Genomic DNA, 54,718 nt, shown 5'->3' on the forward strand with positions numbered 1-54,718 from the left:
GTTCTTGTTCATCGGCTCGCAGCTTCGCTCCACGCTTCCTTCCCACACTCGGTCGCCCTCGTGCAGTTGCGCTTCGCTTCGTTCGCCGTGATCAACTTACGACGGGACTTGCACCCGCGAGAAGTGCTCTCATGCTGAGCGCACACGAAAAAGCCGGCTGCTAGCCGGCTTTGTGCGTGGGGTGGTTGCGATCAGCCGATGCGGCCCAGCAGCAGGTACTCCATCAGCGCCTTCTGCACGTGCATCCGGTTCTCGGCCTCGTCCCACACCACCGACTGCGGGCCGTCGATGACGTCCGCCGCCACCTCCTCGCCGCGGTGTGCGGGCAGGCAGTGCATGAAGAGCGCATCAGGCTTGGCGCGGGCCATCATGTCGCGGTCCACGCACCAGTCGGCGAACGCGGCCTTGCGGGCCTCGTTCTCGGCTTCGAAACCCATGCTGGTCCAGACGTCCGTGGTCACCAGGTCGGCACCAGCACAGGCCTCGCGCGGGTCGTCGAAAACCTTGTAGCAGCTGGCGTCCTTCACGCCCGCCACAGCATGGTCAATGCCGTAGCCACTTGGCGTGCTGACGTGCACCGTGAAGCCCAGGATCTCCGCCGCCTGCAGCCAGGTGTTGGCCATGTTGTTGCCGTCACCCACCCAGGCCACGACGCGGCCCTTGAGGCAGCCCATGTCGATGGCGCCGCGGCGGTCCATGCCGCGGTTCTCGATGAACGTGAACAGGTCGGCCAGGATCTGGCAGGGGTGGTATTCGTTGGTCAGCCCGTTGATGACTGGCACGCGCGAGTGCGCCGCGAAGCGTTCGATCTTGCTCTGCTCGAACGTGCGGATCATGACGATGTCGACCATGCGGCTGATGACGCGCGCCGAGTCTTCCACCGGTTCGGCGCGGCCCAGTTGGCTGTCGCCGGTCGTCAGGTGCACGACCGAGCCGCCCATCTGGTACATGCCCGCCTCGAAGCTGACGCGCGTGCGCGTGCTCGCCTTCTCGAAGATCATGGCCAGCGTGCGGTCCGCCAGCGGCTGGTAGCGCTCGTAGTTCTTGAAGCGGCGCTTGATGATGGCGGCGCGGTCGAACAGGTGGGCGTATTCCTCGGCGCGCAGGTCCTTGAACTGCAGGTAGTGACGCATCAGTGCATTCCCCGGCTTCATGGCTTGGGCTGCGCCAGGTGCGCCGTGATCAGCGGCAGCAGCAGGGCAGCGATCTGGTGCGCTTCGTCGTGCGTGAGGATCAGCGGCGGCAGCAGGCGCACGACGCGGTCGGCCGTGATGCTGATGAGCAGGCCGGCGTCCAGCGCCTGCTGCAGCAGCACGCCGGCCGGGCGGTCCAGCTCGACGCCCAGCATCAGGCCCTGGCCGCGGATCTCGACCACGCCGGACTCGCCCGCCAGGCCCTCGGCCAGCGCATTGCGCAGCGTCGTGCCCACCGCCTCGGCATTCGCCAGCAGGCGCTCCTCTTCCATGATCTTCAGCGTCTCGACGCCGGCCCGCATGGCCAGCGGATTGCCGCCGAATGTGGTGCCGTGGTTTCCTGCCTTCAGCACATTGGCGGCGCGTGGGCCGCAGACGACGGCGCCGATGGGCACGCCGGAGCCCAGGCCCTTGGCCAGCGGCATGACATCGGGCTTGATGCCGGCCCACTGGTGCGCAAACCACTTGCCGGTGCGGCCGACGCCGCACTGCACCTCGTCCAGCATCAGCAGCAGGTCGCGCTCGTCGCAGAGGCTGCGCAGGGCCTGCAGGAACTCGATTCGGGCCGGGTTGATGCCGCCTTCGCCCTGAATGGTCTCCAGGAAGATGGCCGTGATGTTGGGATGCGCGTCCAGCGCAGCCTCGACCGCAGCGACGTCGTTCAGCGGCGCGCGCACGAACCCCGGCACCAGTGGGCCGAAGCCGGCCTGGATCTTGGGGTTGGCTGTGGCCGACAGCGTGGCGATCGAGCGGCCATGGAAGGCGCCCTCAAACACCAGCACCTCCGGCGAAGTGTTGCCGCGGTCATGGCCGAACTTGCGCGCGATCTTCAGCGCGGCCTCGTTGGCTTCCAGGCCGCTGTTGCAGAAGAAGACGTTGGCCAAGCCGGAGATTTCGCACAATTTGGCGGCAAGCTGTTCCTGCAGCGGCACCAGGTAGTAGTTGCTCGTGTGGATGAGCTTGCTGACCTGATCCTGCAATGCCGGCACCAGGCGGGGGTGGTTGTGCCCCAGCGTGTTGACGGCGATGCCACCGAGCGCGTCCAGCAATCGTCGGCCCTGCGTGTCCCAGACCCAGCAGCCCTGGCCGTGCGACAGCGCAACGGGCAGGCGGCCGTAGGTCGGCATCACATGGGTCTCGGACGAGGAGGGGACAGCGTTCATCGGGTCTCCGGATGGGTTGAGAAATAGTGGGCTTTTGATTCTAAAGTCCACGCCGTCGCATTTGCTGCGGCGCAGCAGATGGCGTCGTGCCAAGGCACAATAGCGTTCTTTGGCAGCGGCATGCGCTGCCCCGCGAAGCCCCCTCATCCATGACCGTTGCCCCCCCGCCGCGCGAAGTCTTCATCCAAGGTGTCACCCTGGACGGCAAGACATTCCGCCCGAGCGACTGGGCCGAGCGACTGGCGGGTGCGATGTCCTGCTTTCGCCCGAGCGGCGCGCGTCTGGGGCCGGGGGCTCACATCGGCTACTCGCCCTACTGCGTGCCCACCGTCATCAATGGCGTGAAGTGCGTCGTCGTCACCGAGGAACTTCGGCGCATCGAGCCCATGGCCTGGGACTTCGTCATGAACTTCGCGCGCGACAACAACCTGCAGGTCGCCGAGGCCTGCCTGCTGCCCGACGCAAAGCCCGGCCGCTGAGCCGTCGTTTTCCGCAATCCTGGCGAGAATCCCATGCGCCCTCGATGACGGCCGCGGTTATCCTCGCCGGCTACGTTTGGAAACAGGTTCATGACTCTGCGCGCCGCCACCGCTGCCGACCCGCTGCCGCCCGTGGCGATGCCCGTGCCACGGCCGGCGCCGGCCGTGTCACCCGGCAGCGTGTGGGTATTGTTGCGTGGCTTGTCACGCGAGAGCGGCCACTGGGGCGTGTTCCCCAACCACCTGCTCAGCGAGTTGCAGGCTTTGCATCCGCATTGCCGCCTGTTGCCGCTGGATTTGCCGGGCACGGGGGCTTTGCGCGGGCAGCCGAGTCCGCTACAGGTGCCTGCCATCGTCGACGCCTGCCGCGCCGAACTGAGACGCCAGGGCGAGCATGCGCCGGTGTCGGTCATCGGCATGTCCCTGGGCGCTGCCGTTTTGACGGACTGGGCCCATCGCTACCCGGCAGAGATCGAGGCCGGCGTGCTGATCAACCCGAGCCTGCGGCCGTTCAGTGAACTGTTCCGGCGTGCGCGGCCGCTGAATTACCTGGAGCTGTTGCTGCTGTCGCTGAGTCGTTTCAGTGCCCGCCTGCGCGAGGAGCGCGTGCTACGGCTGACCACCCGGCTGACCCCTGCGCAGGCCGTCATCGATCACTGGGTTGAGCTGCAGCGCATGCATCCGCTGGGTGTGCGCAACACCGCGCGTCAATTGATTGCCAGCCTGCGTTACCGCGCCAGCCGCACGCGTCCAGCCGCACCGATGCTGCTGTTGTGCAGCAAGGCCGACAACCTGGTCGACTGGCGCTGCTCGCAGGCCATCAGCCGGGCCTGGGGCGCGCCGTTGCGCCTGCATACCAAGGCGGGGCACGACCTGCCGCTGGACGATCCGCAATGGGTCGCCCGCGCCGTTGCCGAGTGGCTGCGCGACCGCAGCATTCAGGGCGTCGGGCCGGGCGAGTGGCATTAGGTAATTTGCCCCTCGTTCACCCTGACCGGGCTGAACGCCGGCACTTCTGATCGGTCCCCCGATGGAGCGGCGATGCTTGTGGCTTTGAACCACTCGCACATTGCCTGCGGGCCGTCTTGGGAGCGGCCCGGCGCCGGTCCGCGTTTGGGGGTCCGAAATGCAGAAGGCCCGCTTGCGCGGGCCTTCTGCTTGCACCAGAGCTGGATTGGTAATCAGGCGGCGAGCGCCTTGATCTTGGCGGACAGGCGGCTCTTGTGGCGAGCAGCCTTGTTCTTGTGGAAGATGCCCTTGTCGGCGACGGAGTCGATGACGGCTTGGGCAGCCTTGAACAGTTCTGCGGCCTTGGGCTTGTCGCCCGCGACCACAGCTTTTTGCACGTTCTTGACGACCGTGCGGTATTTGGAGCGAAGCGCGGTGTTCGCGGCGTTGAGCTTGGCGTCTTGACGGACGCGCTTCAGACCGGACGCCAGGCGAACAGTCTTCTTCTTGGCTTTGGAGCTGGTTGCCATGCTGTGTCTATACCCAGTTGGTGCAAAGACCGCGAGTATAGCCCGGAAATTGGGTTGAAGCCAAGTGTCTGGGGTGCATCCGAGATTGGCGTCGCTGGCGACACAGATAATCCGCCGCCATGAATCTGCTGCGCGCCGCGTCGACCATCTCCTTGCTGACCCTGGCATCGCGCATCACCGGGCTCGTTCGCGAGACCATGGTGGCCGGCCTGTTCGGTGCCACGGCGATGACGGACGCCTTCCTCGTTGCATTCCGCATTCCCAACCTGCTGCGCCGGCTGTTTGCCGAGGGCGCCTTTTCACAGGCCTTTGTGCCCATCCTGGCCGCCACGCGGGCCAGGGACGGCGACGCAGCCACCCAGCGCCTCATCGACGCTGTCGCCACCGTGCTGTTGTGGGTGCTGGTCGCGACCAGCGTGGTGGGCGTGTTGGCGGCGCCGCTGCTGGTGTGGTTGCTGGGCGCGGGGTTGCCTGATGCGGCCTTCGACGCGTCGGTCATGATGACGCGCTTCATGTTCCCCTACATCACCTGCATGTCGCTGGTGGCTCTGGCGGCAGGCATCCTGAACACCTGGAAGCGCTTTGTCGTGCCGGCGGCGACCCCCGTGCTGCTGAACCTCAGCGTGATCGTGGTCGGCTGGGCGCTGGTGGGGCCGCTGGAGCGCGCCGGCCATCCCGGCATTTACGCGATGGCCTGCGGGGTCATGGTGGGCGGCGTGCTGCAGTTGGTGGTCCAGTGGCCGGCGCTGCGAGCCATTGGCGCGATGCCCCGCATGCGTTTCAGCTGGCGCGGCTTTCGCGAATCGCGTGCGCATCCGGGTGTCGGCCGCGTGCTGATCCAGATGGGGCCGGCACTGTTGGGTGTGGGCGTGGCGCAGCTGTCGCTGATGATCAACACGCAGATCTCCAGCCACATCGCCGAGGGCGCGACCTCGTGGCTGAATTATGCCGACCGGCTGATGGAGTTCCCGATCGGCCTGCTGGGCGTGGCGCTGGCCGCGGTGCTGACGCCGCAGCTGTCCGCAGCGCAGGCGTCCGGGCAGGTCGAGCGCTACAGCCGCCTGCTGGACTGGGGGCTGCGCATGGTGATGCTGCTGGCCTTGCCGTGCGCCGTGGCGCTGATGGTGTTCGCAGGACCGCTGACCGCGGTGCTGTACCACCGCGGCGCCTTCACGGCGGTGGATGTAACGAACACGGCGCAGTCGGTGATGGGCTGGGGCGTCGGGCTGATCGGCCTGATTGCCGTCAAGGTGCTGGCGCCCGGGTTCTTTGCCCGCCAGGACACGGGCACGCCGGCCAAGATTGCCGTTGCCGTGCTGGTGCTGACGCAGCTCTTCAACCTCATCTTCGTCCCATGGATCGGCGTTGCGGGCCTGGCGCTGTCCATCGGCCTGGGCGCGCTGGTCAACGCCACTTGGCTGCTGTGGGGCCTGAGGAAGCTGGGCAGCTACCAGCCAGAGCCAGGCTGGCTGTCATTCGGTCTGCGTGTGGTGCTGGGCTGCGTTGCCATGGGTTTGCTGCAATGGCAGCTGGCGACGCGGCTGGACTGGATCGAACTGGGGTCGCATGAACTGCAGCGCGCACTGGTCATGTCGGTCTGTCTGGCCGGCAGTGCGGCGGTCTACTTCGGCGTGCTGCTGGTGGCCGGCCTGCGGCCCCGGGCCCTCGGACGGCCGCTCTGACGGTCAGGGCCGACGCCATGCGCTACACGCCGCCCGCGCCGCCGACGCCGCTGCAGTATTTCGCCTGTCTGGTGGCGGAGGACCGGGGGCTGAACCTGCTGGAAGCCGCCATCAGCCTCGCGCAGGACGACCAGCCCGGCCTGGATGTGCAGACGGTGCTGGCCGCCGTGGACGGTCTCGCACACCGGCTGCGGGAGCGCGTCACGCCGGGCATGACCGTGGCCGAGCGGCTGCGGCTGTTGACGCGATTCTTCCACGGCGAGCTGGGCTTCGCGGGCAACCTGAACGACTACTACGCGGCAGACAACAGCTTCATCCACCGCGTGCTGGAAACCCGCCGCGGCATCCCCATCACGCTGGCGGTGCTGCTGCTGGAGCTGGGCGAGCAGCTGGGGCTGCGCATGGCGGGCGTGGCCTTCCCCGGGCATTTCCTCGTCAAGTGCCGCCTCGGGCTGGGCGAGGCGGTCGTCGATCCATTCACTGGCGAGACCTTGTCGCCCACGCGGCTGGAGGAGCTGCTGTCGGTCTATCGTCAGGGCAGCGAATTACCGCGCGATCTGGAGTTGCCGCTGGAATTCTTCCTGCAGCCTGCACCGCCGCGGCAGATCCTCGCGCGCATGCTGCGCAACCTGAAGGAAGTGCACCGTACCGCCCGCGACTTGCCTATGCAGCTTGGCGTGCTGCAGCGCCTGGTGGTGCTGCTGCCGGGTGACGCCGCTGAGCGGCGAGACCGCGGGCTGGTGCTGGAGGCGTTGGGGCACCCGGCCGCTGCGGCTGACGATCTGGCCTTCTACCTCGCCCAGCGGGGCGACGCGCCTGACGCGCCAGCCCTGCGCCGGCGCCTGGCGATGCTGCACGGTGCGGGCATGCCGCCGCTTCAGTGACAATCCGCGCCCCTGTCACGCCGTCATGAATTCGCCGTCCCGCCCGATGAGGCAGATCCCGCTCGCGTTGCTGGCGCCGCCCGCACACAGCTTCGACAACTTCCTGCCTGGCGCCAATGCCGAGGCGCTGGCCTATCTGCTGGGCCTGATGCCGGCCGACCCGCCGGTGCTGCTGTGGGGCCCGACAGGCGCTGGCAAGACGCATCTGCTGCAGGCGCTCGCCGAGCGTTGGCACGCGGCCGGCCAACGCGTCGCCTGGTATGACGCCGACACGCCGCTGCCCTGGGAGCTGCCCGCGCACGATAGCTTGCTGCTGCTGGACGACTGCCAGCGTTTCGATGCCGGCCAGCAGCATGCGGCCTTCGCGCTGTTCGTTGCATCCGCGGGGCAGGGCTACACCGTCGTCGCCACGGCCGACGCGCCGGCGGTGGATCTGCGCGTGCGGGAAGACCTGCGCACCCGCCTGGGCTGGGGCCCAAGCTTCCAGCTGAGCCCACTGCGCGAGGCCGAGATGCGCGCTGCACTGCGTCGCGAGGCCGACCGTCGCGGACTGCTGCTCGGGGACGAGGTGCTGGATTACCTGCTGACCCGCTTCGAACGCAACCTGAAGGGCCTGATGGCCTTGCTGGAGCGGCTGGACGAATTCGCGATGGCCAACAAGCGCGCACTGACGCTGCCGCTGCTGAAAGCGATGCTGGCAGATCAGCCGGTGGAGAAATTTGAACCCGACCCCAATTTATGAATTTGACGCTGTTTGACCTTGATGGGACGCTGATCCCGGTGGATTCCGACCATTCCTTTGGCGCCTTCATGGTCGAGGTCGGATGGGTGGATGGCGCCGCCTGGGGAGCGCGCAACGACCATTTCTTCGCGCAGTACAACGCCGGCACGCTGGATCTGCCGGCTTACATTGAATTTGCCACCTCCGCCTGGCGCAGCCGGCCGCTGGACGAGGCGCTGGCGATGCGCGAGCGCTTCATGGCCCAGATCGGCACACCGGCATTGCGACCCGAGGCCCGGGCGCTGGTGGAAAAACACCGTGCGGCCGGCGATCTGATCGCACTCGTCACCGCCACCAACGAATTCGTCACTGCGCCGTTCGCCGAGGCCTTCGGCATCGAGCACCTGATCGCTGTGCAGCTGGAGCGCGACGCGCAGGGCCGCTATACCGGCGCCATCCGCGGCGTGCCGAGCTTCCGCGAGGGCAAGATCGCGCGCGTCGACGACTGGCTGCGAGGGCTGGGGGCACAATCGCATGATTTCGAGCGCGTGACGTTCTACAGCGACTCGACCAACGACCTCCCGCTGCTTGAACGCGTCAGCCATCCGGTGGCCACCAATCCCAGCGCCACGCTCGCCCAGATTGCCGCCGAGCGCGGCTGGCCCCAGCTCCAACTCTTCGCATGATCAAGAAGTTCATCGACAAGCTGTTCAGCAAATCCGGCACTGCCAGCGCGCCCAAGCAGACGCCCCTGGGCAAGCGCCTCGAGGTGGCCGCCGAGGTTCACGGCATCAACCCGGACCTGCTGGACGAGCGCGCCGTCAAGGTCGTCAAGACGCTGACGGACGCGGGCTTCGAGGCCTACATCGTCGGCGGCGCTGTGCGCGACCTGCTGCTGGGCATGCGGCCCAAGGACTTCGACGTCGCCACCAATGCGACGCCCGAGCAGGTCAAAGGCCTGTTCCGCCGCGCCTTCATCATCGGCCGGCGCTTCCGCATCGTGCACGTGGTGTATGGCCGTGGGCGCGAGCACGAGGTCATCGAGGTGTCGACCTTCCGCGCGCTGCCGGCGGAGTCCGATGCGGTTGGCGGCAACGAGAAGACGGGCAAGGCCGAGCTGGATGGCAAGCAACACGCGGTGGACGCCAGCGGCCGTGTGTTGCGTGACAACGTCTGGGGCCCGCAGGTCGAGGATGCCGCGCGTCGCGATTTCACCGTCAACGCGATGTACTACGACCCCGTACGCCGACTCGTCGTGGACTACCACGGCGGCCTGGCCGACGCCAAGGCCAAGCTGCTGCGCATGATCGGCGATCCCGACACGCGCTACCGCGAAGACCCTGTGCGCATCGTCCGCGCCGTGCGCTTTGCAGCCAAGCTGGGCTTCGAACTGGAGAAGAAGACGCTGGCGCCGGTGGCGGCCTGCATCCCGCTGATGGCCAACGTGCCGCCCTCGCGGCTGTTCGACGAGATGATCAAGCTGCTGCAGACGGGCCACTCGCTGGCCAGCCTGGTGCAGCTGAAAAAACTCGGCCTGGTGGGGCAGGGCGGCAAGGTCTTCGCCGTGCTGGATGCGATGCTGACGCCGACCGGGGACATGCCCACGGGCGTGCGCGGCAAGTTCATCACACAGGCCTTCGAAGACACCGACCGTCGCGTCAACGAAGGCCGTGGCGTCAGCCCGAGCTTCATGCTGGCCTGCATGCTGTGGCACGAGGTGCTGGATCGCTGGACCAAGATCCGCGACGGCGGCGAGGCGCCCGTTCCGGCACTCGCTCAGGCCATCGACGCGGTGTTCGACGCGCGCATTGGCGACATCTCCGGGCGCGGCAAGCTGGCGGCGGACATGCGCGAGATCTGGATGATGCAGACTCGCTTCGAGCGCCGCAGCGGCTCGGGCGTCTTCAGCCTCATCGAGCAGCCGCGTTACCGCGCCGGCTTCGACTTCCTTCGCCTGCGCGCCGACGCCGGCGAGATCGACCCGGCGCTGGCCGACTGGTGGGAAGACTTCGCGCTGGGCAGCGACGATGACCGTCAGGCGCTGCTGGCCGATGCCCGCGCCGCGCAACAGAAGGCGCCGCGTGCCGTGCGGGCCCCGCGCGCCGAGCGTGCCGGGTACGAGTCTTCGTCTCAGGGCGACAGCGACAGCGAGGCCGGAGCGGATGAACCGGTGGCCGACGCGCCCGCTAGGAAGAGGCGTCGCCGCCGTCGCAAGCCTGGCGGTGGCGACGGTGCCGCCTTGCCTGCCGCCGAGTGAGTGATGCCGCGCGCGCCTACGTCGCGCTGGGCGCCAACCTCGGGGTCGACCTGTTCGACACGCTGGGCCGGGCCGCTACGGCGTTGACCAACCTGCCCGGCACGCGACTGGTCGCGCTGTCCAGCGCATGGCGCAGTGCGCCGGTGGATGCCGGCGGGCCTGATTTCCTGAACGCGGTCGCCGCACTGGACACGACCCTGGCGCCGCTGGCGATGCTGGATGCGCTGCAGGCCATCGAGCACGCTCACGGCCGCGAGCGACCGTTTGCGAACGCACCCCGCACTTTGGACCTGGACCTGCTGCTGCATGGCGACACGCTGCTGCAGACACCGCGCCTGACGCTGCCGCACCCCCGCATCGGCGAGCGCGCGTTCGTACTTCGCCCGCTGTTGGAGATCGCACCGGCGCTGGCGCACCTGGCGTCGGGCAGCGGTTGGCAGTCACAGCGCATCGAGCGGCTGCGGCCGCTGCATGTGGCGGGCCACCCTGGCACCTCCGTCAGCGGGTGAAGGCGCTGTGACCGGTGCATGGGCCGACGCACTGCAGCGGGTGATGCGCGGCCTGCGGGCTGACCGCTTCTTCCTGGTGCTGCTGGCCGCGCTGGTGCCGCTGGCCCTGCTGTCGCCCATCCCGCCTGGGGGCTACACCGCGCTGGTCGATTGGCCCACCATCGCCGCGCTGACCGGCCTGCTGGCGCTGACCAAGGGGCTGGAACTCAGCGGTGCGCTGGACCGGCTGGGCCACTGGCTGGTCGCGTCGCTGCCGACCGAGCGCGCTGCTGCCCTGGGACTGGTGTCCGCCGCCGCGCTGCTGTCCACGGTGCTGACCAACGACGTCGCGCTGTTCGTGATCGTGCCGCTGACGCTGGGGATGTGCCGACTGACGGGCATGCCGGCCACCCGGCTGATCGTGTTCGAGGCGCTGGCCGTCAATGTCGGCTCGGCGCTAACGCCCATCGGCAACCCGCAGAACCTCTTTCTGTGGCAACTGGCCCGGGTTTCGTTCGGTGCGTTCGTGTGGCATCTGCTGCCGTTGGTCGCCGCGCTGATGGCGGCCCTTTTGGCGCTGACCGCAGCCCGCTTCCGCGGGCAGCCGATCCAGGTCATGCCTGCCGATGCCACGCAGCCGCTGGACCGCTCGCTGCTCGCCTGGTCGCTGGCGCTGTACGGACCGTTCCTCATCGCCACGGACTTGCACCAAGCCGGCTGGGCGGTTGCCGGCGTGCTGGTGCTGTTCGTCGTCGTGCGACCGGCGGTGTTGGCGCAACTGGACTGGGGACTGCTGCTGGTGTTCGTGTTGATGTTCATCGACCTGCGCCTGCTGGCCGGCTTGCCGGCCGTGCAGCAGGGCGTGCAGTCGCTGGGGCTCGGTCAGCCGGTGAACCTCTATCTCGCGGCCATCGGCGCGAGCCAGTTGGTCAGCAACGTGCCGGCGGCCATTGCGCTGGCCGAGTATTCACAGGATTGGCGCGTGATGGTCTATGGCGTCAACGTCGGCGGCTTCGGGTGGATGGTCGGCTCGCTGGCCAACCTCATAGCCCTGCGGCTGTCGGGCGACGGCAAGGCCTGGCTGGTGTTCCATCGATACGCGATCCCTGCGCTGGTGGTCGCATCGGTGCTGGGCTACCTGCTGTTGTTCGGCGCTGCATGGTATTGACGGCGCTTGCCAGGGTTGCGCGTCATGTTGATGACGGTTCGGTGACGGTCGCGGCTAAACTGCGCGGCTTCCAGAAAATCGAGGACCGCCATGTTGTTTGGCAAGCTGCTGCCCCGCGAGGGCAATTTTTTTGAGCTGTTCAATGAGCATGGGGGTTTCATCCTGGAGGGCGCGCGTTCCTTCCAGAAAATGATCGAGAACTACGCCAACCCCGCGCTGCGCCAGCAATATGCCGACGAGGTCGACAAGGCCGAGCACGCCGCCGACCGCGTCACCGCCGAGGTGAACCGGCTGCTGCACCGCACCTTCATCACGCCCATCGACCGCGAGCAGATCCACGGGCTCATCAACGCGATGGACGACATCCTGGATCTGCTGCAGGACTCCTCCGAGACGCTGTCGTTGTATGACGTGCGCGCCATTCCCGAGCAGGTGCTGCAGCTGACCACGCTGTCGGTGCGCTGCTGCGAGCGCGTGCAGCACGCCGTGACGCTGCTGCCCAACCTCAGCAAGCCGGCCACCGCCGAGGCCGCGATCAAGACCTGCGAGGAGATCGACCGCCTGGAGTCCGATGCCGACCGCGTCATGCGTTCGGCCATGTCGCGTCTGTTCCGCGAGGAGGCGGACGTGCGCGAGCTGATCAAGCTGAAGGCGATCTACGAGCAGCTCGAATCCATTTCCGACCGTTGCGAGGACGTGGCCAATCTGATCGAGGGCATCGTCCTCGAGAACTCCTGAGCCGCGTCCCATGGCATCCGTAGAGATCGCCTTTTGGGTGGTGGCCCTGCTGGTGGCGCTGGCGCTGCTGTTCGATTTCATGAACGGCTTCCACGACGCTGCCAACTCCATCGCCACCGTCGTCTCCACCGGCGTGCTGAAGCCGCAGCAGGCGGTGCTGTTCGCGGCGTTCTTCAACGTCATCGCGATTGCCTTTTTCCAGCTGAAGGTGGCGGCCACCATCGGCAAGGGAATCGTGGAGCCGGGGATCGTGGATCACCACGTGGTGTTCGGTGCGCTGATCGGCGCCATCGCCTGGAACGTCATCACCTGGTGGTGGGGCATCCCGTCCAGCTCTTCGCACGCGCTGATCGGCGGCATTGCCGGCGCGGTGGTCGCCAAGGCCGGCCCCGAAGCGTTGATCGCGGGCGGCATCTGGAAGACCGTGGCCTTCATCGTCGTCTCGCCGCTGTTGGGTTACCTGCTGGGGTCATTGATGATGGTGATCGTCGCCTGGGTCTGCCGGAACACGTCACCGTTGCGCGTCGACCGGTGGTTCCGGCGGCTGCAGCTGGTGTCGGCCGGCCTTTATAGCCTGGGCCACGGCGGCAACGATGCGCAGAAGACTATTGGCCTGATCTGGATGCTGCTGGTCGCTGCCGGCATGATGGGCGCTGGCGACAGCGCACCGCCGATGTGGGTCATCGTGTCCTGCTACGTGGCCATCGGCATGGGCACCATGTTCGGTGGCTGGCGCATCGTGCAGACCATGGGCCAGCGCATCACTAAGCTGAAGCCGGTGGGCGGCTTCTGCGCCGAAACCGGCGGAGCCATCACGCTGTTCCTGGCCACCGCGCTGGGCATTCCCGTCTCCACCACGCACACCATTACCGGCGCCATCGTCGGCGTGGGCTCGGTGCGCCGCGCGTCCGCCGTGCGCTGGGGTGTGGCCGGCACCATCGTCTGGGCATGGATCTTCACGATCCCTGCCGCAGCGCTGATGGCCGCACTCTGCTACTGGATCAGCTTCATGCTGTATTGATCCGGTCCTGCCCGCCTGGCCGGATCAGGGTTCGGAGGCCTGCGACTCGAAGTAGCGTTGGGCGCTGAAGGCGATGGTCGCCATCAGCGCCGTGCCGCCGATGAACACGCACAGCACGACGCCGATGACCGCCGCCCAGCCGCCGGTGCTGGCCGGCTGGCCGGCATTGAAGCGCTCGTTCCAGCGCTCGTCCGGCATCAGGCCGTAGAGGATGCCGCCCAGCAGCGCCGCCACCAGGCTGGCACCCAGCAGAGGGATCAACAGCCAGGCCAGGCGATCGTCCTGGCCCAGTTGCTCCATGCGCTGCAAACCCACCAGTCCCAGCAGAGTGGGCAGTGGGAACAGCCAGCCCCAGCGATCCTTCAGGCCGTGCAGATAGAAGCGATGCAGGCCGAACACACCCACCGCCAAGGCCAGCCACGTTGCGACGGCCTTGTGTTTGACGGCGCCGCTCATGCCGCGGGCGCTTGCATGTCGCCGCTGCCGAGCTGGCGCTGCATCAGCACGACGTCCAGCCAGCGGCCGAACTTCCAGCCGGCGCTTTTCAGCACGCCGGTGTGCGCAAAGCCCAGCGCCGTGTGCACGCCGAGGGATCCGGCATTGGCCGCGTCGCCGATGACGGCCAGCATCTGGCGCGCGCCGGCTGCTTCGCAGCGAGCGATCAGCTCGGCCAGCAGCAACCGGCCCACGCCCTGGCCCTGAGCCGTTGGCGCCAGGTAGATCGAGTCTTCGACGCAGAACCGATAGGCCAGGCGCGGGCGGAAGTAGTTGGCATAGGCATAGCCCAGCACGACGCCGTCGCGCTCCGCCACGAGCCAGGGCAGGTGGCGGCCCAGCACTTCGGCCCGGCGGCGTCCCATCTCCTCGACGGTGGGCACCTCGGTTTCGAAGGTGCCTGTGCCTTCCAGCACGGCCTGGGCGTAGACAGCCTGGATGGCCGACAGGTCGGCGTCGGTGCTGGGACGTATCGTCAAGGGCTGGGCTGGGGGCTGTGACATCTGTGGGCTCAGGAACTGCAAAAAGTGGTCTCAAGCGAGTTTATAATGCTCGGTTTTGGCGCTGGTCGCAGATGGCTGCGGCGTATCTACAGAGCCTCCCCTGGCAGGGGTTCCTGCTATTCGACTTGCTCGCCCTGAGTGTCTCCTGGTGCGGTGGTCACCCAATTTTTAGGAAACATCATGGTTGTCATTCGTCTCGCCCGCGGCGGTTCCAAGAAGCGCCCGTTCTACAACATCGTCGTTGCCAACAGCCAGCAACGCCGTGACGGCCGCTTCATCGAGCGCGTCGGCTTCTACAACCCCGTCGCTTCCGGCTCGGCCGAAAAGCTGCGCGTCGCCCAGGACCGCGTGTCCTACTGGGTTGGCGTCGGCGCCCAGCTGTCGCCCACGGTCGAGCGCCTGGTCGGCGAGGCCAAGAAGGCCACGCCCGCCGCTTAAGGCAGTGGCAGGCAACAAGCCTCAGCAAGACGGCGCTTCGGCGCCGTCTTTTGCTTCCAAGGGCGCCTCGGCATCCGCTGGTGCGCCGTGGCCCGACGATCTGGTGCCGGTCGGCCGCATCCTGGATGCCTGGGGCATCAAGGGAGGCCTGAAGGTGCAGGCCTATTCGGTCGATGCGGACGCGCTGTTCAGTGCCAAGCACTGGTATCTGAAGTCCACCGGCCCCAAGCCGGGCCAGCTGCTGCTGGCGGTGCGCTCGGTGCGCGAGCAGGGCGAAGGCATCGTCGCAACAGCCGAGGGCGTGGACGATCGCAATGCCGCCGAGGCGCTGCGTGGCCACGAGATCTTCATCCCGCGCAGCGACTTCCCGCGCACGCCGGATGGCGAGTACTACTGGATCGACCTGATCGGGCTGGACGTCGTCAACCGCGAGTCGCAGGCGCTGGGCCGCGTCATCGGCCTCATCGACACCGGCCCGCACGCGGTGCTGCGCATCCTGCCGCCCGGTGTGGAAGAGCCGGCCAAGCCCGACCAGGAGCGGCTGATCCCGTTCGTGGAGGCGTTCATCGATGATGTGAGCCTCGAAGCGAAGCGGATCACGGTGGACTGGGGACTCGACTACTGATGCGTTTCGATGTCCTGACGATTTTCCCGGAGCTGTTCGCGCCGCACCTGACTCATGGCGTCACGCGGCGTGCCTTCGAGAGTCGTCAGGTCGACGTGCGCCTGTGGCCGCTGCGGGACTTCGCTGAGGACAATTACCGTCGCGTCGACGACCGGCCGTATGGCGGTGGGCCGGGCATGGTCATGCTGGCCGAACCGCTCGAACGCGCGCTGGAGGCCGTCAAGGCCGACCGCGCCGAGGCGGCGCCCGCCGTCATTCATTTCTCGCCCACGGGCCGGCGCATGGACCAGGCGCTGGTGCAGTTGCTCGCCTCGGGGCCTGGTGCCGTGCTGCTGTGTGGTCGCTATGAAGGCATCGACCAGCGCGTGCTGGACCGGCACGTGACTCAAGAGGTCAGTCTTGGCGACTTCGTGCTTTCCGGCGGCGAACTGCCCGCGCTGGCGCTGCTGGACGCCTTGGCGCGCCTGCAGGACGGCGTGCTGGGTGATGCGCAGTCGCACCAGCAGGACAGCTTCTCTGATGGTCTGCTCGACTGCCCGCACTACAGCCGGCCGGAAGTGCTGCCCGACGGGCGCGAGGTGCCGGCGGTGCTGATGTCCGGCCACCATGCCGACATCAGACGCTGGCGCCGCGAGCGTTCGCTGGCACTGACCGCGACGCGTCGGCCCGACCTCATCGAGGCGGCCCGCGCGGCCGGTCTGCTCAGCAAGGCCGACGAGGCCTTCCTTGCCAAGCGCTAGGCAAAACCCGCAATCCGGGATACATTAGCGGGCTGTCCGATCCTCTGGCGGTTCGAGTGGCGGTGCCGAATGCAACACAAATGCAAAACGGCAGCGCTGCAAACATCCCGATAAATAGCGTCCCGCCAAGATCCGTAGGAGTACAGATGAATCTGATCCAGACCCTGGAGCAAGAAGAAATTGCTCGCCTGAACAAGACCATCCCGGCCTTCGCCCCTGGCGACACCGTGATCGTCAGCGTCAACGTCGTTGAAGGCACCCGCAAGCGCGTGCAGGCTTACGAAGGCGTCGTCATCGCCAAGCGCAACCGCGGCCTCAACAGCAGCTTCATCGTGCGCAAGATCTCCAGCGGCGAAGGCGTGGAGCGCACGTTCCAGCTGTACAGCCCGCTGATCGCTTCCATCGAAGTCAAGCGCCGCGGTGATGTCCGCCGTGCCAAGCTGTATTACCTGCGCCAGCGCTCGGGCAAGTCGGCGCGTATCAAGGAAAAGCTGGCTTAATCAGCCGGTTCCTGACCGCGAAAGCCGCCTGGAGCAACGCTCTCGGCGGCTTTTGTGTTTGTGCATGAAACAACGTTCCGTCATCACCCAGCCTCAGCTTGTGCCGGTCACAAGCGTCGACAGCCACCTGCCTGCAGTTCCGTCTGAAGCATTGACGGCCGATGCCCTCCGCGCGCAATTGGCTGCCCGGTCGGCCTGGACGCCAGAGTTCGCCGGGGATGGGAGTGCTTTCGGCGACCGCGAACCCGCGGGCGCTGCCGTGCTGGTGCCGCTGGTGCAGCGTGACCAAGGTCTGTCGTTGCTGCTGACGAGGCGTGCCGATCAACTGCGCAACCACGCGGGCCAGATCAGCTTCCCCGGCGGTCGCGCGGAGCCGGTCGACGACGGCCCCGTCGCCACTGCACTGCGAGAGACCGAGGAGGAGATCGGTCTGTCCCGCGACCGCATCGAGGTCATCGGGCAGTTGCCGGTCTACTCGACCGTCACGGCCTTTCAGGTCACACCGGTGGTCGCGTTGGTCGAGCCCGGCTTCACGCTGACGCTGGACCCGTTCGAGGTCGCCGAGGCCTTCGAGGTGCCGCTGGCCTTCCTGATGGACCCGGCCCACCACCGCCATCATGTCGTCGAGTTCGCGGGCGCCGAGCGGCGGTTCCTGTCCATGCCCTGGCAGGGGCCCGAGCGCGAGTACTTCATCTGGGGCGCGACGGCCGCGATGTTGCGCAACCTCTACCGACTTCTGATGGCGGGCTGATCGCGCCACTATCATCCCGGCCCATGAATTTCTTTGCGGTCCTGCTGGCCCTGTTGTGCGAGCAACTCAAGCCCCTGAGGCATGGCAACCGCGTGCATCAGTCCGTCATCGGCTGGGTGCGCTGGACGGGTCGGAACTTCGATGCGGGTGCCGAGCACCATGCCGCCGTCGTCTGGGTCATTACGGTGCTGGTGCCCGGCCTCGCCGTGGCGCTGCTGTACTGGGGCCTGCGCCATTTCAGCGTGCTGCTGGCCCTGGCGCTCAATCTGCTGGTGCTCTACGTGACTCTGGGCTTCCGGCAGTTCAGCCACTACTTCACCGACATCCGCGACGCGCTGGAGCGCGGCGACGACGCGACCGCGCGCCAGCTGCTGGCGGAGTGGCGGCACCTGGATGCCAGCGAGCTGCCGCGCACGGAGCTGATCCGCCACGTGGTCGAGCACTCGTTGCTGGCCGCGCACCGGCATGTGTTCGGCGTGTTCTTCTGGTTCATCGTCTGTTCGACCCTCGGGCTGGGCCCGGCTGGCGCCGTGGTCTACCGCATGGCTGAGTTCGCCAGCCGCTACTGGGCGTTCAAGAGCCGCACGCTGGACGCCCCGACCAACACGCGGCTGCTGGCGCTGTCGCGGCAGGCGTTCGTGTTCATCGACCACGTGCCCGCGCGGCTGACGGCGACCGGCTTCGCCATCGTCGGCAACTTCGAGGAGGCGGTGAACGCTTGGCGTCGCGACGCAAAGCTGTGGCTGCATCCCAACGAAGGCATCATCCTGGCGTCGGCCGCTGGTGCCGTCGGGCTGCAACTGGGCGGGGCGGCCGCGCCGGGCATCACGCCGGATCGCAGCAAGACCTTTGATGCCGGTTCCGAGCCCGAAGCCACCGGCGCTGCCGGCTCCACCGCGGGTGAGCCGCCGCAGCTGGGTCATCTGCAGAGCGTGGTGGGCCTGGTGTGGCGTTCGGTCGTGCTGTGGATGCTGCTGCTGGCATTGCTGACGCTGGCCAACCTCGTCGGCTGAGTCCGCATGAAATTTCCTGATCTGCCGGCGCTCGCCGAGCCCGGCCTCGCGACGCGCGTCCAGCACGCGCTCGACCACAAGACCAAGCCGTTGGGTGCGCTGGGTCGCATCGAGGTGCTGGCGCTGCAGCTGGCGCTGATCCAGGGCGTCGAGCGTCCGGCGCTGCGCGAGCCTCAGCTGGTCGTCTATGCGGCCGACCATGGCCTGTCGCGGCGCGGCGTGTCGGCCTATCCGCGTGAGGTCACGCCGCAGATGGTGACCAACATGCTGGCGGGCGGCGCGGCGGTGTCCGTGCTGGCGCGCCAGCAGGGCCTGGCGCTGAGCATCGCAGACTGCGGTGTCGATGCGCCGCTGGCCGTCGGTGCCGTGGATCTGCGCATTGCTGCAGGCACGGCCGATGCGAGCGCCGGCGCGGCGATGAGGTCCGATCAGGCGCAGCAGGCGCTGCGCAACGGGCTGGCGCTGGTCGAGCGCCTGCCCGGCAACGCGCTACTGCTGGGCGAGATGGGCATCGCCAACACCTCGTCGGCCAGCCTGCTGATGCAGCGGTTCACGGGTTTGCCACTGGCGGACTGCGTGGGCCGTGGCACGGGGCTGGACGACGCCGGCCTGGCGCGCAAGCTCGCCATCCTGGGCGACGCGCTGGCCGCGAATGCGTCGGCCCGCGCTCCGCTGGAGATCGCCGCGGCGCTGGGCGGCTTCGAGATCGTCACGATGGCCGGCAGCATCATCGCCGCCGCGGCACAGCGCCGCGTGGTCGTTGTCGACGGCTTCATCACGACGGCGGCCGTCGCGTTGGCGGAAGCGCTGCGGCCCGGCGTGCTGGCGGCCTGCGTGTTCGCGCATCGCTCGGCGGAAGGCCCGCATGCGCGCTGGCTGCGGCACCTCGACGCACGACCGCTGCTGGATCTGGACCTGCGCCTGGGCGAGGGCACGGGCGCGGCACTGGCCTGGCCGCTGCTGACGGCCGCCTGCGCACTGCTGGCCGACATGGCCAGCTTCGACAGCGCCGGCGTCAGCAACCGGACTTAGGGCGGACGTGCGCCTGTTTCTCGTCGCGCTGCAGTTCTTGACGCGACTGCCGGTGCGCATGAACCGCTTCGAGGCCGCCTGGTTGAATGACTGCGTGCGCCACTTCCCGCTGGTCGGCGCGTTGGTGGGCGCCGTGGGGGCTGCGGTGTTGGTGGGGGCGTCGCAGTTGTGGCCGGCCTGGATCGCGGCTGTGCTGGCGTTGGCGGCGACCATCGCGCTGACCGGTGGCTTCCACGAAGACGGGCTGGCTGACACCTTCGACGCGCTGGGTGGCGTCGTACCGCGCGACAAGGCGCTGGCCATCATGAAGGACTCGCGCATCGGTAGCTACGGCGCGCTGGCGCTGGGCCTGAGCCTGCTGCTGCGCGCCGCGCTGCTGGCCGTGCTGGCCGAGCGGCCGATGGGGGCCGCAGTCGCCGCACTGCTGGTCAGCCACACCTTCGCGCGGGCGGCGGCGGTGGGTGTCATGGTCAGCCTGCCGTACGGCGGTGATGTGGACCATGCCAAGGCCAAGCCGCTGGCACTGGCCGTGGCACCGCGCAATGCCGCGATCGCGTTGGGCTGGTGCGGTCTGCTGGCGCTGGGCCTGGGCATGTGGGGCTTGCCGCCACAGCGGTTGCTGCTGGGACTGCTGGCTGCGGTGCTGGTCGCGTGGATGATGCGCCAATGGCTGAAGCGCCGCCTCCGGGGCTACACCGGCGATGGCCTGGGTGCCACAGAGCAACTGGCCGAGATCGCCGTGCTGCTGGCCTTCACCGCAGCGCTGTGATGGTGGCGTTCACGATCTGGCGCCACCCGCAGCCGCAGGGGGCCGAGGGGCGCTGCATCGGCGGCCGCACGGACCTGCCGGTTGATGCACGCAAGGCCAAGCGGTTGGCGCACCGCATCCGTGCTCACGCGCGCCGCAACGGCCTGCCGCGTGAGGTCGTCACGTCGCCGCTGCGGCGAGCCGCAGACGTGGGGCGATGGTTGAAGCGCTGGGGTTTCGTCTGGCGGGTCGATGCGGCGCTGCGCGAGCTGGACTTCGGCGCCTGGGACGGCAAGTCCTGGCACGACATACCGCACGCTGAGTTCGACCGCTGGATGGCCGGCTTCGACGGCTTCGATTTCGACGGTGGCGAGTCGCTCGTCGCGCTGCTGTGCCGCGCCGCCGTGTGGCAGCCGCTCTGCGCGTTGGCTGTGGGGCATGGCGGCTGGATCACCGCCCGTGCGTGGCAAGGCTCGCAAACGCCGACGCCGGCCACGTGGCCGGCGCCATTGCGTTACGGCGAACGGTTTACTTCAGCACCGTCTGCTGCATGAACAGCACCGTCGCGTAGAACTGGAAGTCCTGGTTGTCCTTCTTTTGGAAGCCATGGCCCTCGTTCTCGCCGCGCAGATACCAGACCGGCGTGCCGCCCTTGCGCACGGTCTCGACGATCTGCTCGGCCTCCGTGTAGGGCACGCGCGGGTCGTTCTTGCCCTGGATGACGAAGAGCGGCTTCTTGATCCTGCCCGCGTTGGTCAGCGGCGAGATCTTCTCCAGGTGCGCCTTCATGGCCGGGTCGCGCTCGTCGCCGTACTCGACGCGGCGCAGGTCGCGGCGGTAGCTCTCGGTGTTGTTCAGGAAGGTCACGAAGTGCGAGATGCCGACCACGTTGATGGCACCGGCAATGCGGTCGGCGTAGTTCGTCGACACGGCCAGCGTCATGTAGCCGCCGTAGCTGCCGCCGGTGACCAGCACGCGTGACGCGTCCAGGTCGGGTTGCGTGGCGATCCAGTCCAGCAGCGCACCGATGTCCTTGACCGAATCCTCGCGCTTGAAGCCGTTGTCCATCGCCAGGAAGCTCTTGCCATAGCCGCTGGAGCCGCGCACGTTGGGCTGGATCAGCGCCATGCCCAACTCCTGCACGTAGTAGGCGTTGCGGCCCAGAAAGCCGAAGGTCGCCTGCGACTCGGGGCCGCCGTGGATGGAGATCAGCACCGGCCGCTTGCCCGTGAACTTCTTGGGCGGCGGTGTCATCAGGCCGGAAATCATCGTGCCGTCAAAGCTCTTCCAGCGCACGATCTTCTGCTCGCTGAAGCCCGACGTGTCCATGCCCGGCGCCGCTGACGCCTTAGTCCACTGTTGCACCTTGCCGTCCGTGCCCACCGAGTAGATCTGGCCCGGGCCCTGCGCATTGCTGATCGAGACGGCCAGGTCGCCGCGACCGCGGTGGTAGCTGGCGCTGCCAATGTTGCCGTCGGGCAGCTTGGCGTTCAGCGGCTGTTCCTTGCCGGTGGCGTCGAACAGGCGCAGCTCATCGCGGCCATCCACGTTGAACTGAGCGGCCAGCTTAGTGCCGTCCTCGGTCAGCGTGACGCCGCTGACGTCCCACGGGATGTGGCTGCTGACGCGGGTGAGGACGCCCGGCTTCGAACCTGCGAGGTCCATCTTCATCAGCTCGCGGAACTCGCCAGCGCGATCACTGGCGATCCACATCGAGCGGCCATCCGGCGCCCAGCCGGCGGGCGAGTAGGTCGCCTTGGGTTCCGTGCTGCCGGGGGCTGGCGCCACCTGGCGTGTGGCGCCGCTGGCCACGTCCAAGAGCCAGATCTGCGATTCGTTGGCCGACAGGTACCGTGTCAGCGACACGGTGCCTTCATCCGGCGACGGCCGGCCAGCTGCCCAGCCGCCACCGTCCAGCTCGGCCAACTTGCGGCGGTCTTTGGGCTTCTCAGGGTCCATCAGCCACAGCGTGGTTGTGATCTTCGTGCGCGTGCCGCCTTGTGCGGTGCGGTCGATGGGCACGGATGAATAGATCAGCTGGCCGCTCTTGCGCAGCCAGGTGTTGACGGCGTGGCGCTCGTCGGGGCTGGTCAGCAGCACGGGCGGGGCGCCGGCAGGCTCCAGCGGCAAGCGGTAGATCTGGCCCACCTCGTTGCCACCCGCCGCACGCTCGAACACGATGTACTTGCCGGTGCGCGGCTCGTAGGTCGCGCGCGTCACCGGGTCGGGGCCGTCGGTGAGCTGCTGGCCTTCGCTCAGCGGCGAGGTCACGCGGAAGATCTGCGCGGTGTTGGCGCCAGCCTTGCGGTGGCTGACCAGCATCTCGTGCTGGGTCGGGTGCCAGTCGGAGAACGCATGGCCGCGGAAGTCGTTGTAGCGGCCAATGGCGTCGGCCAGGGTCTGCGGCACCGGCGGAATGCCTTGCACGACCAGGTTGGCATTCGGCGTGACGAAGGCGGTGGGCGCGGGCGTCGGGGTGGACGCGCAGGCAGCGAGCACGGCGGTGGCCAGCGCGCAAACGGAAAGACGAAGAGTCATGGAAGCCTCAAAAGGAAATGGGCGCTTGAAGCGCCCATTTTGAAGCCGGTCGGACTACGGTCTAACCCGGCGTGTCGTTCGTCACACCTGCTGGCATGTCGTCAGGCGGTCTGCTGGATGCCAGCGATCAGCCAGCCCTGGCCGGACTGCACCAGGTGCCAGACCTCGTCGAAATCCGTGGCCGCCTGCTCGCTCTGCTCGCGCACCAGGCCCCAGAAGCGCACGGAAACGATCTGCTCGCCGTTCTCGGTCGTCACGTCCACGACGCTGGCATCCAGCTGCAGCACCTCGGTGCTCTGCGTCTGGCCGTTGCGCTCCAGCAGGTCGGTCTGGATGCTGGCGTACATCTGCGGCGTCGTGAAGCGGCGCAAGTCGGCCTGGTCGCCGGCATCGTTGGCGGCCTGCAGGCGGATGAACACCTGCTTGGCGATCTTCTCGAAACCGGCGGCGTCGAAGTCGGCGGGCACGGCACCCGCCGCGGCTGCAGTGGCAACGGGCGCGGCACTGCCCTGCGGCTGCCAGGCCGCCTGGGGCTGCGACTGCGGTTCGACAGGCATGCGGAAGTTCGCACCGCCGGCGCCCGCACCGGCACCGGCCAGCTGCGCGCCGGCCTTGGGCTTGGCGAAGCGGCGCACCAGGAAGCCGATGACGACGAAGGCGACGATGCCCAGCAGCAGCATGGTCATGAAGTTGGCCAGCTCAGCACCGAAGCCGAGGTGACTGGCCAGCGCGGCCAGGCCCAAGCCGGCGGCGAGGCCAGCGACGGGGCCCATCCACGAGCGCTTGGGCGCTGCCGCGGCGGCGCCCGCAGCGGGTGCCGCGGCCTGCTTGGGGGCCGCCTGTTGCGGCGCGGCCTGCTGGGCGGGCGGGGTGTTGGGCGTCGTCTGCGTGGGCGTGTTGCGCTTCATGCCGCCACCGCCCAGGCGCTTGGCCTCGGCGTCATGGATGGGCAGGGCGGCAGCCAGCACGGCGGCCAGGCTCATGGCAATGATGCGGTTCACGGCAAGTCTCCAGGGATTCAGGGGTCTGGCCATCAAGGTGACGGCGAGGATCAGGATTTTCAAGTGTCTCGAATGTCGCACACAACGGTTTTTCCGAAGTCTGGCCGCATGAGAAAGCGAACTATGGACTCTGCAGTTGCCTCAGCCGTCTGCAACTGGCCGCCATCCTTCAGCCCCTGGAAGCGCGCCTGCTCCGGGAAGCTCGCCGGGTCGGCGCCGCGCAGTTGCACCTGCATGTCGGTATCGATGACGCCGGGCGCCAGCGACGCGATGCCGACGTCAGGCGCCTCCAGCGCCAGCGCGCGGCTGAGGTGGTCCAGCCCGGCCTTGACGGCGCAGTAGCTGGCGCTGCCGGCCATGGCACGGCGGCCCAGGCCGGACGAGATGTTCAGCAGACGCCGGGTCGGCACGCTGGCCGTTTCGGCCAGGAACACGCGGCTGAGCAGCGCGGGCGCCTCCAGCCCGACGCGCAGCGCCGCCGATAGCTGCGCCAAGTCAGTGGCGGCCAGCGGGCCGGGTTCGCTCAGCAGCGCGGCGTTGTTGATCAGCGTGGCGCTGTGCCAGCCGGTGTGGGCCCGCAGCCAGGCCTGCAGCCGTTCGGCGGCGGGCAGCGGGTCGGCGAGGTCCAGCGCCCATTGCTCGGCGGGCAGCGCTGGGTCGGAGCGGCGCGCGATGCCGATGACCGTGTTGGCGGGTTGTGCGAGCTGGCGGGCGAGTGCGGCGCCGAGACCGCGCGAGCTGCCGGTGATGACGTAGAGATGCATTCAGAACTCCGGTGGCGAAGTGAAGTGATGGCCGGCAACGCGCAGTTCGCTGGCGTGCAGCAGCAGCCGCGGGCTGGCGGTGGCGATGACGGGCGCGGCATACAGCGAGTCGCCCACGATGTCGTGGCCCAGCGACGCCATGTGCACGCGCAGCTGGTGACTGCGGCCAGTCAGCGGCTCCAGCGCGACGCGCGTGTGAGGGCCCGCATGGCCAAAGACGTGCCAGCGAGTCTGCGACGGCTTGCCCTTTTCATGGTCCACCTGCTGGCGTGGACGGTGGGGCCAGTCGGCGGCCAGCGGCAGGTCGATGAGGCCTTCGCCTTCCAGACGGCCGGCCACCACCGCGACGTAGAGCTTGCCCACGCGGCGCTCGGCAAAGTCGGCGCTCAGCTCGCGCTGCGCGACCGGCCCGCGCGCGAACATCAGCAGGCCGGATGTGGCCTGGTCCAGCCGGTGCACGACGAGGGCGTCGGGGTACAGCGCCTGCACCCGTGCGCTGGCGCAGTCGGGCTCGGTGCGTCCCGGCACGCTGAGCAGGCCGGCGGGCTTGTCGACGACGACCAGCCGGTCGTCCGCATGCACGATCTTCATCCGCGCGATGACACCCAGATGCCCGCCGCGATCAGCGCGAACGCCGCACCGTGATACCAGGCCGGCATCTGGCCCAGCAGGGCCGCTGAGATGATGGCGGCGAACACCGGCGTCAGGTTGACGAAGAAGCCCGCCAGCGCCGGCCCGGCCTCGGCCACGCCCAGGCCCCAGCAGCGGTAGGCGATCAGCGACGGGCCCACGGCCACATAGACGAGGGCGGCGACCAGCGCCGGGCTCCAGTGAATGGCCGCAGGCGCGACGACCTGCTCCATGCCTGCCGACACGCTGGAGAACACCACACCGAAGATCAGCTGCGCCATCAGCGCTTCGGCCCAGTTCCAGTCGGGCTTCTCGCCGGGACGCATGCCCGGTGCGGGCCGGGCCAGCATCCACGAGTAGATCGCCCAGGTGAAGATGGCCACCAGCATCAGCAGGTCGCCCGGCACGAAGTGCACGGCCAGCAGCGCGGCTGGGTCGCCGCGCGCGATGACCAGCGCCACGCCGGCCAGCGAAAGCACGGCACCGGCCAGCTGGCGGCGTGTCGCCTTCACGCCGTAGAAGACTGCGCCCACGCCCAGCATCCACACCGGCATGCTGGCGGTGATCAGCGTCACGTTCAGTGGCGACGAGGTATGCAGTGCCAGGTATTGCAGCGCGTTGTAGCAACCCATGCCGAGGAAGCCCAGCCCCGCCAGCCCCCGCCAGCGCGACAGGGCCTCGCGTGGGTTGCGCAGCAGTCGGTGTGCCAGGGGTGCCAGCAGCACGAAAGCCATCCCCCAGCGCAGCGCGTTCAGCGTCAGGGGCGGGATGTCGTGGCGCACCACGCGGCCGACGACCGCATTGCCCGCCCACAGCAGCGGCGGCAGCGTCAGCAGCAGGGACAGGCGGGGAGTCAGCGTCATCGACAACGGCGGGCAGCGCAACGGGCTGGCACGATAGCCGACCTGGCCGCAGGCCTCACGCCAGTTGCATCTCGCGAGCCAGCGCGATCTCGAAGCTAAAGCACGAGCCCACACCCGGCTCGCTTTCGACAGTGATGGTACCGCCCATCAGGTCCACCAGGCGTTGCACGATGGTCAGGCCCAGCCCCGTGCCGCCGTAGCGCCGCGTGATGCTGCCATCGGCCTGCGTGAACGGGTCGAAGATCTGGCCGATCTGGTCGCGCGTCATGCCGATGCCGGTGTCCGTTACAGCCACGCGCAGCCGCAGGCGCTTGGGCTGGTCGCCTTCGCGCATGTCCGCCAGCGTTATCTCGATGCGAACCTCGCCGCGCTCGGTGAACTTCAGCGCGTTGCCTATCAGGTTGATGAAAACCTGGCGCAGCCGCACCGCGTCGCCGACCAGGCGGTGCGGCACGCCGGGCGACACGAAGGCGTGAAGGCGGATGCCCTTGTCGTGGGCCTGCAGCAGCAGTGGCTGCAGCGCTTCGCTCAGGCAGTCGTGCAGCACGAACGGCTGCTCGTCGATGAGGATGCGGCCGGCCTCGATCTTGGCCACGTCCAGCAGGTCGTTGATGATCGTCATCAGGCCCTTGGCGGACTGGTGGGCCATGGAGATGAAGCGGTGCTGGCGATCCGTCAGCTCGGTCGTCTGCAGCACCAGCTCGGTCAGGCCCAGCACGCCGTTCATGGGCGTGCGGATCTCGTGGCTCATGTTGGCCAGGAAGCTGCTCTTGGCCTGACTTGCCGACTCGGCCGCCTCGCGTGCTGCCACCAGCGCGGCCTGGCTGGCTTTTAGGTCGGCGATGTCGTGGGCATTGAGCAGCAGTGTCGTGTCGCCGGTGACCGGGTCGCGCATCGGGCGCGTGTCCAGCGCATGCCAGCGTGGGCCGGCCAGCGTCAGCAGCTCCACATCCTGGCTGCAGGCCTCGCCGCGCTGCACGCGCGACATGATGCTGACGGCGTCGCGCGCATGGGCGAACAGCCGGGTGAACTCATTCTCGCCCGGCGCGGGCGGCGCGTCGCCGAAGGTCAGCGCGGCGGCGGGGTTGCGCATCAGCAGTTCGCCCGCGCTCGCACCGGCCAGGCCGAACACGGCGATGCAAACGGTGGTGTGCTGCAAGGCCTCGACGCCACGCAGCACGGACAGGTCCGCGCCGCCGCCCAGCGAGTCAGCGGCGAACAGCATGACCTGACGGCGGTCCGGCGTACGCATGCCGCGCGACACCAGCATGACGGTGGTGGGCTCACCCTTGGGGTACAGCGTCCACTGCTCGCGGACGATGCGGCCGCGGGCGTGGTCGGCCGCCGTGACGGCCAGGCGCTCGCGCACGGCATCGCCGTGCTCCGTGAAGTCGCGCGACAGGAACTCCTCGGCGCTGTCGGCATGCCAGAAGCGCAGCGCTGCGGCGTTGGCCCACAGGTTGCGCCGTTGGTCGGGGTCAAAGACCCACAAGGGAACGTCGAGCCAGTCGTAGTGGCCCAGGCTGGCGAAGTCGAGGAGCATGGGGGAGGCGTGAGGCGGGCGATTGTCACCGCTGGTCACAGCCTCCCGACCCGGCGCGCGTGAACTAGTGCGCAGCCTCCCGGCGCCGGCGCGCGACGCCTCTAGCGTCAGGCGCGGCGGCGGCGCAGCAGCGCGAACAGGCCCAGGCCGGCGGCCGCCATCAAGCCGGTGGCGGGCTCGGGCACCGGGCTCGCCAGGCTGGCGACCTCGACGGCGCTGAGCGCGCTGTCGTAGATGCGCAGGTAGTCGATGCTGCCGGCGCTGACCTCGCCGCTGACCGCCGTGTCGTCACGGAAAAAATAGGCGATGGCGTTGCCGCTGCTAAAGGTGGCGCGCTGGGCCGCGTCGTCGATCTGGAACTGCTGGGTGCCGTCGACATAGCCCGTCAGCAGGCCGGCGGCATCGCGGGTCAGCGTGACGCGGACTTCCTGGCCCGCCGCGAACGCGCCCGAGGGGCCGGTGGTGACGGGATAGAAGTTCAGACCGGTGTTCAGGTTGTAAAGCCCGGCATCGACGGTGAGGTTCTTGAAGTCGACCAGCCGGCGGTAGCCGCTGACGGCATCGAGGCTGACGGCGAAGTCGAGCGTGTAGACGTTGGCGTTGACCGCGCTTTCCAGCGAGAAACCCTGGTTAGCGCCGAAACTGTAGCGGCCGGCGCTGGTCGTGAAGTTGCCACCGAACGTCGTGAGCGACGAACCGCCGAACAGGTCGGTGCCGTCGTTCATCAGGTAGACATGGGTGGGCGATGCCGCTTGCGCGAGGGCCGCAGTGGAAAGGGCAAGGGCAGTGATCAGCGAGCGCATGGAAAGCCTCCGTGGACAACGGCCGGCAGCGTAACGGCTGCACCTGCCCGGTCGTGTCCCTCGGTCGAGGGGCATTACGCTCGACGTCACCCCCGACGCACCCGTCTTAGCTCGTCGACGATCAACAGCACGGCGCCCACGGTGATGGCGCTGTCGGCGATGTTGAAGGCCGGGAAGTACCAGCCGCCGGCATGCAGCTGGATGAAGTCGACTACATAGCCGTGGATGGCGCGGTCGATGACGTTGCCCAACGCGCCGCCGAGGATCAGCGTCAGCGCCCAGGCGAACAGCCGCTGCTGGCCGTGGCGGCGCAGCATCCAGATGATGAAGGCGGCTGCGGCCAGGCCCAGCACCAGGAAGAACCAGCGCTGCCAGCCCGACGCCGTGTGCAGGAAGCTGAAGGCGGCGCCGTAGTTGTGCGCGCGGACCAGGTTGAAGAAGCCCGTCACCGGGCGCGCGTCACCGAGCTGGAAGGCGCCGATGACGAGGATCTTCGTGAACTGGTCGGCCACGATGATGAGCGTGGCGATCAGCAGCCATTGCGCGAGGCTGGGCGAGGCGGAGGAGCGTGGGGGCATGGTCGTTCTCGGAGTCAGGCGAAGTGGCGCGTCTCGCCGGCGCCGTGCAGGTTGCTGTCGCAGCGGCCGCAGATCGTCGGGTGCGCTGCGATGCTGCCGACATCGGCGCGGTAGTGCCAGCAGCGCTCGCACTTGGCGTGGCTGCTGGGCGTGACGACGACGCCGAACTCCGCTGCCGACAGCAAGTTGACGGCCGAAGTGATGAACACGAAGCGCAGGTCGTCACCCAGGCTGGCCAGCAGCGCCTGGTCCTGCTCGTTGACCTGCAGCACCAGCTCGGCCTGCAGCGAGGCGCCGACGGCGCCGGTCGTGCGCACGGCCTCGATGGCCTTGTTGACCTCGTCGCGGATCTCGTGGATGCGGCTCCACTTGGCCAACAGGCCAGTGTCGGTTGCGCCGAAGTCCCAGTACTGCTCGGTGAAGATGGATTCACCCTCGCCAAAGATCGCCCACGCTTCCTCTGCGGTGAAGCTCAGGAACGGCGCCATCCAGCGCAGCATCGCGTTCGTGATCTGCCACAGCGCGGTCTGCGCCGAGCGGCGGGCCAGCGACTTGGGCGCCGTCGTGTAGAGGCGGTCCTTCAGCACGTCCAGGTAGAACGCGCCGAGGTCTTCGGAACAGTAGACCTGCAGCTTGGCGACCACCGGGTGGAACTCGTAGCGCTCGAAATGGCCGAGGATCTCGGCCTGCAGTTCGGCCGCGCGGGCCAGCGCGTAGCGGTCCACTTCCAGCAGCTGATCGGCCGGCACGGCATCGGTCGTGGGGTCGAAGTCGCTGACGTTGGCGAGCAGGAAGCGCAGCGTGTTGCGCACGCGGCGGTAGCTGTCGACGACGCGGGCGAGGATCTTGTCGTCCAGACCCAGGTCGCCGGAGTAGTCGGTCGCGGCCGTCCACAGGCGCAGGATCTCGGCGCCGTACTTGTCCGACACGGCTTGAGGTGCCACGACGTTGCCGACCGACTTGCTCATCTTGCGGCCTTGGCCGTCCACGACGAAACCATGCGTCAGCAGGCCGCGGTAGGGCGCGCGGCCGTACAGCGCGCAGGCGATCAGCAGCGACGAGTGGAACCAGCCGCGGTGCTGGTCGTGGCCTTCGAGGTACAGGTCGGCTTCGGGGCCGGTCGCGTGCGCAGCGCCCTTGTGGCTGCCCTTGAGTACGTGCTCGAACGTGGAGCCGGAGTCGAACCACACGTCCAGGATGTCGTTGCCCTTGGTGTATTGCTCGGCCTCAGCGCCCAGCCATTCGGAGGCGTCCAGCTTGGACCATGCCTCGATGCCGTTGGACTCCACCAGCTGCGCGGCGCGCTCGATGAATTCCAGCGTGTTCGGGTGCGCCTCGCCCGTGTCCTTGTGCAGGAAGATAGGCAGCGGCACGCCCCAGCTTCGCTGACGTGAGATGCACCAGTCGGGCCGGCCGGCGATCATGTCGTGCAGGCGTGCGCGGCCGTTCTCGGGGTAGAAGCTCGTCGCCTCAATGGCGGCCAGTGCCGTCTTGCGCAGGCTGTCCGGCGCCTTGTCGGTCGTGAACAGACCGTCGCCTTCGTCCATGCGCACGAACCATTGCGCCGCCGCGCGGTAGATGACGGGCGTCTTGTGGCGCCAGCAGTGCGGGTAGCTGTGCGTGATCTTGCTCTGTCCCATCAGGCGGCCGGCATCTGCCAGGGCCTGCGCGATGATCGGATTGGCCTTCCAGATGTGCTGGCCGCCGAACAGCGGCAGGTCGGCGGCATAGGTGCCATTGCCCTGCACGGGGTTCAGGATGTCGTCGAAGGCCAGGCCGTGGGCGACGCAACTCTGGAAGTCGTCCAGGCCATAGGCGGGCGCGGAGTGGACGACGCCAGTGCCGTCGTCGGCAGTCGCGTAGTCGGCCAGGTAGACCGGGCTTTCGCGGTCGTAGCCGGGGTGCACGTGAGCCAATGGGTGCTTGAACTTCAGCAGCTCCAGCGCGCGGCCGGGCACGGTGGCGACGACGCTGCCTTCCAGCTGCCAGCGCGCCAGGCACTTCTCCACCAGCGCCTCGGCGACGACGAAGTAGCCCTTGGGCGTGTCGACCAGCGCGTAAGGCAGCTCAGGGTTCAGGTTCAGCGCCTGGTTGGCCGGGATGGTCCAGGGCGTCGTCGTCCAGATGACGGTGAAAGCTTCCTTGGTCAGCGGCGCGACGCCGAAGGCGGCGGCCAGCTTCTCGCGCTCGGCGCTCAGGAAGGCCACGTCGACCGCGGGCGATTGCTTGTCCCCGTACTCGATCTCGAACTCGGCCAGCGACGAGCCGCAGTCGAAGCACCAGTAGACGGGTTTCAGGCCGCGGTAAACGAAGCCGCGCTCGAACAAGCGCTTCAAGACGCGGATCTCACCGGCCTCGTTGGCGAAGTTCATTGTCTTGTACGGGTTGTGCCACTCGCCCAGTACGCCCAGGCGCTTGAAGTCCGTGCGCTGGCCGTCGATCTGTTCGGTGGCGTAGGCACGGCTCTTGGCCTGCACCTCGTCGCGCGGCAGGCCGCGGCCAAAGGTCTTCTCGATCTGGTTCTCGATCGGCAGGCCGTGGCAGTCCCAGCCGGGGATGTAGGCAGCGTCATAGCCGGCCAACTGGCGCGCCTTGACGATCATGTCCTTCAGGATCTTGTTGGCCGCGTGGCCGATATGGATCTGGCCGTTGGCATAAGGCGGGCCGTCGTGCAGCACGAACTTGGGCGCGCCGCAGCGCGCGTCGCGCAGACGCTTGTACAGGCCTTGCTCATCCCAGGCCTTCACCCAGCCCGGTTCGCGCTTGGGCAGGTCGCCGCGCATCGGGAAGGGCGTGTCGGGCAGGTTGAGCGTGGAGCGGTAGTCCGGGGTGGTCATGGCGTATGGCCAGACGAGAGGTCTGGCGATTCAGAAGGCGGGGAGGGCGACGACGAAGAGCGGCAGGCGCCGCTTCAAATTCGGTCGCGCGTGGTCTGGCGGCTGACCTGGGCGTGCGAGGCGGCGTGGGTGGCCAGGAAGGCGCGCGCTGCCGCCGTGTCGGCCGCGATGGCAGCCGTCAGCGCTTCCAGCCCGTCGTACCGGGCTTCGTCACGAAGTTTGTGCAGCAGTTCCACGCGGGCCAGTTTACCGTAGCCCCCCTCCGCGCCCAGGGGCCAGGCCAGGCAGTGGACCTCCAGCAGCACGCGGCCGGCGTCCTCGATGGTGGGCCGGTTTCCGAGGCTGGCAACGCCAGGCAGCGGCGTCGGTGTCAGGCCATGCACGTGCACGGCGAAGATGCCGTGGGCCGCCGGCTTGTCGTGCGGGAAACGCAGGTTCAGCGTGCGAAAGCCGTCGGCGGCGCCAGGGCTGGATTCGCCGAGTTGCCGGCCCAGCTTGCGGCCGTGCGTGACATGACCCGAGATGGCATACGGCCGGCCCAGCAGCGCGGCCGCCGCAGTCATGTCGCCTGCGGCCAGCGCATCGCGCACGGCCGAGCTGCTGACGCGCAGCCCGTGCACTTCGTAGCTCATCATGCGGGCCACGTCGAAGCCCTGCGCCTGGCCGGCGGCGTCCAGCGTCGCGTAGTCGCCCTGGCGCTTGGCGCCGAAGCGGAAATCGTCGCCGACCAGCACATAGCGCGCCCCCAGGCCTTGTTGCAGCACCTGGCGGATGAAGTCCTGCGGGGGCAGCGAGGCCAGCGCCTCGTCGAACGGCAGGATGACGACCTGGTCGACACCGCAGCGCTCCAGCTCGACGAGCTTGTCGCGCAGCGTGGCGATGCGGGCGGGTGCTAGTTCGGGCTTGCCGGCCTTGGCGGCGAAGAAGTCGCGCGGGTGCGGCTCGAAGGTCATCACGCAGGTCGGCAGGCCGCGGTGACGGGCCTCGGACTGCAGCAGCGCCAGCATGGCCTGGTGGCCGCGGTGAACGCCGTCGAAATTGCCGATGGTCAACGCGCAGGCGCGCGCAATGCTGGGATGGTGGAAACCGCGGAAAACTCGCATGCCGGATTATCGCGGCCCCGCTTTACAGGAAGGCCAGGGCCTCGCGCACGCGCGCCACCAGATCCTCCAGCATGCGCTCCTTGTGCAGCACGCTGCTGACGCCCAGCGCGGCGGCCTGCTGCGCCAGCGCGTCGCTGACGTAGCCGGAGCTGATCAGCACCGGCAATGCCGGATGGTGATCGCGCACGGCGCGGGTCAGCGACAGCCCGTCTGCATCGGGCATGTTGAAGTCCGTCACGAGCAGTGCGACTTCTTCGCCTCGCGCGGACAGCGCCGTCAGTGACTGCAGCGCCTCTGCCGCGCTGCTGCAAAGCTGCACGCGGTAGCCCGCACGGTCGAGCAAGGCCTGCACGGTCAGGCGCATCACGTCGTCGTCGTCAACGTAGACGATCAGCGGGCGACCGAACGCCGGCGTGTCGTCCGGCAGGCCCGCCCATTCGGAACTGGGCGCTTCCGCCGGACTGGTCTGCAGGCAGGGGAGGTCGATGATGAAGCGGGTGCCGCGGCCGAGCCGGCTTTCCACCTGGATGGCGCCTTGGTGCGCCAGCACGATGCCGTGCACGACGGACAGCCCCAGGCCGCTGCCCTGGCCCACCGGCTTGGTGGTGAAGAAAGGTTCGAACACGCGCGCCTGCGTGGCGACGTCCATGCCGCTGCCGTTGTCGGTCACGGTCAGGCGCACGTAGTCGCCTTCGGGCAAGTTCGGCAGGCCAGGTGCGGACGCCCGCAGCTGCAAGCGCCGCAGATCCACCGTCACGCGGCCGCCACCGGGCGGCAGCGCCTGCACGGCGTTGGTGCACAGATTCATCAGCACCTGCTGCATCTGTGCCGCGTCGGCCTTGACCCACAGCGCGGCTTCGTCATGCGTCAGCACCAGTTCGACGCCGGCCTGGCGACTGGCCAGCAGCAGGCCCAGCGCATGGCGGGCCTCTTCCACCAGCTCCACCGGGTGCATCTCGAGTGCCTGGCGACGGCTGAAGGACAGGATCTGCTGCACCATGCGCCGCGCTCGACGCCCACTGCGGCCGATCAGGTCCAGCTGCACCAGCGCCGGGTGGGTGGCGGGCAGGGTCTCGCGGGCGAGGTTGACGTTGGCGAGCACGGCGCCGAGCACGTGGTTGAAGTCGTGCGCGATGCCGCCGGCCATCGTGCCCAGCGCCTCCAGTTTCTGCGCCTCGCGCAGCCGCGCTTCCAGCTGCTGGCGCTCGGCCTCGGCGGCGATGTGTTCGCTGAGGTCCACGTCGACGCAGTAGAGCTGCGCCTCGCCGGACAGGCTGCGCTGCATGGTGTGGCTGGAGAAGACGTGCACCGCCGAGCCATCCTTGTGGCGCAGCACCAGCTCTTCCGCAGGCACCGACACGACACCGGACGCCAGCCACTGCCGCGTGCCCTCGATGACCAGCTCGCGCATCTCGGGCGGGATGATGAGATCCTCCAGCTGGCGACCGATGGCTTCTTCGCGGGTGTAGCCGTACAGCCGCTCGCTCGCGCCGTTCCAGAAGATGACGCGGCGCTGGCTGTCGTAGCCCTGCACGGAAACGCGTTCCAAACCTTCTACCAGCGCCCGAAAGCGCGTCTCTGTCTCTGCAATGGCCTGCTCGGTCTGGCGCGCCGAGGTGATGTCCTGGCAGATGCCGTTCACCCGCACCACCTCGCCGCTGGCGTCGCGCGCGGCCTGGGCGCGCAGGCGCAGCCAGCGCAGCCCCTCGGGCTGCCTGACCCTGAAGCTGTGTTCCATCCAGTCGCGTGACCACAGGCAGGCGGCCAGCGCATGGCGCAGGCCTTGCTGGTCGGCGGGCTCGGTGTGGCTCAGCGCGGCGGACCAGTCCATGCTGCCGCCCGCCGGCAGTCCCAGCATGAGGGCGGCCTGTGGCGACAGCGTCAGCTGCATGTCCGGCGTCGTCAGCGTCCAGGTGCCCAGGTCCAGCATGCCGGTGGCCAGCTGCAGCAGGTGCGCAGCCGGTGAAAGCTCGGCGATCGCCACAGGCGGCGCGCCCTGATCCGGTTCGGCGTGGATGGCCATCTGATTCTCCCTGACGCACAGACTAGACGAAGCCGAGCCCGAAAGCAGCCTCGGGGCCATACCGGCAGCCCGGATTCTGTGAACCCTGACCCGTCAGGACGCAGTGATGCTGGCCGGGTCCACCCAGCGCCAGTGGCCCGGCTCCAGGTCGACCGGCAGCACCAACGCGCCGAACTGGGGGCGGTGCAGGCGCTCCACGCGGTTGCCGACGGCGGCCACCATGCGCTTGACCTGGTGGTACTTGCCTTCAACCAGCGTCAGCCGCAACAGCGTTTCGTCAACGATCTCGGCACCTTCGGCGCAGGTGATTTCGGGTGGTCGCTGGAACTTGCCGGGGAGCTTGCCTTCAGGCTCCTTCAGCTCTACGCCGGCCAGCAACTGCTCGACCATGGCCGCCGTCAGCGGGTGCTTGCAGCGTGCCTCGTAGACCTTGGGTACGTGGTGCTTGGGCGAGGTCAGCTTGTGGATCAGCGCGCCGTCGTCGGTCAGCAGCAGCAGGCCGGTGGTGTCTTCGTCGAGCCGACCGATGGGCTGCACGCCACGCTCGCGCAGCGGCGCGGGCAGCAGGCTCAGCACGCTAGGGTGGTGCTTGGGTTTTTGTGAACACTCGTATCCGGCTGGCTTGCTCAGCATCACCACGGCCTTGTCGTGGAAGGGCCAGACCTGCCCACCCACTTCAAACTGCAGGCCTGCCGTGTCGAACTCGGCCCAGGGCTCGTCGACGACCTGGCCGCCGACCTTGACCTCGCCATGCGCGATCAGGCCGGCACACAGGCGGCGGGTGCCGAAGCCTTGGGAGAAAAGGATCTGGTCGAGTCGGAGCGGTTTGGGCATGCCCCGATTGTCGGTTGTGGCCCGGCGCCTCAGGCGAACACGCCCGCGGTGTCTTGCATGCGCCGGCTGACCTCGCCGAGGTGGTGCAGCGTGTCACCCCACTGCATCTCCATGACGGTCAGGCGTTTGAAGTAGTGGCTGCCGGCGTACTCGTCCGTGACGCCGATGCCGCCGTGCAGCTGCGTGCACTGTTGGCCGACGAACCTCATGGCGTTGCCGAGCTGCACCTTGGCCTGCGACAGCGCGCGGCGGCGCATGGCGGGAGCATCGCCCAGGCGCAGCGTGGCGTAGTAGCTCATGGAGCGGGCCAGCTCCAGCTGCATCTTCACGTCGGCGATGCGGTGCCGTAGCGCCTGGAAGCTGGCGATGACGACGCCGAACTGCTTGCGCGTGTTCATGTACTCGACCGTCATCGCCAGGTACTGCTCCATGACGCCCACGGCTTCGGCCGCTTGCGCGGCGATGCCGATGTCGGCCGCCAGTTCCAGCAGCGCCAGGCCCTCATCGGGGCCGGCAATGAGTTGCGCGGGCGTGTTGTCGAAATGGACCTCAGCGGCCCGTGAGCCGTCGTACAGCGAGTAGGGGCGCGTGTGAACGCCCGTCGCCTCGCGCTCGACGAGGTACAGCGCCACGTCATGCGGCGCGTCTTCGGCGCCCGACACACGGGCCGGCACGATGAAGGCGTCAGTCACGTCGCCGGCCGGCACCAGGCTCTTGACGCCGCTCAGCTTCCCGTCGACGGCGCGGCTAGCCACCTGGTTCAGTCGGTAGCGCGAGCGGGGCTCTTGGTGCGCCAGCACCACCAGAGCTTCGCCGCCGGCGATGCGTGGCAGCCACGCGGACTGCAGCTCAGCGGGTGCGTGCTGCAACACGGCGGGGGCGATCAACGCGCCCTGGACGACGGGCTCCAGCACGAGGCCGCGGCCCAGTTCCTCCATGACGACCATGGCCTCCACCGCGCCGAAACCCAGCCCACCATGCGCCTCCGGCACAGCCAGCGCCGTCAGGCCCAGGCCGGCCAGCCCCTCCCAGGCCGCGCGGTCGAATCCGCCTGTCCGCGTGGTCTGCGTCCGGCGCTCGAACGTGTAGTCCTTGTCGACGAAGCGGCGCACCGCGTCACGCAGGGCCTGCTGGTCTTCCGTGAAATCGAAATCCATGTCTGTCTCCCCGATCAGCCGAGTACGGTCTGCGCGACGATGTTGCGCTGCACTTCGTTGGAACCGCCGTAGATCGTCGTCTTGCGGACGTTGAGGTACGTGCCGGTCAGCGGGATGGCATGCGCCGCACCGCCGGGCCACGCGCCCCCCAGCCATTGATCACCCTGCCAGCCAGCCTCCATCGCCTCATAGATGTGCGGCAGCGCAAGGGGGCCGCCGGCCAGCATCATCAGCTCGGTGTAGCGCTGCTGCAGTTCGCTCCCACGGATCTTCAGCAGGCCGGCCACATCCAGCGGCTGCTTGCCGCTGCGCTCGCCGGACAGCACACGTAGCACCATCATCTCCAGCGCTACGACATCGACCTCGCACAGCGCGATCTGGTCGCGAAAGCGTGTGTCGTCCATCAGTCCCTCGGCGGCGGCGATGCGCTTGAGCCGCTCCAACTCGCGCTTGGCGCGGTTCACGTCCGCGATGTTGGTTCGCTCATGCGACAGCAGGTGCTTGGCGTAGGTCCAGCCCTTGTTCTCCTCGCCGATCAGGTTCTCGGCCGGCACCTCGACGTTGTCGAACCAGACCTCGTTCACCTCGTGCTCGCCGTCCATCATGATGATGGGCTTGACGCTGACGCCGGGCGATTTCATGTCGATTAGCAGGAAGGAGATGCCAGTCTGCGGCTTGCCTTCGGTGGACGTGCGCACGAGGCAGAAGATCCAGTCGCCGTACTGGCCCAGCGTCGTCCAGGTCTTCTGGCCGTTGACGATGTACTTGTCGCCCCCAACGCCACGCTTCAGCTCGGCCCGGCATTTCAATGACGCCAGGTCAGAGCCCGAGCCCGGCTCGCTGTAGCCCTGGCTCCACCAGACCTCGCCGCTCATGATGCCGGGCAGGAAGCGCTGCTGCTGCTCCGGCGTGCCGAAAGCCATGATGACCGGCGCCACCATGACCGGCCCGAACGGCACGATGCGCGGCGCACCGGCAAGCGCGCATTCCTCTTCGAACAGGTGACGCTGCACCGCATTCCAACCTGGGCCGCCGAAGGATTCAGGCCAGGCCCAGCCGTGCCAGCCCTTGGCGCCAAGAATCTTGGCCCAGCGCTGCAGGTCGTCCTTGTTCAGCCGCAGGTCGTTGCGGACCTTGTGGGCGATGTCAGCGGGCAGATGGGTGCGTACCCATTCGCGCACCTCGGTGCGGAAGGCCAGTTCCGCCTCGGTGAAGTTGAGGTTCATGTCGCGCCGTGTCGTGATGGGAATGCCGAACTTTTTAGCACGGTCGTTCGCATCTTCGCTGTCCGGCGTGGGACAAGAAGCGCTGCATCCGACGGGCGCAGAAAAGAAAAAGGCACTCCGAAGAGTGCCTTTCCCGAGCGCCCGCTGGGGCCAGATGACTCAGGCGGGCTTCTAATTCTTGCGGCGCCGCAGGCCGACCATGCCCAGCAATGCGACGCTGGTCAGCGCCAGAGTGGCAGGTTCCGGCAGCTTCTTGGGACCGCAGTCCTGGCCCGTCACGCAGGTGGTGCCGGCGACAGCGAACAGCTTGAAGAAGTCGTTGCTGTTGTCGAGCGAGCCGCGGCTTTCCTTGGCGGTGCCAAAGCCGGTGTTGTACGCGCTGATCAGCCACCAGCTGGAGCCCTTTTGGCCCGCACCCGCCGCGCCGGTGCCGTTGGCGGTGCCGGTGTTGATCTTGTTGTATCCAGGGTCAGCCGTCTTGTCGACGACCATGTCGCCATAGTTGCCCACAAGTTCCCAGCCTGAATTGGCCGTCGCGCTCTTGCCCACCAGGTCAGGAGGAGTGCCCGTACCAACCCAGCGGAACACCGACAGATCAACCGCGACATTCTCTGAGGTGCCATTCGATGTCCAGCCCAGGCCGATGCTGGACAGAATCACGCTGGACGAAAAATTCATCAACACGGCTTCCGTCTTGCCGGAGTTGTCCACCGCATGCTGTGGGTTGCCTTCACCGGCCTGTTGGATGCCTACGCCGCTGCCGCCCCAGGACACAAGACTGGTCGAGCTCCAATTGCCGCCGACCACACCGTTCGTGTTGGTAGCCGTCACGCCGCTGAGCGTGACCGTGGGGTCAGTGCCCGGCACCGAATCGAATGGCGACTTGGCTGTGATGTTGGTGACTTGAGCGTTGGTCAGCGTCGAGCCAGACGTGCCGATGTCGAAGGTCCAAACGGCATGTGCGCTGGTCGACATCAAGGCGGCAAATGCGCCCAGGGCCAGCAGGTTCCAGCGGATGTTTTGAATCTTCATGCTTGTTTTCCTTCGATGCGGGTATCTCAACGATGAGATTTCCGCTTGTTCCTGAGCAAACTTGGTGCCAGCCAAAAAAACCTTTGCGCATCAATGGGTTCTGAGAACCTAGGGATTTCCGGCGAACAAATTGTAAGAAACGTCGACAGCGCGGTGCATCGGCAGCGCCCCCTCAGTTGAGGGTCAATTGAAGGCGTTTCGCGTCCTCGGCCGAGGCAAAAGTCGCACCGCCGCGCAGCGCAGCGTTTAATTCCTCTCGCGCCTCTGCCTTGCGGCCCGCCTGGGCCAGCACCACGGCGAGGTGGTAACGGATGTCGGCGTTCTCCGGTGACCGCAGGCGCGCGTCCCGGAGCAATTGCAGTGCGCGTTCGGCCTTGCCCGCAAGGTGGTTGGCCCATCCGGCCGTGTCCAGATAGACAGCATTGCGGGGATCGACCTTCAAAGCGCGCTCGGCCACCTCCATGGCGCCGGGATCCTTTTGCTCGAGGAGCACGTTGGCCAGATTGTTCAGCGCCGAGCCGTCGCTGGGACGGCTCTTGAGCAGCGTCTCGTACTGGCGACGCGCGCCGGCCAGGTCGCCGGCGCGGATCTGCAACTCCGCCAGCGCGCTGCGAACCGTCGCGTCGTTGGGCTTCTTGCGCAGCCAGGCCTCGGCGGCATCGGAGGCCGCCTTGAAGCCGCCCTGCGCGGCCTGGGCGCGCATCAGCCGCGTCAGCGTCTGTGGCGACTGGTCGATGTCGTGCGCCTTGCGCAAGGCGTCCAGCGCCGGGCCGGGCTGCCCGCGGCGCAGCGCGACCTCAGCCAGCAGGTTGTGGCCGAGTGCCGACTTAGGGCTGGCTGCCAGCACCTGTCGCGCGTGCTGCTCGGCCAGCGGCAGGTTGCCCTGGGCCAGCTCGACGCTGGACAGCATCGCCGTCGCCGCCAGGTCGTTGGGCGAACCGTTGAGCGCCTTCTCCAGCGAATAGGCGGCGCCCTTCAGATCCTGGCTGACGACCTGCTGGCGGGCGATCTCGACCAGGCGCGGCGTATCGAAGCCGGCGCGGCGCGAGGCATTGGTCAGCGTGGATCTGGCGCCAGCCGGGTCACCGTTGGCCAATTGCGCCGCCGCGTAGGCCTGCAGCGCCTCGACATCTTCCGGCAGCTTGGCCAGCAACTGCTTGGCGGCTTCGACCGCACGGGCCGGTTGTCCTTTGCGCAGATGCCAGGCGACGAGAGCGAAATTGACGCGGGTCTCGCGCGGGCCGCTGACCGCGGCGGTGCTTTCCAGCCACTTCAGAGCCTCGGCATCTCGGCCGCGCAGCTCGTTGATGAGCGCCAGCTCGAACAGCACGTTGACGTTGTTCTCCTGCGTCTTCAACGCCGCCCGCAGCCGCTGCTCGGCCGCATCGAAGTTGCCGGTCTGCGCGTCGATGCGGGCCAGGCCTAGCTTGGCTTCTAGGTGGTTGGGGTCGAGCTTCAGCGCCTTCTCGTAACTGACGCGGCTGCCGGCGAAGTCGCGCGCCTGAGCCTTGGCATAGGCCTGCACGGTCAGCACCGTCGGGTTGTTGGGGTTGGCGCGCGCGAGCGAATCGGCGACCGTGAGGGCTTTGGTCAGTTGCTGGTCGCGCAGATGCACGGTGACCAGCGCCAGCCCCGCATAGATCTGCCGCGGGTCGGCCTTGTAGGCCTTGGTCAGTTCGCCCTCGGCCATCGGGGCCTGGCCGGACTGCAGCAGCGACAGGCCCAGCGCGGTGCGGTACTCCGGCGAGTCCTTGGTCTTCAACGCATCCTGCATCAGCTGGGTGGCGCGGGCGTGCCGACCCTGGCGCATGTGGGCGGTGGCCAGCATCAGGAGCGCCTGGCCGTCGCCCGGCTGGGCCTTCACGTAGCCATCCAGCAGCTCAATGGCGCGGTTCAGGTTGGGCTCACCCATTGCGATTTGCGCGAGCAGCTTGACCAGCGGGCTGCCGGGCTGCTGCCGGGCCGCCAGCTCCAGAAAGGGCTTGGCCTTCTCCAGTTCTCCCAGGCTGAAATGAGCCAAGCCGTTGAGCATCAACAGCTGCGTGCGGAAGCGGATGTACTCAATAGGGACCGGGTCCAGCAGGTCGGTCACCTTCTTCAGCGAGGCCTTGGCGGCGGCTTGGTCGCCTGTGCGTTCGGCGATCAGGGCACGCAGGTAGGCGCCGCGCGGGTCGTTGGGCTTGAGCGCTTGCAACGCGTCGACGGCGGCGAGCGCCTCGGCGTCCTTGTTCCGGTCCAGCAGCAGGCCGGCGCGGGCCAGGTGAGCCTCCGCATGCTTGGGCTGCAGCTTCAATGCCTGGTCATAGCCGGCCATGGCGAGTGCCGGCTCGCCGCTGGCGTGAAAGATGGCGGCCTTCTGGTAGAGCGCCTCGGCGTCCTCGGGCGCCAGCTTCAGCGCCTGATCAGCGGCGGCATGGGCCTCGGCGAACTGCCGGTTGCGCACCCGCAGCGGCACCTCGGCCAGCCAGCTGGCGGCGTCGTTGGCGTTGATCGCGCGTGCCTGGTTGACCGACGCCAGTGCGGCCTTGGCGTCACCGAGGTCTGACTGCGCCAGCGCGCGCTCCAGCAACAACTGCTGCTGGATGCCGCGGGGCAGGCCGGCGATCTGCAGGCGGGGGTCTTCCAGCATCTGCGGCTGCTTGCCCTGGGCGTTCATCGCAATCGCCAGCGACACGACGACCTCGGCGCGGTTGACGCCCAGGCGCAGAGCCTCGGTGAACTCGAATTCCGCTGCCGAGGGCTGACTGTCGGCCAGCAGTGCCTTGCCCAGCAACACGTGCACGGGCAACTGGTTCTTGTCGGCCTGCAGCGCGTTCTTCAGTTGCACGATGGCGCCGGCGATGTCGCGCTTTTCGTAGCGCTGCAGCGCGTCTTCGTAGAAGCGCGAAGCCTTGGCGGCATCCTGGGCGAGCACTGCGGGGCTCGCGGCAATCAGCAGGGTCGCCAGCAGGCGGGAAAGAGCAGCGGAGGAGCGTGGCATCGGGCGACCCGGCAGACGAAGGCCGCGGATTCTTGCAGACGGGCGGCCCGCCAGCACATGCCGTGTCAGTAGCGCAGCTCCAGCGTCATGACATCGTGCTCACGTCGCATCTGAAAACGGTTGAGGAAGCTGTTGCCCAACAGCACATGGCTCATCTGGCTGGGGATCACGATGGCCGTCACGTCGCGCACTTCGACCTCGCCGATCCGCACGCTGGTCAGCTCGATCAAGTACGCGGGAATGATGCCGTTGGCAGTCTGCGTGACGATGCGCCGGCCCTGGAGGAAGCGCAGCCCCAACTTCTCGGCCTCCGCCTGGCCGATGGAGATGCTTGTCGCGCCGGTGTCGACGAGGAAGCTGGTGACCCGGCCATTGATCATGCCCATGGTCGTGTAGTGGCCACCCGGGCCCATGGGCAGATGGATCTGCCGGGGCGCGTTGGAGGGGGTGGACGTCACACGTGCCGGCGCGGCACCCAGCGTCAGCGTTTGCCTTCTGCCGCCCATGTCCACGGTCGCGCGGTCGTCGTCCAGCGATACCAGGCGCACACCCTTGACGCTGTCGCCCACGCGCACGGTCTGCGGTTCGCCGTCGATGAGCAGCAGCGCCGCGCGCGAACCCAGCATGCCGTTGAGCTGCACCTGCACCTGTGCCGGCGTCTGGGCCATGGCCTGGCCCAGCGCCAGCGCGCACAGCGAGACGGCGAGACGCTGCATGCTCAATCGCGGAAGTTGTTGTAAGTCAGCGGCGTGTCGCTGAAGCTCTTCTTCAGGTGCGCGATGGCCGTCTGCAGGTCGTCGCGGTTCTTGCCGGTCACGCGCACGGCGTCGCCCTGGATGCTGGCCTGGACCTTGAGCTTGCTCTCCTTCAGCGAGTTCACGATCTTCTTGGCCAGCGTCGCCTCGATGCCTTCCTTGATCTTGTAGACCTGGCGCACCTTGTCGCCGCCCAGCTTCTCGACCTTCTCCTGCTTGTCGAGGAAGCTGATGACCACGTCCTGCTTGGTCAGCTTGCCGTACAGCACGGCCTCGATCTGTTCCAGCTGGAACTCGCTGTCGCCCGAGCTGTGGATCTCCTTGTCCTTCAACTCAAGCTTGGCGCCCGTGCCTTTGAAGTCGAACCGGGTGCCGATTTCCTTGATGCTGTTGTCCACGCCATTGCGGATCTTGACGTGGTCGGGTTCGAGAACGGTGTCGAAGCTGGGCATCGTGGAAAAACTGTTGGATGAATAAGCGAAAATTTTCCCATGTCCACGCCTTCCCAGACCCCCTCGAACGCAGTGCCGATTTCCCTGCGGATCGAGAACGACGTCAATCTGAAGCCTTACAACACCTTCGGCCTGCCGGCCGTGGCGAAGCGGCTGGTCCGCATCCGCGAGGCTGCCGACGTGCGTCGCATCGTGGATCACCCGGCGCTGGGCCGCGCGCCCAAGTTCGTATTGGGCGGCGGCAGCAACCTCGTGCTGACCAAGGATGTGGAGGCGGTCGTGCTGAAGGTCGAGATCCCCGGCATCCGGCTGCTGGAGGAGCGCGCCGATGCCTGGATCGTCGAGGCGGGTGCCGGCGTGGTCTGGCACGAGCTGGTGCAGTGGACACTGGACCACGGCTATCCCGGCTTGGAGAACATGGCTTTGATCCCGGGCACGGTGGGCGCCGCCCCGGTGCAGAATATCGGCGCCTATGGCATCGAGGTGAAGGATCGGCTGGAGGCGGTGGAGGTCATGGACCTGGTAACCGGCCGCCCGGCGCTGCTGCCAGCGGACGTGTGCCGCTTCGGCTACCGCGACAGCGTTTTCAAGCAGAGCGACTTCGGCGGGCTGGCCGGCAAGAGCGTCATCACGCAGGTGCGCTTTCGGCTGCCGAAGCCGTGGCAGCCGGTGCTGGGCTACCTGGAACTGGAGCGCAAGATGGCCGAGACGGGCATCACGGCGCCTGATGCGCGGCAGATCTTCGATTGGATCGTCGCGGTGCGCCGCGCCAAGCTGCCGGACCCGGCGGTCATCGGCAACGCGGGCAGCTTCTTCAAGAACCCGGTGGTCACCGCTGAGCAATGTAAGGACATCATTGGCCGCGACCCCGGCATTGTTCACTACCCGATGCCAGACGGCAGCGTGAAGCTGGCAGCGGGCTGGATGATCGACGCCTGCGGCTGGAAGGGGAAGACGGTGGGCGGCGCGGCGGTGTACGACAAGCAGGCGCTGGTGCTCGTCAACAAGGGCGAAGCGCGCGGCGCCGAGGTCGTCACGCTGGCGCGGGCCATCCAGGAGAGCGTCTACGGACGCTTCGGCATCCGGCTGGAACCGGAGCCGGTGGTCGTCTGAAGGGGAATCCTGCCGCCCGCGCGTCGTAGGCGGGCTGGATGATTGTCGCCCTCGATCCCTGTGGGAGGGCGGCGATGAGCGGGAAGGCATGGAGCCGACGCGTGCTGCTGGCCTGGCTGGGCAGCCTGGGCGTGCCGGCGCTGGCACTGGAGCAGCTGATGGCGAAGAGCGCGTCGGCGGGCATCGACCCGACGCCGTATCTCGTCAGCGAAAAGCTGGATGGTGTGCGGGCGCTGTGGGACGGCAACACGTTGAGGTTCCGCAGTTGCCGTACCGTGGCGGCGCCGGCCTGGTTCCTGGCCGCGCTGCCGAAGACGCCGCTGGACGGCGAGCTGTGCATGGGGCGGCGCCGTTTCGACGAACTGTCGGGCGCAGTGAGGCGGGCCTAACCGGTCGACGTCGAGTGGCGTCGCATCACTTACCGCGTCTTCAGATTGCCGGCCGGTGCCGGCAGCTTCGAACAACGCGCCGAACAGCTCAAGACGTTGGCGAGCGACGTCGTCGTACCCGTCGAGCAGCATCGCTTCAGATCTAACGCCGCGTTGCGCGCGAAGCTGAAGCAGGTGGTGGACGCGGGCGGCGAAGAGCTGATGCTGCACCGAGCGGATGCACCGCTGGCATCGGGCCGCAGCGACCTGCTGCAGAAGCCGAAGCCCGAGGCGGACGCGGAAGCTGTGGTGGTAGGCCATCAGCCGGGCAAGGGCCGCTTTGCCGGCATGCTGGGCGCACTGGAGGTCCAGACGCCGGGCGGCGTCCGCTTCCAGTTGGGCACGGGCTTCAGTGAGGCCCAGCGCCGCGATCCGCCGCCGGTCGGCGCGACCGTGACCTACCGCTATCGACACGTGACGCCGGCTGGCAAGCCGCGATTCGCGAGCTCTCTGCGCTCGGTGGACGAGTTCTGAGGACTCAGAGCCAGCGCAGGATGTGCTGCAACCAGCGGGGCAGCGGGCGGCCGGGGACGTAGTTCTGGCGGTAGGGGCTGTGCATGGTTGGGCTCCTTAAGCGAATGCTGTAATTTTACACAGTACTCGTGGCGCCTGACCAGCCCTTTGCGGGTTTACTCCAGGCGGGGCAGACCACCGCCTGCGAGCAGGCCCGCGCCGGTGTAGATGCCCAGCTTGCCGCGCGTGTCGGTGATGTCCAGGTTGCGCATGGTCAGCTGGCCGATGCGGTCGGCCGGGCTGAACGGCGCGTCCTCGACCTTTTCCATCGACAGGCGCTCGGGCGCGTAGGTCAGGTTGGGGCTGCGGGTGTCGAGGATGGAGTAGTCGTTACCGCGGCGTAGTTCGACGGCCACCTCGCCGGTCACGGCGCGAGCGATCCAGCGCTGGGCCGCCTCGCGCAGCATGATGGCCTGCGGGTCGAACCAGCGGCCCTGGTAAAGCAGGCGGCCCAGCTTCATGCCGTTGATGCGGTACTGCTCGATGGTGTCCTCGTTGTGGATGCCGGTGACCAGGCGCTCGTAGGCGATGTGCAGCAGCGCCAGGCCCGGGGCCTCGTAGATGCCGCGGCTCTTGGCCTCGATGATGCGGTTCTCGATCTGGTCGCTCATGCCCAAGCCGTGGCGGCCGCCGATGCTGTTGGCCTCGGCCAGCAGCGCCACCGGGTCGCGGTACTCGACGCCGTTCAGCGCGACAGGCATGCCTTCCTCGAAGCGCACCGTGACCTCTTCGGCCTTTACGACGACGTCGTCGCGCCAGAACGCCACACCCATGATGGGGTTGACGATCTTGATGCCGCTGTTCAGGTGCTCCAGATCCTTGGCCTCGTGCGTGGCACCCAGCATGTTGGAGTCGGTCGAGTACGCCTTCTCGGCGCTCATCTTGTAGGCGAAGCCCTTCTCCGTCATGAAGGCCGACATCTCGGCGCGGCCGCCCAGCTCGTCGATGAAAGTCTGGTCCAGCCAGGGCTTGTAGATCTTCAGCGCCGGGTTGGTCAGCAGGCCGTAGCGGTAGAAGCGCTCGATGTCGTTGCCCTTGAAGGTCGAGCCGTCGCCCCAGATGTTGACGCCGTCGGCCTTCATGGCGGCCACCAGCATCGTGCCGGTCACTGCACGGCCGATGGGCGTGGTGTTGAAGTAGGTCACGCCCGCGGTGCTGATGTGAAAGGCGCCGGCCTGCAGCGCAGCGATGCCTTCGGCGACCAATTGCGCGCGGCAGTCCACCAGCACGGCCTTCTCGGCGCCGTACAGCATGGCCTTGCGCGGGATCTCGTCGTAGTCGGGCTCGTCCGGCTGGCCCAGGTTGGCCGTGTAGGCATAGGGCAGGGCGCCCTTGAGCTTCATCCAGTGCAGCGCGGCCGACGTGTCGAGGCCGCCAGAGAAAGCGATGCCGACCTTCTGGCCGACGGGAACGGATTGCAGGATCGTGGACATGGTGTCGGTCTTCTTGGTGATGCGGTTAATCGGTGGGAGTCTTCAGCGCGACTGGATGAATTTCGACCGATGCGTCGGTGGTCGACACGTAGACGCTGCCGTCCTGGATGCTGATCTGCAATTGCATGCTGCGCGCAGCCAGCGCAGCGAGCGCTTGGGATTGATCGGCGGGAATCTGCCAGACGGCGAGCCGAGGCGCGCGTGTCAGCTTGGTCTCGATGCCGCTCCACCACACCGGCGTGCTGGAGGCGAAGCTGTAGACGCTGACGCGACGGGCGCGGCCATGCGCCTTCAGCAGGCGGCGGTCGTCGGGCTGGCCGAGGTCGATCCAGTGCTGTACCTCGCCGGTCAGGTCGAGTTGCCACAGATCGGGCTCGTCGACATCGGACAAGCCCTTGGTGAACTCGAGCCGGCCGTTGAGGTCATCGGCCGTGACGTTCAACGCGTACGCCAGCACGCGGATCATCAGCCGCTCTTCGGTCTCGCTCGGATGGCAGGCGAGCGTGAGAGCGTGGTCGCCGTAGACATGGCGGTCCATGTCGGCGATCTGGAGCTGGGCTTTGTAGATGGTGGCTTTGAGTGCCATGCGGACTTGGTAACGAAGGGCAGCCGGGGATTATCGTGGGGAAGCCTCATGGCATGATGCCGCCTCCCGTTTGGAACCTTCGCAACCCGAGTTGCGCCCTCGCCATGAAACGCATTCTTCTCCCGCTGACCCTGGTGCTCGCCGTTTCCGCCCAGGCACAGATCACCAACAACACCAAGGCCAAGGTCGACCCGAAGAACAACAAGGTCAGCAACCCGGTCGTCGAGAAGCCCAAGGCGCCTCAGCCAAAGCTGATGTCGCGCGAAGAACTGCGCGCCTGCATCGACCGCCAGGAAGCCAACACGGCGGAAGCCGCGGCGATCAAGAACGAGCAGGCTTCGTACAAGGCCAACGCCGAGAGCCTGAAGACCGAGAAGGCCAATGTCGAGGCCGGTGAAAACGCGTTGGGGGAGAAGATCAAGGCGGTGAAGGCTGAGAAGGAAGCCATCCTGGCCGAGCACGCCGCCATCGCTGCCGAGGCTTCCAAGCTCAAGAAGGAAGAGCTGAAGGCGCGCAACGAGGCCTACCTGAAGCGCACCACCGACTTCAACGCCATGTTCGAAGGCGTCAAGACCGCCGATGCCGAGCAGGCCACCAAGCGCAAGGCCTTCAGCGACAAGGTCGATGCGCTGGACGCGCAGTTCAAGTCCATCGAGGAGCGCACCGAGAAGCATTTCGATGCCAACGACCAGTGGAAGGCCGAGTGCAGCAACAAGGCCTACGACGAGAACGACGAGAAGGCCATCCGCAAGGAAAGGGCCGCTGCCGCCGGCAAGTGATCACCTGAACCGCTGACCCTTCAGCCCCGCAAGGCCGCTTCCTACCGGATGCGGCCTTTCGCTTTTGAGAGGAGCTTCGCATGAGCAACCCGCTGCTGCAGGACTGGGCCGGCCCGCACGGCCTGCCGCCTTTTGCCGACATCGCGCCGGCGCATTTCCAGCCGGCGTTCGACGCCGCCCTGGCGGCCCACCGCGCCGAGATCGACGCCATTGCCAACCAAGCCGAGGCGCCCAGCTTTGCCAATACCGTCGCGGCGTTCGACGCCAGCGGCCGGCTGCTGACGCGGCTGGAACACCTGTTCTATTCGCTGGCCGCGTCGGCGACGTCGCCCGAGCTGCAGGCCGTGCAGCGCGCGCTGGCCGGACCGCTGGCCGCGCACAACAGCGCCGTCTACATGCATGCGGGCCTGTTCGGCCGCGTGGCGGCGCTGTTCGAGCGGCGCGAAACGCTGGGTTTGAATGTCGAGTCGCTTCGGCTGCTGGAGCGTGTGCATCTGGACTTCCTGCGGGCCGGCGCACGCCTGGCGCCCGAGGCCCAGGCGCGCTACGCAGCCATCATGGCCAAGCTCGCCGAGCTGAACACGCGCTTCGCGCAGAACGTGCTGGCCGCCGAGAGCGGCTACCAGCTGTTGCTGAAGACCGAGGACGAACTCGCCGGCCTGCCGGGTTTCGTGCGTGCCGCCGCACGTCAGGCGGCCCTTGACCGCGGGCTGGACGATGGCATCCATGTCATCACGCTGTCGCGCTCGCTGATCGTGCCGTTCCTGAGCTTCAGCGCGCGGCGCGACCTGCGCGAGCAGGCCTGGCGGGCGTGGGTGGGCCGCGGCGACGACACCGGTGACACGGACAACCGCGCCATCTGCCGCCAGATCCTGGAGTTGCGCGCCGAGCAGGCCAAGCTGCACGGCCATGCCTGCTATGCCGACTACGCGCTGGAGGACACCATGGCGCGCACGCAGGGTGCGGTGATGACGCTGCTGGAGCGTGTCTGGCACCCTGCGCTGACCGCGCAGGCGCGCGAGCGCGACGCCGTGCTGGGCGCGATGGCTGCGGCCGGCGCCACGCATGCATTGGAAGCGTGGGACTGGCGCTTCTATGCCGAGCAGGCGAAGCGCGCCCGCTTCGAGCTGGACGAGGCCGAGGTCAAGCCATATTTCTCGCTGGACCGCATGGTGGCGGCGATGTTCGACTGCGCCACCCGCCTGTTCGGGCTGCAGTTCAAGCCCCGGCCCGACATCGCCGGTTACCACGCCGACGTGCGCGCCTACGAGGTCTTCAGCGCCGACGGTCGCTTGAGCGGGCTGTTCCTGCAGGACAACTTCGCGCGCCCCACCAAGCGCAGCGGCGCCTGGATGAACCCGATGCGCAACCAGAGCCGCGCGCTGGGCGCCACGCCCGTCATCCTCAACAACAACAACTTCGCGCGTGGCGCGGCGGGTGAGCCCACGCTGCTGAGCTTCGACGACGTGCGAACGCTGTTCCACGAGTTCGGTCACGGCCTGCACGGCCTGCTCAGCGATGTCGAGTACGAACGCCTGGCCGGCACGCAGGTGCTGCGCGACTTCGTCGAGCTGCCGTCGCAGCTGTACGAGCACTGGATGGCCGAGCCGCAGGTGCTGAAGAAATTTGCCCGCCACTGGCAGACCAACGAGCCGCTGCCCGATGCGCTGCTGGCCAAGCTGCAGGCCGCGCGCCAGTTCGGCCAGGGCTACGAGACGCTGCGCTACACGGCCAGCGCGCTGGTGGACATGGCCGCGCACGCGCTGCCGCAGCCGCCGGCCGACGTGGTGGCCTTCGAGCGCGACACCATGGCGCAGTGGCAGTTGCCGGTCGAGGTGGGCATGAACCACCGGCTGACGCACTTCCAGCATCTGTTCAGCAGCGCCGGCTATGCGGCCGGCTACTACGTCTACCTATGGGCCGAGGTGCTGGACTGCGACGCGTTTGACGCCTTCGTCGAAGCCGGCAACGTGTTCGATGCAGGCGTGGCCGCGCGGCTGCGCGAGTGCATCCTGTCGGCCGGCAACAGCCGCGAGCCTGGCGAGGCCTTCCGCGCGTTCCGCGGGCGCGACCCGGTCGTGGAGCCGATGCTGAAGGACCGCGGGCTGCTGCCGGTGTAGCAGCGGCTAAGGTTCAGGCCGCCGCCACAGCCACACGGCCACGGCGGCCATCACGGCTGGCACGCCGATGCGCACATACAGCGGCAACGGCGTGAACTGCATCATCGTGGCGCTGCCCATCATCATCACCGTGGCCAGCCACTTCGCTCGGCGCGGCACGGCGCCGCGTGCGCGCCAGTCGCGGATGTGCGGCCCGAAGTGCGCATGCTCCAGCAGCCAGGTTTCCAGCGCCGGCCAACCTTTGCCGCCCGCCCAAGCAGCCATGATGAGGAAGGGCACCGTGGGCATGACCGGCAGCACGGTGCCCAGCACTGCCAGCACCACGCTCAGCACCGCGAGCGCTCGCCACAGCAGCCGCACTGCTGCTTTTCTCATGGGTTACTTGAGCCCGCCGGACAGGAACTGCTGCAGCCGCTCGCACTGCGGGCGCAGCAGCATCTCCTTCGGGTTGCCTTCTTCCTCGACCTTGCCCTGATGCAGGAACAGGCAGTGGTTGGACACCTCGCGCGCAAAGCCCATCTCGTGCGTGACGACCACCATGGTCCGACCCTCGGCCGCCAGGTCGCGCATCACCTTCAGCACCTCGCCCACCAGCTCCGGGTCGAGCGCCGACGTGGGCTCGTCGAACAGCATGACCTCGGGGTCCACCGCCAGCGCGCGGGCGATCGCCACGCGCTGCTGTTCGCCGCCGGACAACTGCGCGGGGTAGACGTCGGCGCGGTGCGATACGCCCACGCGCGCCAGCAGCGCCTGTGCCCGCTCCGTGGCCTCGGCCTTGGATTTGCCCAGCACGTGCACCGGTGCCTCGATGACGTTCTGCAGCACCGTCATGTGCGCCCAGAGGTTGAAGTTCTGGAACACCATGGCCAGCCGTGCGCGCCAACGCTGCAGTTGCGGCGCGACGGCTGCCTTCAGGCTGCCGTCGCGGTCGCGTACCAGCTTCAGCGCCTCGCCGCCCAGGCTCAGTTCGCCTTCGTGCGGCTGTTCCAGCAGGTTCAGACAGCGCAGGAAGGTGCTCTTGCCGGAGCCCGACGAGCCGATCAGCGTGACGACGTCGCCGCGTCTCGCGGCCAGCGAGATGCCCTTCAGCACCTCGCGCTCGCCGAAGCGCTTGTGGATGTTGGTGGCTTGCAGTTGGAGGTCGCTCATGCTCAAGCCCCGAGCAGCTTGCCGGTGCGCAGCGCGTCCTTGCCGGCAACCTTGGCGACGCGCATGCCGGCGTTGGCAAAGCGCAGGAAGTCGCGCGCGAAGAACAGACCGTCCACCGGGCTCTTCAGCTCGGTGATCTGGGCCGTGATGGGATCGATGACATGGGCCAGCACGTCGCCCGCCTTCACCTCGGCGCCGACAGGCGCGAGGAAGGTCAGCACGCCGGCCACCGGCGACTTGATGGGCATGCTGCCAGCCAGCGGGCGGGCGTCACCGACCGGCGCGGGCAGCGCGGGCTTGTCACCCGCGATCAGGCCGCGCCAGCGCAGGAAGTCGACGATGTGCTTCGCGTCGGCCGCCGCCAGCTCATGCGTCACATCGGTGGCGCCGCGCAGCTCCACGGTGACGGACAGGCAGGCCTGCGGGATCGGGAAGCGGTCGCCGAAACGCGCCTTCCACTTCCACCAGACCTGCGAGCAGGCCTCGTCGAAGGGGTTGTCGCCGGATTCCTGCGCCAGCAGCGTCAGGCGCGAGCCGAGGAAGCGCGCCAGCGGCTCGCAGTCGGGCCAGCACTGCGGGTCGGTGTATAGGTGCATGACGGCCTGGGCGTCGCAGTGCAGGTCCAGCACGATGTCGGCATCGCAGGACAGGCTCAGCAGCTGGCGGCGCTGCGATTGCAGTTCGGTGTCGGCCGGCGAGGCGTCGACGGCGGCCTTCAGTGCGCGGCGCAGCAGCGCCACGTTGGCGTCAGCGTCCGACCCCAGCTGCGGCTCGACGGTGGCGGCCACCGTGGCGATCAGGTCGGGGTAGTGGCGGTTGAAGTTCTCGCCCGACATCAGCTCGAAGCGGCCCAGGTGGGCATGCAGCAGGAACTGGCTCAGGCCGATGGGGTTGGCCATCGGCACCAGCACGATCTCGCCGCTGATCTGGCCCGTGGCCTCCAGCGCGTCCAGCTGCAAGCGCAGGTGGTGTGCGACCAGCATGCCGGGCAGTTCGTCGCCGTGCAGCGAGGCCTGGATGTACGCCTTCTGGCCGCCGCTGGGCATTGCCTCCGGGCCGTAGTGCAGCGAGACGAGTTCGCGTTGCGTGCCGGGCGCGGGACAGAGCAGGGGGTGGTGGATGACTTGCATGTTCAGCGGGACATCATGGGCTTCAGCCAGCGGTTCTCCGCCCAGCGGAACAGCCCGACCAGGCAGAGCGTCAGCGCGAAGTAGAAGACGCCGGCGGTGATGAAGGCCTCGAAAGGCAGGTAGTACTTGGCGTTGACGGCGCGCGCCGCGCCGGTGATGTCCAGCAGCGTGACGATGCTGGCGAGCGAGGTGCCGTGCAGCATGAAGATGGCTTCGTTGCCATACACCGGCAGCGCGCGGCGAAGCGCGGCGGGCACCACGATGCGGCGCAGCATCAGGCCTCGGCTCATGCCCAGCGCCTTCGCCGCCTCGATCTCGCCGGCCGGCAGCGCGCGGATGCTGCCGACGATGATCTCGGTCGTGTAGGCCGTCGTGTTCAGCGCGAAGGTCAGCCAGGCGCAGAACGTGGCCGACGACAGCCAGGGCCAGACCCAGCTGTCGCGCACCGCGTCGAACTGCGCGAGCCCGTAGTAGATGAGGAACAACTGGACCAGCATCGGTGTGCCGCGGAATGCGTAGGTGTAGACCCAGACCAGTCGTGACGGCCAACCCTTGAACACGGAGCGCACGACGGCCAGCGGCAGGGCGAGCGCCAGGCCGGCGCCGAGCGACAGCACCAGCAACCGCAACGTGACCCCGAGACCTTCCAGGTACATCGGCAGGTTCTCGACGATGGCGTCGAAGTTCACAGTTGTCCTTCCTTCACCCCGATCGCCAGTTTCCGGTTCGCCCAGGCAAAGCACAGCTCCGACGCGCTGGTGAACAGCAGGTAGATGGCGGCGACGGCCAAGTAGAAGCTGAACGGCTCGCGCGTGGTGCCCGCGGCCTGCTGGCCGCGAGTCATCAGGTCCGACAGGCCGATGACCGACACGATAGCTGTGCTCTTGATCAGCACCAGCCAGTTGTTGGACACGCCCGGCAGTGCGTGGCGCAGCATCTGCGGTAGCGTGATGCGCCACAGCACCTGGCGCCGGCTCATGCCGAACGCCATGCCGGCCTCGCGCTGGCCCGGCGGCACGGCCAGGAAGGCGCCGCGGAAGGCCTCGGTCAGGTAAGCGCCGAAGATGAAGCCGATGGTCAGCACGCCCGCCACGAACGGGTCGATGTCGATGTAGTCCTCGTGGCCCAGCATGGGCGCGAGCGTGTTCACCGCCAGTTGGCCGCCGTAGAAGATCAGCAGCATCAGCACCAGGTCGGGTACACCGCGGATCAGCGTCGTGTAGACGGCTGCCAGCCCTTGCGCCACGCGCGAGCGCGACAGCTTGGCCAGTGCGCCGAGCAGACCCAGCAGCAATGCGACGGCCAGCGACGACAGCGCCACGGCCAGCGTGACCGAGGCGCCTTCGAGCAGGCTGGGGAGGAATCCGTGAAGCATGGGTGTCAGTGAACGGCGGACCGACGCCGGGCCGCTCGCAAGCCGGCCCGCAGGCGATGTGCTCGCGGCTCAATGCCGCGGGCATCGCCGTCCCCTCGGGGGACCGACCGGACTCGCCCGCGTCCAGCGTGGCGAGACTGGGCGAGGGGCCTCATTTCTTAGGCGCAATGTCGTAGTCGAAGTACTTGTCGGCCAGCTTCTTGAACGTGCCGTTAGACTGCAGCGCGTCGATGGCGGCGTTGAACTTCTTGCCCAGCGTGGCCTCGTCGGCCTTGCGCATGCCAACGCCGGTGCCGACGCCGAATACCTTGTCGTCGTTGATGTTGCCGCCGGCGAACGCGAAGCCTTTGCCTTCGGGCTTCTTCAGGAAACCGAAGTCGGCCGCGGGCGAGTCCATCAGCGTGGCCTCGATGCGGCCGCTCTTCAGATCCAGGAATACCTGGTCCTGTGTCGCGTAGCGCACCAGTTCGCTCTGCTTGAAGGTGGCGGCTGCATAGGCCTCGTGCGTGGTGCCGCGCTGCACACCGATCTTCTTGCCCTTCAGGCCGGCGGCGGTAGCCTCCAGCTGGGCGCCGGCCTTTGCGACCAAGCGGGCGGGAGTGTTGTAGTAGGGCTTGGAGAAGGCGATGACCTTGCGGCGCTCGTCGGTGATGGAGACGCTGGCGAAGATGGCGTCCACCTTGCGCGACTGCAGCGCCGGGATCAGGCCGTCGAACTCCTGCTGCACCAGCGTGCACTGCGCCTGCATCTGCGCACAGTAGGCCTGCACCAGCTCGATCTCGAAGCCCTTGAGCTTGCCGTCCGGGCCGATCTCGGAGAAGGGCGGGTAGGCGCCCTCGACGCCGATGCGGATCTT

General features: G+C 67.8%; 56 protein-coding genes (1 of these 56 cut by a window edge). 25 read left to right on the top strand and 31 right to left on the bottom strand.

From position 1 onward, the window contains the following. Positions 1-191: 191 nt before the first annotated feature. Both argF and ACG02S_RS24805 read right to left on the bottom strand, forming a co-directional pair. Positions 192-1,154, bottom strand: a complete 963-nt coding sequence (gene argF / locus ACG02S_RS24800) for an ornithine carbamoyltransferase (protein ID WP_394473182.1) — start codon at positions 1,152-1,154, stop codon at positions 192-194. Next, positions 1,151-2,356: an aspartate aminotransferase family protein gene (locus ACG02S_RS24805; RefSeq protein ID WP_394473183.1), complete on the bottom strand. Its 1,206-nt coding sequence runs from the start codon at positions 2,354-2,356 to the stop codon at positions 1,151-1,153. The genes argF and ACG02S_RS24805 overlap by 4 nt, the downstream gene beginning before the upstream one ends. Before the next feature lie 149 nt (positions 2,357-2,505). Here ACG02S_RS24805 and ACG02S_RS24810 point away from each other — a divergent pair, with 149 nt between their 5' ends. Together ACG02S_RS24810 and ACG02S_RS24815 are read left to right on the top strand one after the other, a co-directional pair. Further along, positions 2,506-2,835 carry a DUF3579 domain-containing protein gene (locus ACG02S_RS24810; protein WP_394473184.1) on the top strand — a complete coding sequence of 110 codons (330 nt, stop codon included), beginning with the start codon at positions 2,506-2,508 and terminating at the stop codon, positions 2,833-2,835. A gap of 90 nt (positions 2,836-2,925) precedes the next feature. Next, on the top strand, positions 2,926-3,804 hold the full coding sequence (locus tag ACG02S_RS24815; RefSeq protein WP_394473185.1) for an alpha/beta fold hydrolase: 879 nt from the start codon (positions 2,926-2,928) through the stop codon (positions 3,802-3,804). 212 nt (positions 3,805-4,016) lie between these two features. Here ACG02S_RS24815 and rpsT read toward each other — a convergent pair whose 3' ends face one another. After that, positions 4,017-4,313, bottom strand: a complete 297-nt coding sequence (gene rpsT / locus ACG02S_RS24820) for a 30S ribosomal protein S20 (protein WP_394473186.1) — start codon at positions 4,311-4,313, stop codon at positions 4,017-4,019. Positions 4,314-4,432: 119 nt separating this feature from the next. On the opposite strand from rpsT, the gene murJ reads away from it, so the two are divergent. The 9 genes from murJ to ACG02S_RS24865 all read left to right on the top strand — a co-directional run bounded on the left by murJ (position 4,433) and on the right by ACG02S_RS24865 (position 13,272). Further along, a complete protein-coding gene (murJ, locus tag ACG02S_RS24825) occupies positions 4,433-5,995 on the top strand; it encodes a murein biosynthesis integral membrane protein MurJ (RefSeq protein WP_394473187.1) in 1,563 nt (520 codons plus the stop codon). 17 nt (positions 5,996-6,012) lie between these two features. Next, a complete protein-coding gene (locus tag ACG02S_RS24830; RefSeq protein WP_394473188.1) occupies positions 6,013-6,879 on the top strand; it encodes a SirB1 family protein in 867 nt (288 codons plus the stop codon). A gap of 46 nt (positions 6,880-6,925) precedes the next feature. Next, positions 6,926-7,621 (top strand): HdaA/DnaA family protein, encoded by a 696-nt coding sequence (locus ACG02S_RS24835; RefSeq protein ID WP_394473189.1) that lies wholly within the window; start codon positions 6,926-6,928, stop codon positions 7,619-7,621. Next, positions 7,618-8,286 carry an HAD family hydrolase gene (locus ACG02S_RS24840; RefSeq protein WP_394473190.1) on the top strand — a complete coding sequence of 223 codons (669 nt, stop codon included), beginning with the start codon at positions 7,618-7,620 and terminating at the stop codon, positions 8,284-8,286. Before ACG02S_RS24835 ends, ACG02S_RS24840 begins: the two co-directional genes overlap by 4 nt. After that, positions 8,283-9,857: a polynucleotide adenylyltransferase PcnB gene (pcnB, locus tag ACG02S_RS24845; protein ID WP_394473191.1), complete on the top strand. Its 1,575-nt coding sequence runs from the start codon at positions 8,283-8,285 to the stop codon at positions 9,855-9,857. Before ACG02S_RS24840 ends, pcnB begins: the two co-directional genes overlap by 4 nt. Then, positions 9,854-10,366, top strand: a complete 513-nt coding sequence (gene folK / locus ACG02S_RS24850) for a 2-amino-4-hydroxy-6-hydroxymethyldihydropteridine diphosphokinase (RefSeq protein ID WP_394473192.1) — start codon at positions 9,854-9,856, stop codon at positions 10,364-10,366. Before pcnB ends, folK begins: the two co-directional genes overlap by 4 nt. A 7-nt stretch (positions 10,367-10,373) precedes the next feature. Further along, positions 10,374-11,513 carry an SLC13 family permease gene (locus ACG02S_RS24855; protein WP_394473193.1) on the top strand — a complete coding sequence of 380 codons (1,140 nt, stop codon included), beginning with the start codon at positions 10,374-10,376 and terminating at the stop codon, positions 11,511-11,513. A gap of 90 nt (positions 11,514-11,603) precedes the next feature. After that, positions 11,604-12,251 (top strand): DUF47 domain-containing protein, encoded by a 648-nt coding sequence (locus tag ACG02S_RS24860; RefSeq protein WP_394473194.1) that lies wholly within the window; start codon positions 11,604-11,606, stop codon positions 12,249-12,251. 10 nt (positions 12,252-12,261) lie between these two features. After that, positions 12,262-13,272, top strand: a complete 1,011-nt coding sequence (locus ACG02S_RS24865) for an inorganic phosphate transporter (RefSeq protein WP_394473195.1) — start codon at positions 12,262-12,264, stop codon at positions 13,270-13,272. A gap of 24 nt (positions 13,273-13,296) precedes the next feature. Here the strand turns inward: ACG02S_RS24865 and ACG02S_RS24870 are convergent, their stop codons facing one another. After that, entirely contained in the window at positions 13,297-13,728 is a 432-nt protein-coding gene (locus ACG02S_RS24870) for a TM2 domain-containing protein (RefSeq protein WP_394473196.1), read from the bottom strand. After that, positions 13,725-14,270, bottom strand: coding sequence for a GNAT family N-acetyltransferase (locus ACG02S_RS24875; RefSeq protein WP_394473197.1), 546 nt, complete (start codon positions 14,268-14,270; stop codon positions 13,725-13,727). Before ACG02S_RS24875 ends, ACG02S_RS24870 begins: the two co-directional genes overlap by 4 nt. A gap of 180 nt (positions 14,271-14,450) precedes the next feature. Here ACG02S_RS24875 and rpsP point away from each other — a divergent pair, with 180 nt between their 5' ends. The 9 genes from rpsP (at position 14,451) to ACG02S_RS24920 (ending at position 20,671) form a co-directional block, all read left to right on the top strand. Then, positions 14,451-14,708, top strand: a complete 258-nt coding sequence (gene rpsP / locus ACG02S_RS24880) for a 30S ribosomal protein S16 (protein WP_394473198.1) — start codon at positions 14,451-14,453, stop codon at positions 14,706-14,708. Between the two features lie 103 nt (positions 14,709-14,811). Further along, a complete protein-coding gene (gene rimM, locus ACG02S_RS24885) occupies positions 14,812-15,333 on the top strand; it encodes a ribosome maturation factor RimM (protein WP_394473199.1) in 522 nt (173 codons plus the stop codon). After that, a complete protein-coding gene (gene trmD / locus ACG02S_RS24890) occupies positions 15,333-16,073 on the top strand; it encodes a tRNA (guanosine(37)-N1)-methyltransferase TrmD (protein ID WP_394473200.1) in 741 nt (246 codons plus the stop codon). Before rimM ends, trmD begins: the two co-directional genes overlap by 1 nt. Positions 16,074-16,219: 146 nt before the next feature. Further along, a complete protein-coding gene (gene rplS, locus ACG02S_RS24895) occupies positions 16,220-16,573 on the top strand; it encodes a 50S ribosomal protein L19 (protein ID WP_133604921.1) in 354 nt (117 codons plus the stop codon). Positions 16,574-16,637: 64 nt separating this feature from the next. Then, complete coding sequence (locus ACG02S_RS24900; RefSeq protein ID WP_394473201.1) at positions 16,638-17,324, top strand: CoA pyrophosphatase; 687 nt, start codon at positions 16,638-16,640, stop codon at positions 17,322-17,324. Between the two features lie 23 nt (positions 17,325-17,347). Continuing rightward, entirely contained in the window at positions 17,348-18,337 is a 990-nt protein-coding gene (locus ACG02S_RS24905; protein WP_394473202.1) for a CobD/CbiB family protein, read from the top strand. 6 nt (positions 18,338-18,343) lie between these two features. Then, positions 18,344-19,369 (top strand): nicotinate-nucleotide--dimethylbenzimidazole phosphoribosyltransferase, encoded by a 1,026-nt coding sequence (gene cobT / locus ACG02S_RS24910; RefSeq protein WP_394473203.1) that lies wholly within the window; start codon positions 18,344-18,346, stop codon positions 19,367-19,369. Between the two features lie 7 nt (positions 19,370-19,376). Continuing rightward, the gene (gene cobS / locus ACG02S_RS24915; RefSeq protein WP_394473204.1) at positions 19,377-20,138 is read left to right on the top strand and encodes an adenosylcobinamide-GDP ribazoletransferase; all 762 of its coding nucleotides are present in this window, start codon (positions 19,377-19,379) and stop codon (positions 20,136-20,138) included. Continuing rightward, entirely contained in the window at positions 20,138-20,671 is a 534-nt protein-coding gene (locus tag ACG02S_RS24920; protein WP_394473205.1) for a histidine phosphatase family protein, read from the top strand. The genes cobS and ACG02S_RS24920 overlap by 1 nt, the downstream gene beginning before the upstream one ends. Here the strand turns inward: ACG02S_RS24920 and ACG02S_RS24925 are convergent. The 18 genes from ACG02S_RS24925 to ACG02S_RS25010 form a co-directional block, all read right to left on the bottom strand. Continuing rightward, positions 20,646-22,655: a S9 family peptidase gene (locus ACG02S_RS24925; protein WP_394473206.1), complete on the bottom strand. Its 2,010-nt coding sequence runs from the start codon at positions 22,653-22,655 to the stop codon at positions 20,646-20,648. The two genes, ACG02S_RS24920 and ACG02S_RS24925, sit on opposite strands and share 26 nt — an antisense overlap. A gap of 101 nt (positions 22,656-22,756) precedes the next feature. After that, positions 22,757-23,656 (bottom strand): Tim44 domain-containing protein, encoded by a 900-nt coding sequence (locus ACG02S_RS24930; protein WP_394473207.1) that lies wholly within the window; start codon positions 23,654-23,656, stop codon positions 22,757-22,759. A 59-nt stretch (positions 23,657-23,715) separates the two neighbouring features. After that, a complete protein-coding gene (locus tag ACG02S_RS24935; protein ID WP_394473208.1) occupies positions 23,716-24,420 on the bottom strand; it encodes an SDR family NAD(P)-dependent oxidoreductase in 705 nt (234 codons plus the stop codon). Continuing rightward, positions 24,421-25,011 carry a pseudouridine synthase gene (locus tag ACG02S_RS24940; RefSeq protein ID WP_394473209.1) on the bottom strand — a complete coding sequence of 197 codons (591 nt, stop codon included), beginning with the start codon at positions 25,009-25,011 and terminating at the stop codon, positions 24,421-24,423. After that, positions 25,008-25,913, bottom strand: a complete 906-nt coding sequence (locus ACG02S_RS24945; RefSeq protein ID WP_394473210.1) for a DMT family transporter — start codon at positions 25,911-25,913, stop codon at positions 25,008-25,010. Before ACG02S_RS24945 ends, ACG02S_RS24940 begins: the two co-directional genes overlap by 4 nt. Before the next feature lie 55 nt (positions 25,914-25,968). Continuing rightward, a complete protein-coding gene (locus tag ACG02S_RS24950; RefSeq protein WP_394473211.1) occupies positions 25,969-27,456 on the bottom strand; it encodes a hybrid sensor histidine kinase/response regulator in 1,488 nt (495 codons plus the stop codon). A 107-nt stretch (positions 27,457-27,563) separates the two neighbouring features. Then, positions 27,564-28,259: a LamG-like jellyroll fold domain-containing protein gene (locus ACG02S_RS24955; protein ID WP_394473212.1), complete on the bottom strand. Its 696-nt coding sequence runs from the start codon at positions 28,257-28,259 to the stop codon at positions 27,564-27,566. An 86-nt stretch (positions 28,260-28,345) separates the two neighbouring features. Beyond that, positions 28,346-28,837 (bottom strand): signal peptidase II, encoded by a 492-nt coding sequence (lspA, locus tag ACG02S_RS24960; protein WP_394473213.1) that lies wholly within the window; start codon positions 28,835-28,837, stop codon positions 28,346-28,348. 14 nt (positions 28,838-28,851) lie between these two features. Further along, a complete protein-coding gene (ileS, locus tag ACG02S_RS24965) occupies positions 28,852-31,674 on the bottom strand; it encodes an isoleucine--tRNA ligase (protein ID WP_394473214.1) in 2,823 nt (940 codons plus the stop codon). A 74-nt stretch (positions 31,675-31,748) separates the two neighbouring features. Next, entirely contained in the window at positions 31,749-32,777 is a 1,029-nt protein-coding gene (locus ACG02S_RS24970; RefSeq protein ID WP_394473215.1) for a bifunctional riboflavin kinase/FAD synthetase, read from the bottom strand. Positions 32,778-32,799: 22 nt separating this feature from the next. Next, positions 32,800-34,800: a hybrid sensor histidine kinase/response regulator gene (locus ACG02S_RS24975; RefSeq protein WP_394473216.1), complete on the bottom strand. Its 2,001-nt coding sequence runs from the start codon at positions 34,798-34,800 to the stop codon at positions 32,800-32,802. Between the two features lie 93 nt (positions 34,801-34,893). Then, on the bottom strand, positions 34,894-35,634 hold the full coding sequence (locus ACG02S_RS24980) for a pseudouridine synthase (protein WP_394473217.1): 741 nt from the start codon (positions 35,632-35,634) through the stop codon (positions 34,894-34,896). Between the two features lie 29 nt (positions 35,635-35,663). Then, on the bottom strand, positions 35,664-36,791 hold the full coding sequence (locus tag ACG02S_RS24985; protein WP_394473218.1) for an acyl-CoA dehydrogenase family protein: 1,128 nt from the start codon (positions 36,789-36,791) through the stop codon (positions 35,664-35,666). Between the two features lie 14 nt (positions 36,792-36,805). Beyond that, positions 36,806-38,017 (bottom strand): acyl-CoA dehydrogenase family protein, encoded by a 1,212-nt coding sequence (locus ACG02S_RS24990; RefSeq protein WP_394473219.1) that lies wholly within the window; start codon positions 38,015-38,017, stop codon positions 36,806-36,808. 171 nt (positions 38,018-38,188) lie between these two features. Beyond that, positions 38,189-39,049, bottom strand: coding sequence for an exosortase-dependent surface protein XDP1 (gene xdp1, locus ACG02S_RS24995; RefSeq protein WP_394473220.1), 861 nt, complete (start codon positions 39,047-39,049; stop codon positions 38,189-38,191). A gap of 172 nt (positions 39,050-39,221) precedes the next feature. Then, positions 39,222-42,029: an XrtA/PEP-CTERM system TPR-repeat protein PrsT gene (prsT, locus tag ACG02S_RS25000; RefSeq protein ID WP_394473221.1), complete on the bottom strand. Its 2,808-nt coding sequence runs from the start codon at positions 42,027-42,029 to the stop codon at positions 39,222-39,224. 65 nt (positions 42,030-42,094) lie between these two features. After that, a complete protein-coding gene (locus ACG02S_RS25005; protein ID WP_394473222.1) occupies positions 42,095-42,745 on the bottom strand; it encodes a retropepsin-like aspartic protease family protein in 651 nt (216 codons plus the stop codon). Positions 42,746-42,747: 2 nt separating this feature from the next. Further along, positions 42,748-43,236, bottom strand: a complete 489-nt coding sequence (locus ACG02S_RS25010; protein WP_394473223.1) for a YajQ family cyclic di-GMP-binding protein — start codon at positions 43,234-43,236, stop codon at positions 42,748-42,750. A gap of 84 nt (positions 43,237-43,320) precedes the next feature. On the opposite strand from ACG02S_RS25010, the gene murB reads away from it, so the two are divergent. The 3 genes from murB to ACG02S_RS25025 all read left to right on the top strand — a co-directional run bounded on the left by murB (position 43,321) and on the right by ACG02S_RS25025 (position 45,251). Next, positions 43,321-44,349, top strand: a complete 1,029-nt coding sequence (gene murB / locus ACG02S_RS25015) for a UDP-N-acetylmuramate dehydrogenase (protein WP_394473241.1) — start codon at positions 43,321-43,323, stop codon at positions 44,347-44,349. Between the two features lie 74 nt (positions 44,350-44,423). Then, positions 44,424-44,738, top strand: a complete 315-nt coding sequence (locus ACG02S_RS25020) for a DNA ligase-like domain-containing protein (RefSeq protein ID WP_394473224.1) — start codon at positions 44,424-44,426, stop codon at positions 44,736-44,738. A 45-nt stretch (positions 44,739-44,783) separates the two neighbouring features. Further along, positions 44,784-45,251 carry a hypothetical protein gene (locus ACG02S_RS25025; RefSeq protein WP_394473225.1) on the top strand — a complete coding sequence of 156 codons (468 nt, stop codon included), beginning with the start codon at positions 44,784-44,786 and terminating at the stop codon, positions 45,249-45,251. Positions 45,252-45,406: 155 nt separating this feature from the next. Here the strand turns inward: ACG02S_RS25025 and argG are convergent, their stop codons facing one another. Next, positions 45,407-46,723 carry an argininosuccinate synthase gene (gene argG, locus ACG02S_RS25030; RefSeq protein ID WP_394473226.1) on the bottom strand — a complete coding sequence of 439 codons (1,317 nt, stop codon included), beginning with the start codon at positions 46,721-46,723 and terminating at the stop codon, positions 45,407-45,409. Between the two features lie 25 nt (positions 46,724-46,748). Continuing rightward, on the bottom strand, positions 46,749-47,309 hold the full coding sequence (locus tag ACG02S_RS25035; protein WP_394473227.1) for a YaeQ family protein: 561 nt from the start codon (positions 47,307-47,309) through the stop codon (positions 46,749-46,751). Positions 47,310-47,413: 104 nt separating this feature from the next. Between ACG02S_RS25035 and ACG02S_RS25040 the strand changes: the two genes are divergently transcribed. Together ACG02S_RS25040 and ACG02S_RS25045 are read left to right on the top strand one after the other, a co-directional pair. Next, complete coding sequence (locus ACG02S_RS25040) at positions 47,414-48,088, top strand: hypothetical protein (protein WP_394473228.1); 675 nt, start codon at positions 47,414-47,416, stop codon at positions 48,086-48,088. Between the two features lie 80 nt (positions 48,089-48,168). Further along, positions 48,169-50,208 (top strand): M3 family metallopeptidase, encoded by a 2,040-nt coding sequence (locus tag ACG02S_RS25045; RefSeq protein WP_394473229.1) that lies wholly within the window; start codon positions 48,169-48,171, stop codon positions 50,206-50,208. 6 nt (positions 50,209-50,214) lie between these two features. Here the strand turns inward: ACG02S_RS25045 and ACG02S_RS25050 are convergent, their stop codons facing one another. From ACG02S_RS25050 to ACG02S_RS25075, 6 genes are all read right to left on the bottom strand, one after another. Beyond that, positions 50,215-50,583 (bottom strand): YbaN family protein, encoded by a 369-nt coding sequence (locus tag ACG02S_RS25050; RefSeq protein ID WP_394473230.1) that lies wholly within the window; start codon positions 50,581-50,583, stop codon positions 50,215-50,217. Positions 50,584-50,586: 3 nt separating this feature from the next. Beyond that, entirely contained in the window at positions 50,587-51,357 is a 771-nt protein-coding gene (locus ACG02S_RS25055) for an ABC transporter ATP-binding protein (RefSeq protein ID WP_394473231.1), read from the bottom strand. Between the two features lie 2 nt (positions 51,358-51,359). Then, positions 51,360-52,487, bottom strand: a complete 1,128-nt coding sequence (locus ACG02S_RS25060; RefSeq protein ID WP_394473232.1) for a succinylglutamate desuccinylase/aspartoacylase family protein — start codon at positions 52,485-52,487, stop codon at positions 51,360-51,362. A gap of 2 nt (positions 52,488-52,489) precedes the next feature. After that, positions 52,490-53,176, bottom strand: a complete 687-nt coding sequence (locus tag ACG02S_RS25065) for an ABC transporter permease (protein WP_394473233.1) — start codon at positions 53,174-53,176, stop codon at positions 52,490-52,492. After that, positions 53,173-53,862, bottom strand: coding sequence for an ABC transporter permease (locus ACG02S_RS25070; protein ID WP_394473234.1), 690 nt, complete (start codon positions 53,860-53,862; stop codon positions 53,173-53,175). The genes ACG02S_RS25065 and ACG02S_RS25070 overlap by 4 nt, the downstream gene beginning before the upstream one ends. A 151-nt stretch (positions 53,863-54,013) precedes the next feature. Further along, positions 54,014-54,718, bottom strand: partial view of an ABC transporter substrate-binding protein gene (locus tag ACG02S_RS25075; protein ID WP_394473235.1) — the 3' portion only. The gene runs 78 nt beyond the window's last position; the window shows 705 of its 783 coding nt (coding positions 79-783); its start codon lies off the right edge, out of view; it ends in the stop codon at positions 54,014-54,016.

This window comes from Pelomonas dachongensis (assembly GCF_043555865.1).
Lineage (GTDB): Bacteria > Pseudomonadota > Gammaproteobacteria > Burkholderiales > Burkholderiaceae_C > Pelomonas > Pelomonas dachongensis.

Bases quoted from the DNA above. Each gene is read 5' to 3' on its own strand.
- ACG02S_RS24805 (WP_394473183.1), bottom strand. From the start codon at position 2,356: ATGAACGCTGTCCCCTCCTCGTCCGAGACCCATGTGATGCCGACCTAC.
- ACG02S_RS25055 (WP_394473231.1), bottom strand. From the start codon at position 51,357: ATGAGCGACCTCCAACTGCAAGCCACCAACATCCACAAGCGCTTCGGC.
- ACG02S_RS24945 (WP_394473210.1), bottom strand. From the start codon at position 25,913: ATGACGCTGACTCCCCGCCTGTCCCTGCTGCTGACGCTGCCGCCGCTG.
- rpsP (WP_394473198.1), top strand. From the start codon at position 14,451: ATGGTTGTCATTCGTCTCGCCCGCGGCGGTTCCAAGAAGCGCCCGTTC.
- rplS (WP_133604921.1), top strand. From the start codon at position 16,220: ATGAATCTGATCCAGACCCTGGAGCAAGAAGAAATTGCTCGCCTGAAC.
- ACG02S_RS25040 (WP_394473228.1), top strand. From the start codon at position 47,414: ATGAAACGCATTCTTCTCCCGCTGACCCTGGTGCTCGCCGTTTCCGCC.
- ACG02S_RS25060 (WP_394473232.1), bottom strand. From the start codon at position 52,487: ATGCAAGTCATCCACCACCCCCTGCTCTGTCCCGCGCCCGGCACGCAA.
- prsT (WP_394473221.1), bottom strand. From the start codon at position 42,029: ATGCCACGCTCCTCCGCTGCTCTTTCCCGCCTGCTGGCGACCCTGCTG.
- ACG02S_RS24860 (WP_394473194.1), top strand. From the start codon at position 11,604: ATGTTGTTTGGCAAGCTGCTGCCCCGCGAGGGCAATTTTTTTGAGCTG.
- ACG02S_RS24875 (WP_394473197.1), bottom strand. From the start codon at position 14,270: ATGTCACAGCCCCCAGCCCAGCCCTTGACGATACGTCCCAGCACCGAC.
- ACG02S_RS24835 (WP_394473189.1), top strand. From the start codon at position 6,926: ATGAGGCAGATCCCGCTCGCGTTGCTGGCGCCGCCCGCACACAGCTTC.
- argF (WP_394473182.1), bottom strand. From the start codon at position 1,154: ATGAAGCCGGGGAATGCACTGATGCGTCACTACCTGCAGTTCAAGGAC.
- rpsT (WP_394473186.1), bottom strand. From the start codon at position 4,313: ATGGCAACCAGCTCCAAAGCCAAGAAGAAGACTGTTCGCCTGGCGTCC.
- ACG02S_RS25050 (WP_394473230.1), bottom strand. From the start codon at position 50,583: ATGAGAAAAGCAGCAGTGCGGCTGCTGTGGCGAGCGCTCGCGGTGCTG.
- ACG02S_RS25010 (WP_394473223.1), bottom strand. From the start codon at position 43,236: ATGCCCAGCTTCGACACCGTTCTCGAACCCGACCACGTCAAGATCCGC.
- murJ (WP_394473187.1), top strand. From the start codon at position 4,433: ATGAATCTGCTGCGCGCCGCGTCGACCATCTCCTTGCTGACCCTGGCA.
- ACG02S_RS24975 (WP_394473216.1), bottom strand. From the start codon at position 34,800: ATGGCCATCCACGCCGAACCGGATCAGGGCGCGCCGCCTGTGGCGATC.
- ACG02S_RS24830 (WP_394473188.1), top strand. From the start codon at position 6,013: ATGCGCTACACGCCGCCCGCGCCGCCGACGCCGCTGCAGTATTTCGCC.
- ACG02S_RS24900 (WP_394473201.1), top strand. From the start codon at position 16,638: ATGAAACAACGTTCCGTCATCACCCAGCCTCAGCTTGTGCCGGTCACA.
- ACG02S_RS24970 (WP_394473215.1), bottom strand. From the start codon at position 32,777: ATGCGAGTTTTCCGCGGTTTCCACCATCCCAGCATTGCGCGCGCCTGC.
- ACG02S_RS24870 (WP_394473196.1), bottom strand. From the start codon at position 13,728: ATGAGCGGCGCCGTCAAACACAAGGCCGTCGCAACGTGGCTGGCCTTG.
- argG (WP_394473226.1), bottom strand. From the start codon at position 46,723: ATGTCCACGATCCTGCAATCCGTTCCCGTCGGCCAGAAGGTCGGCATC.
- ACG02S_RS25070 (WP_394473234.1), bottom strand. From the start codon at position 53,862: ATGCTTCACGGATTCCTCCCCAGCCTGCTCGAAGGCGCCTCGGTCACG.
- ACG02S_RS25035 (WP_394473227.1), bottom strand. From the start codon at position 47,309: ATGGCACTCAAAGCCACCATCTACAAAGCCCAGCTCCAGATCGCCGAC.
- ACG02S_RS24840 (WP_394473190.1), top strand. From the start codon at position 7,618: ATGAATTTGACGCTGTTTGACCTTGATGGGACGCTGATCCCGGTGGAT.
- xdp1 (WP_394473220.1), bottom strand. From the start codon at position 39,049: ATGAAGATTCAAAACATCCGCTGGAACCTGCTGGCCCTGGGCGCATTT.
- ACG02S_RS24950 (WP_394473211.1), bottom strand. From the start codon at position 27,456: ATGCTCCTCGACTTCGCCAGCCTGGGCCACTACGACTGGCTCGACGTT.
- ACG02S_RS25020 (WP_394473224.1), top strand. From the start codon at position 44,424: ATGAGCGGGAAGGCATGGAGCCGACGCGTGCTGCTGGCCTGGCTGGGC.
- pcnB (WP_394473191.1), top strand. From the start codon at position 8,283: ATGATCAAGAAGTTCATCGACAAGCTGTTCAGCAAATCCGGCACTGCC.
- ACG02S_RS24905 (WP_394473202.1), top strand. From the start codon at position 17,348: ATGAATTTCTTTGCGGTCCTGCTGGCCCTGTTGTGCGAGCAACTCAAG.
- ACG02S_RS24955 (WP_394473212.1), bottom strand. From the start codon at position 28,259: ATGCGCTCGCTGATCACTGCCCTTGCCCTTTCCACTGCGGCCCTCGCG.
- trmD (WP_394473200.1), top strand. From the start codon at position 15,333: ATGCGTTTCGATGTCCTGACGATTTTCCCGGAGCTGTTCGCGCCGCAC.
- lspA (WP_394473213.1), bottom strand. From the start codon at position 28,837: ATGCCCCCACGCTCCTCCGCCTCGCCCAGCCTCGCGCAATGGCTGCTG.
- ACG02S_RS24865 (WP_394473195.1), top strand. From the start codon at position 12,262: ATGGCATCCGTAGAGATCGCCTTTTGGGTGGTGGCCCTGCTGGTGGCG.
- ACG02S_RS25005 (WP_394473222.1), bottom strand. From the start codon at position 42,745: ATGCAGCGTCTCGCCGTCTCGCTGTGCGCGCTGGCGCTGGGCCAGGCC.
- cobT (WP_394473203.1), top strand. From the start codon at position 18,344: ATGAAATTTCCTGATCTGCCGGCGCTCGCCGAGCCCGGCCTCGCGACG.
- ACG02S_RS24980 (WP_394473217.1), bottom strand. From the start codon at position 35,634: ATGCCCAAACCGCTCCGACTCGACCAGATCCTTTTCTCCCAAGGCTTC.
- ACG02S_RS24925 (WP_394473206.1), bottom strand. From the start codon at position 22,655: ATGACTCTTCGTCTTTCCGTTTGCGCGCTGGCCACCGCCGTGCTCGCT.
- ACG02S_RS24920 (WP_394473205.1), top strand. From the start codon at position 20,138: ATGGTGGCGTTCACGATCTGGCGCCACCCGCAGCCGCAGGGGGCCGAG.
- ACG02S_RS24985 (WP_394473218.1), bottom strand. From the start codon at position 36,791: ATGGATTTCGATTTCACGGAAGACCAGCAGGCCCTGCGTGACGCGGTG.
- ACG02S_RS24940 (WP_394473209.1), bottom strand. From the start codon at position 25,011: ATGAAGATCGTGCATGCGGACGACCGGCTGGTCGTCGTCGACAAGCCC.
- ACG02S_RS24990 (WP_394473219.1), bottom strand. From the start codon at position 38,017: ATGAACCTCAACTTCACCGAGGCGGAACTGGCCTTCCGCACCGAGGTG.
- ACG02S_RS24815 (WP_394473185.1), top strand. From the start codon at position 2,926: ATGACTCTGCGCGCCGCCACCGCTGCCGACCCGCTGCCGCCCGTGGCG.
- ACG02S_RS25045 (WP_394473229.1), top strand. From the start codon at position 48,169: ATGAGCAACCCGCTGCTGCAGGACTGGGCCGGCCCGCACGGCCTGCCG.
- ACG02S_RS24810 (WP_394473184.1), top strand. From the start codon at position 2,506: ATGACCGTTGCCCCCCCGCCGCGCGAAGTCTTCATCCAAGGTGTCACC.
- ACG02S_RS24935 (WP_394473208.1), bottom strand. From the start codon at position 24,420: ATGCATCTCTACGTCATCACCGGCAGCTCGCGCGGTCTCGGCGCCGCA.
- ileS (WP_394473214.1), bottom strand. From the start codon at position 31,674: ATGACCACCCCGGACTACCGCTCCACGCTCAACCTGCCCGACACGCCC.